Genomic DNA, 54,824 nt, shown 5'->3' on the forward strand with positions numbered 1-54,824 from the left:
CCGCCGCGAACGGGGCGATCTTCGCCTCCGCCAGCGAACGCACCGACTCACGGAGCATCTCGTGCTCCTCGCCCAGCCGGTAGAGGTCGAAGTCCTGGGTCATGGCAGTCTCCTCGGTGATGGCACTCAGTACCCCCGATTATGCACACTGAGTGCAGCCTCGCCCAGCCTTGCGGCCCGGGTCGGTGCTACCGTCCGACGTATGAGCGAGGTGCATGAGCAGGGCGGAACCACGGCGACCCGGCCGACGATGCGGGATGCCCTGGTGGAGGCGGCGTTCGAACTGTTCTCGGAGCGGGGCTTCGAGCAGACGACGGTCGACGACATCGTCACGCTCGCGGGGGTCGGCCGGCGGTCGTTCTTCCGGTACTTCCCCTCGAAGGAGGCGGTGGTCTTCCCGGACCACGACGGCTGCCTGGCGGACATGACGGCGTTCCTGGAGCAGGCCGACCCGGCGGGCGACCCGGTGGCGCAGGTCTGCGACGCGGCCCGCCTGGTGTTGCGGATGTACGCGGGCAACCCGGCGTTCTCCGTCGGCCGGTACCAACTGACCAAGAAGGTACCGAACTTGCGCACCCACGAGCTGTCCGTGGTGTGGCGCTACGAGCGCACCCTGGCGAGTCATCTGCGCACCCGCTACGCGGCCCGCGCGGACGGCGCGCTGCGCGCCGACGTGATCGCGGCGGCGGTGGTCGCGGCGCACAACTACGCGCTGCGGGCGTGGCTGCGCTCGGGCGGCGTGGGCGACGTGGGCGCGGCGGTGGACGAGGCGCTGCAGCTGGTGGTGGACACCTGGGGCGACGGCGCGGCGGAGGGCCGGTCGGAGTCGCAGGACGAGGAGGTGGTGGTGATGGTGGCCCGCCGCGGCACGCCTATGTGGCGCGTGGTGCAGGGCGTCGAGGCGGCTCTGGAGCAGTAGCCGCCGCTTGCACGCGGGCCTCGTTCGTCGCACCGATGGTCCGATGCACCGACTGGCACTCGGTACCTTTACACGGGGCACTGAGTGCCATAGCGTCCCTTCTGGCAGACCGCCCCGACCGCACGCCCGCCCGGGTGGCGGTACGGCGGCGCACACCGGCTCAGCTAGGAGACGGCCATGACCCCCACCCTCGCCCCGGCCGCACCGACGACGGCCCCGGCAGCGTTCCCCACCACCGACGCCGACCCGTTCGGCTCCCCCTTCGCCCCGTCCGCGTTCCTGCGGCAGCCCGAACGCCCGGCCGTGGAGGCCGAGTTGCGCTACCGGCGGTGCCACTGGTGCCACTCGGCCAGCGCGGTGACCTGTCTGCTGTGCCCGGTGTGCGGGTCGGCGGACCTGGAGCTCGCGGTGGCCTCCGGCCAGGGCACGGTGCAGCGGCTGCTGCGCCCGACCCGCCGGGGCGCGCAGCTGGGGCGCCCGTACCTGATCGTGCTGGACGAGGGCTTCACCGTGCAGGCGGCGGTGCTCGGCGGGCTGCCGGGCGCGGTGCCGATCGGGGCCCGGGTGCAGCTGGTGACCAGCGAGGAGGGCGGCCGGGTGCTGACCTTCCGCCTGGTCCCGCGCGGCTGACCCGGCGCCCCCTCCCGCCGGCGCCGGGCGCCGGCGGGAGGGCCGTTCCGTTCCCCGGTGGTCCGCATCACGCGCACAGCTCCCCCACGGTGCGCGGCAAAAGCGCGGGCCTGGCGTGATCCCGTGCACGGAGCGCCACCACGCGGGTAGGGTCGGTGACGTTTGCCGTTCCGGGGGAGGTACTACACGTGCTCGATCTGAGCGCCCATCAGCCGACCGCCGTCTGGCGGCCGTTGTCCGGCCCACCGCCGGGAAGGGAGTGGCGCGCCGGCCTGGCGGCGAATCCGGCGGCGACGGCCGAGGTGCTGTGCCGGCTGCTGGAGGACTCCGTCGACGGTGACAGCGCCTGCTGGGTGGCGCGGCGTCCGCAGTTGCCGGACGGTGTGCCCCAGGCGGCGCTGAGACATCCGCACTGGCGGGTGCGGGCGGCGCTGGCGGAGCGTGCGGAGCTGTCGCCGGCGGTGCTGGCGGTGCTGGCCGGGGACCGTGAGCGCCGGGTGCGCCGGGCGGCGGCGTCGGCGGCGCACCGGGTGCCGCTCGCGGAGTCGGCGCTCGCGGCGCTGGCGGCCGATCGCGATCCGGACACCCGCCGCCGGGTGCCGGGGTGCCTGGGCCTGCCGGTGGAGTTGCTGGTGCGGCTCGCGCAGGACGGCTCGCCGCTGGTGCGGGCGGCGGCGGTGGGCGCGGACAGCTGGGCGCACCTGCCGGCCCGGGTGCGGACGGCGCTGCGCGCGGACCGCGATCCGGCGGTGCGGGCGGCGGTGCAGCGCGCGCTGCGGGTGGAGCGTCCGCTGCCGGTGACGCTGGCCGGGTACATCGCGGAGAGCGATCCGGTGCGCCGGGAGCGCACGGCGGCGGGGGCCGCCCTGGAGCGCGCGCTCGGCGAGTGGCTGGTGCTGGACGACGATCCGCGGATCCGGCGGGCGGCGGCGGGCAATCCGCAGCTGCCGACGGATCTGGCGCTGGCCCTGGCGGCCGATCCGGACGCGGCGGTGCGGCTGGCGGTGTCGCTGCGGGCGGATCTGTCGGAGGCGCAGCGGGCCGCGGTGGACTTCGGGGTGCCGGACGCGGCGCCGGCCGAGTTGCCGTGGGTGGCGCGGCGGGCGGACGATCCGGCGGAGCTGCTGCGGCTGGCCCGTTCGTCCCATCCGCTGGTGCGGCGCGCGGTGGCGTCGCTGGAGCGGCTGCCGGGCGAGGCGGTGGCACTGCTGGCCCAGGACGGGGATCCGGCGGTGCGCCTGGCGCTGGCGGTGCACTGTGCGGACGCGCCGGGCGAGTTGCTGCGCTCGGTGTACGCGGAGCAGCTGGGCCCGTTCTCGCTACTCGCGCGGGATCGTTTCGCCGCGCCGGGCCTGGCGGCCTGGGCGGATCGTCCGGAGCCCGCGTTGCGCCTGGCGGCGCTGCGCGATCCGGAGCTGGCGCCGGCGGTGCTGGCGCGGCTGGCGGAGGATCCGGACGGGGCGGTGGCGCGGGCGGCGGCGGGTGATCCGCGGTTGTCGTTGGAGGTGCTGCTGGGGCTGCTGGAGCCGGGTGGGTGTCCGGGTGCGGCGGCGGCGAATCCGGTGCTGCCGGTGCCGTTCATGCTGCGGTTGCTGGATCTCGCGGCGGGCGGGCGAGGGGCTTCGGGGGCGGTGGAATAGACCCCGGTGGGTGAACGTTCAACCACCCGTCGGGCCGGGGAGGTCCGACAAGGAACCCGGAGACGGGAAGGAACAAGCAATGACCACCGACTTCCGCCCCCAGACCACCGCCCTGCCGACCGAGCAGGCGAGCCTCCACGAGGGGACGGTCGCCGAGCGCTGGGTGCGCGCCCAGCTGTTCTTCGACTCGAAGGCGTACGCGGACGCCGCGCGGATCCTCGTCGCGCTGGTCGAGGAGGCCCCGGAGCAGGTCGGCCCGCGGCTGCTGCTGGCCCGGTCGTACTACCACTCCGCCCAGCTGCGCCGCGCCGAGGAGGAGCTGCGCCGGGTGATCGAGCTCGACCCGGTGGAGCACTACGCGCACCTCGTCCTGGGCCGCGTCCTGGAGCGCCAGGGCCGGCACGCGGAGGCGGTGCCGTTCCTCCGGCTGGCCGCCGCGTTCGAGGGCACGTTCCCGCAGGACTGACCCGTTCGCCCGCAGGCCCCGGTTCCCCGCTCGTGCGGGGGCCGGGGCCTGCGGCGTGTCACCGTCCGAGCGTCAGGCTCCAGACCGTCAGGTCGGCCTCCAGCTCGCCGTAACTGCCGTCGTCGTAGTGGGTGGCGGTGACGGTGACGAGCCCGATCGGCGAGCGGTCGTCGACGACGCACACCCGGTCGCCGGCGAGCACCTCCACCTCCCGCCGGGGCTGGGTCAGCAGCAGGTCGCGGCAGCCCTCGGCGGTGGGGGCACCGGCGGCGTCCCACGGGGCGACCTGGCCCTTGATCTTCATGCCGCTGCCGCCGCTGCGCTGCGCGCTGGGGAAGATGCTGCCGCCCAGCGTGTCGTCGACGTTGCGCGCCCGGGGCGGGATCTCCGCCAGGTCGATGCCCGCAAGGCCGAACCGGACCTTTCCCGCCCAGCGCACCGCCGCCGCCGTCCCGCTCGCCCCGGCGCCGGGCGCGGTGGGGGCGGTCGGGCTGCCGGAGGCGGTGAAGGTGGCCTGGGCGGGCGGGGCGGGCGCGGGGGTGGCGGCGGGGCCGGAGCCGCCGCCCGCCATGAAGGCCGCGATCGCACTCGCCACGCCGGCGGCCGCGCTCACCACGGCGGCGATCAGCCCCCAGGTCCTGGCGGCGGAGCGCTGCGGCGCGGGCGGTGCCCCGGCGGCGCCCGGCTCGGCCGGGGGCGGTGCTGTCGGCTGCTCCTGCATCAAGTCCCCGTACTCATATGCGAATTGGCCTGCACATCCGGTGGAGCGACTGCCGGAACGATAGCGGATCCGCAGGCCGGCCCGCTCGGCTTTGCCGTCGGCCGCCGCCGCTTGCACGCTGGAAGGGGGCGTCGAGAGTGCGGAGGTGCCCGTGATGCGGACGCTGGAGGAGCAGATCGAGGTGACCGCCCCGGTGGGGACGGCGTGGTCGCAGTTGCACCGGGTGGCGGAGTATCCGGAGTTCGTCGGCGGCGTGGTGCACGCCACCGCGCGCGGGCGGCGCCACGCGGATCTGGACGTGGAGTTCGGCGGGGAGCGGCACCGGGTGGACGCGGAGCTGACCGACCACGGCCGGGGCCGGGTGATGAGCTGGGCGACCGACGGCCCGCCGCTGCGCGGCACCTTCGCGCTGCGCCCGCTGGACGCCGCGCACACCCAGGTGCAGGTGCGGCTGGAGTACGACCCGGAGCGGCTGAAGGAGGCGCTGGGCGGCCCGCGCGGGTTCGCGCAGAGCCGGGCGGTGGAGGAGGCGGTGCGGGCCGATCTCCAGCTGTTCAAGCAGTTGTGCGAGGAGTGAGCGGCTCGCCGGCGCCGATCGGCAGTTCGGCCCAGATCACCTTGCCGCTGGCCGGGTAGCGGGTGCCCCAGCGTTCGGCGAGCTGGGCGACCAGGAACAGGCCGCGCCCGCCCTCGTCGGTGTCGGTGGCGTGCCGCAGGTGCGGGGAGGTCGCGGAGCCGTCCCAGACCTCGCAGATCAGCGCGCGGTCGCGCAGCAGCCGGCCCCGGATCGGGCCGCTGGCGTACCGGATCGCGTTGGTGATCAGTTCGCTGAGCACGAGTTCGGCGGCGAACGCCTGCTCGGTCAGGCCCCAGTCCTCCAGCCGGCGGGTGACGGCGGCGCGCACCCGGGCGACGGCGGCCGGGTCGGCGGGCACGTCCCAGTCGGCGACGTGGTCGGCGGGCAGCGCCCGGGTGCGGGCCACCAGCAGGGCGATGTCGTCGGCGGGGCTGGCGGGCAGCAGCGCGTCGAGCAGGTCGTCGCAGGTCTCCCGGGGGCTGCGGCCCGGGTGGGAGAGCGCGGTGCGCAGCAGTTTCAGGCCGTGGTCGAGGTCGTGCGCCCGGGACTCCACCAGCCCGTCCGTGTAGAGCACCAGCCTGCTGCCCTCGGGCAGCTCCAACTCGACGGTCTCGTAGGGCAGTTGGCCGATGCCGAGCGGCGGTCCGGCGGGCAGGTCGGGGATCTCCACGTGCCCGTCGGGGTGCACCACGGCGGGCGGCAGGTGGCCGGCCCGGGCGAGGCTGCAGCGGCGGGTGACGGGGTCGTAGACGGCGTACAGGCAGGTCGCGCCGGTGATCGGGCGTTCGCCGCCGTCCGGGCGGGGGTTCTCCTGGTCGAGGCGGTTGACCAGGGCGTCGAGGTGGCCGAGCAGTTCCTCGGGGGCCAGGTCGAGCGAGGAGAAGGTGTGCACGGCGGTGCGCAGCCGTCCCATGGTGGCGGCGGCGTGCACGCCGTGGCCGACCACGTCGCCGACCACCAGGGCGACCCGGGCGCCGGACAGCGGGATCACGTCGAACCAGTCGCCGCCGACGCCGGCCTGCGCGGGCAGGTAGCGGGAGGCGACCTCCAGGGCCTGCTGTTCGGGCAGTCCGGCGGGCAGCAGGCTGTGCTGGAGGGCGACCGCCATGGTGTGTTCGCGGGTGTAGCGGCGGGCGTTGTCGACCAGCACGGCGGCCCGGGCGGTCAGCTCCTCGGCGAGGGCGCCGTCCTCCTCGTCGAAGGCGGGCCGGGGGCGGGCGCGCCAGAACGTGGCGACGCCGAGCAGGGTGTCGCCGACGGTCAGCGGCGCCACGATCAGGGTGTGCACCTGCTCGTCGCGCATGGCGTCGACGGTGCCCGGGCTGACCTCGTCCCACACGTCGAGGGCCGCCGACAGGTCGGGCTCGACCACCGGGCGGGCGGTGCCGACGGCCCGGGAGCGCGGGGTGCCGGGGACGATCGGCACGGCGGAGCCGGGCGGGAGCAGCGGCGGCTGCGCGGTGATCCCGGTGAGTGCGGCCCGGCGCATCGTCCCGTTCCGGGCGGGGCGGGGTTCGCCGCCGTCCAGGACGCCTTCGCAGAGGTCGACGCAGGCGAAGTCGGCGAAGTCGGGGACGAGGGCGGCGGCGAGTTCCTCGCAGGTGCGGGTGATGTCGAGCGTGCTGCCGATGGAGCCGCCGGCCCGGTAGAGCAGTTCCAGGCGGCGGCGGGCGGTGTCCGGGTCGGCGAGGACGGCGGTGTCGCGCAGCGTGGCGACCAGGCAGGTCGGGCCGCCGGCGCGGGCGGTGTGGCGCAGGTCGAGGCCGAGGGTGCGGCCGTGGACGACGAGGGGGGTGTCGGTGAGGTCCGTTCCGCCGTCCAGCAGCTCGATCAGGTCGGCGGGCAGTCCGAGGGCGCCCACCGGTCGGCCCTCGCAGTCGGCGGGCAGTTCCAGCAGCCGGCGGGCCTCGTCGTTGGCGTGCATCAGGTGCCGGTCGGCGTCGACCAGCAGCAGGCCTTCGCGGACGACGGCCGGTTCGGCGCCCGCCGGCGGGCGCGTCTGCCCGGTCATCCGCGCCGCCCCGGCGGTGGGGTCATGGCCGTCCGGCGCGGGGTGGGGTGGCCCGCCGCGCCGGTTCGTCCGCCGGGTGCTGCCCGAAACCGGGTCATACGCCCATTCCTACACTCCCCGCTCCGGGCGGGCCAATGGCCGCGCTCGGATTTCCCCCGCCGACGGGCCGCCCACGACCGGCGTCCGTCGTTCTGACGTCCTGTCACCGGCTCCGCCGCGGGGGCGTCGGTCCGCCCCCGGGTCCGGTGTGCGGGACCCCGGGCGCAGGGCCGGGGGTGGGCGGGTTTTAGATGGCAGGTGTAGAAGCCAAGCATCTGCGTGCGAAGAAGGTCCCGCCATGCCCCACATCACCGTCGACTACTCGCCCCAGCTGGCCGACTCCTTCGACCGCCCCGGCTTCGTCCGCGAACTGCACCCGCTGGTGCGCGAGTGGGTGACCTCCCGGGGCGTGTGCAAGACCTTCTTCCGGCAGGCGGCGGAGACCTGGGTGGACGACTCGGACGGCCAGTTGACCGCCTTCGTGCACATCGCGATCGGCCTGCTGCCGGGGCGGCCGGAGGGCCTGAAGGCCCGCCTGTCCGAGGAGGTGCTGCGGCTGCTGGACAAGCACCTGCGGCCCGTCCTCGGCCGCGAGGTGGTCCGCTCGGCGGAGGTCCGCGACCTCACCCCGTCGTACCGGCTGCGCACCGGCTGGTAGCGCTACCCGCGCAGGAACGCCGTCAGCCGCGCGTTCAGCTCCGCCGCCCGGGTGTACGGCAGGGCGTGGTGGGAGACGCCGTCCAGGGTGCGCAGCTCGGCCTGCGGGAGCAGTCGGGCGGCGTTCGCGGCGAGGGTGCGCGGACGGTGGGAGCGGCTGTCGGCCGCGACCAGCAGCAGGCAGCGGGCGCGCAGGGCGGCGAACGCCGCGGGGGTGGGGCGGGGGCCGGTGATCGGGCGGGCGGCGGGGAAGGTCGCGGCGAGGCCGTACAGGCGGGTCCAGTCCGGGTCGAGGGGGACGCCGCGGGTCTCCCAGGCGAGGAACGCGCGCGCCCGGGCCTCGCTGGGGCGGGCCAGCATCGGGGCCGCGCGCAGCAGGTAGTGCGGTGCGTAGCCGGTGAAGCAGCCGGTGGGGTCGAGCAGCGCGAGGCGGTCGATCCGTTCCGGGCGGCGCAGCGCGTGGCCGAGCGCGATCCAGCCGCCGTAGGAGTGCCCGCACAGGGCGGTGCGTTCCAGGCCGAGGCCGTCCAGGACGGCGTCCAGCCAGTCGTGCAGGTCCTCGACGGTGCGCAGCGGGCGCTGTCCGTCGCGTGCGGAGCGGCCGGCCTCGCCGATCCGGTCGACGGCGAACACCCGTGCCTCGCGGGCGAGTTCACCAGCGTTGGCCCACCAGCTCGCGGCGGTCGAGCCGCCGCCGTGGAGCAGCACCAGCGGCGGCGCGCCGGCCGCACCGGCGGCGTTCACCCGGGTGGTGCCGTACGGCGTCCGGACGTCGATCGCCTCGACGGGGACGGGCCAGCGGCCGAGCAGGGTGTCGTACGCGGTCAGGAAGGCGGAACGGTCGAACGCCATGGCAGTAGCCTCCGCGGGCAGAGTTGTCTCGCCGAGCGAGTGTCTCGCTCGGCGAGATACTATGCGGCTGCCCGTCCGCCCGCGCAGGCACCCCCGTCGAGAGGACGCCCCGCATGACCGAGCAACTCCCCGACCACCGCGGCCTGCGGACGGTGCGTCAACTCCGCGCCCTGACCGTCGAGCTGGACCTCCTCGCCGCCACCTTCGCGCAGCGCCACCGGCTCCACCCCACCGACCTGCGCGCCCTGATCGTCCTGCTGGACGCCGCCCGCGACGGGACGCCCGCCACCCCCGGCCTGCTCGGCCGCGAACTGCGCCTGAACTCCGCCGGCACCACCGCCGTCCTGGACCGCCTCGAACGCCACGGCCACCTCCGCCGCACCCGCGACCCGCACGACCGCCGCCGCGTCCTGCTGGAGGTCACCGAGCAGGCGGTCGCCCTCGGCGAGTCCTTCTTCGGCCCGCTCATCGGCGACACCGTCGCCCTGGTGGAGGGCCTGTCCGCCGCCGAACTCGCCGCGGTGGAGGGCTTCCTGGCCGCGATGCGCTCGCTGGTCGGCCGCCACGCGGGGTGATCAGCAGACGCGGACGGACTTGGCAGCGGAGAGGTCGGCGTTCGAGTAGCCGGGCGGGCGGCCGGAGTAGTCCTGCGAGACGCTGCCGAGGACGCCGCCGGTGCCGTTCTGGCCGTAGTAGAACGTGGTCCGCACCCCGCCGGTCTGGTTGTTGTTGATCCAGGTGGCCATCTCGGACCAGTCGAGGTTGTGGATCACGCAGGAGTACCACGGACCCTCCCAGTACCACTGGTTGGTGCCCACGTTGTGGATGTGCAGGCACATGCTGCCCGCCGGCGGGACATCGCAGTCCGCCGCCTGTGCGGGAGCGGCGGTTCCGAAGCCGAGCGTGGCGGCGAGCAGCAGGCCGCCGGACGTGAGGGTGGCGAGGCGTTTTCCGATGCGCATGGTCGAGTTCCCCCCTGTGTGAACGAATTGGCCCATTCGGTCTGCCCGAGCCGAGCAGCCGCCACACTCCCACGGTTTTTCGGCAGGAGAAACAGATCGGGCAGTAACGCCCGGCGCTGGGGGAAATGATTCGGCCAGCCTCCGCGCCCCTCTCCCGGCGGCGAATCCGCAGGAGGGGGGCACGAACTGTGCTGCTTTCTCCGACAACCGGCGGGGCGGATTCCGTACCCCGCCGGCTGCCCGATTCCGAGCGGGCTCAGTGTCCGGGCAGCGCGCCGGTGTTGAAGCCGAGCTTCGGCGAGGCGTTGCGGACCAGGGTCAGCGCCTGCTCGGGCCACCAGGCGCCGGCCGCCGGGTCGACGATGCCGTACTCGGGGTCGGTGGGCCCGGCGGTGCCCCGGGTGCAGCTGCCGTCGGACTCGCCCGGGACCTTCACCCACAGGTACGCGTCGAGCAGGGGCACGCCGGTGGCGGCGGTCGGACGGGTGCCGAGGCCGCGGCCGGGCGGGTTGCACCAGGTCTGCGGGTCGCCGGTGTACTTGCCGGCCGGCGGGGTCCACGGGCCCTGGCCGTTGCGGCTGCTGTCGATCACGAAGTGGGTGAGCGTGGCGTCCGCGGGGACGTGCGACGCGTACCAGGCGTCCGCGTCGGCGGCCGGCCAGTACTGGTTGGCGCAGCTGTCGGCGGTGGCGCCCGGCGTGTGCTCCAGGTACCAGACGCACTTCGACACCTGGGTGCCGTACCGGATCAGCGACGCGTCCGTCATGTAGTTCGACACGTTCAGGAAGAAGCCCCGGGCGCGGGCCACCCCGCCGTCGATCAGCAGCTGGGCCTGGGTGCCGACGTTCTGCCAGCCGCTGTGCCCGCCGTCCAGGTAGACCAGCGCGCCGCGCTGCTGCGCCAGCCGGTCCACGGCCGCCCCGATCTCGGCCAGCCGGTCCTGCTGCTGGGCGGCCGTCCCGCCGCAGAACGCGGGCGACAGCGCGAGGCCGTCCGGTTCCAGCACCACCACCGTCGTCCGGTCGCCGATGCCGCGCGCGAGGGCGTCCACCCACGCCGCGTACTCGGCGCTGTTCGCCGCGCCGCCCGCCGAGTACTGCGAGCAGTCCCGGCCCGGCACGTTGTACGCCACCGCCACCGGCACCTGCCGGGCCCGCGCCGCCTTCGTCTGCAGCGCGGACATCGCCTCGGTGGTCTGCGCGGGCGACGCCGTCCCGTTGAACCACTGCGCCACCGGCCACGACCCCAGCTCGGCCATCGCGAGGGCGCCCGGCAGGTCACCGGCCTTCAGGTCCGCCAACGCCTGCCGGAGTGCCCCACTGTCCGGCTCGACGTAGAAGCGCGAGTCCGCCCCCAACGACCGCTCCGCCCCACCGGCCGCCTCGGCCGACGCGGCCCCGAGACCCGACACCAGCAGCACGGCGAGAGCCAACCCGGCCCGCACCCGACGGGATGTACGACGACGCATGGCAACCCTCTCCCGACCCACTCCGACCTCCGCCAACGGCCGCCATGCACCCACCCCGCCCACCCACCCGTCAACCCCCACCCCGCCCCCGCCCGGAACCCCGCACCCCACCCGTGAAACTTTCACCCCCAGCAGGCCAAGAGCCCGCCGGCGTCTCCCCTACCGCCGCCGGCAGCCACGGCGGCCCGGAGCGCCCCGCACCAGATCCCCCTAAGACATCGTTTCTTTTGGTGCCAGAGGTCCTTGAGTGGTCGTGGAGAGCTTTGTTGAGCGCCTGGTCCCGGACGAGCTGTGGGAGTTGTTTCGACCGGTGGTGTCACCGACGGTCGTTCAGCGTCCGCAGGGCGGCGGCCGACGGCGGGCCGGAGACCGTGAAGTGCTGGCCGCGATCGTCTTCGTGGCGACCTCGGGCTGATGGCGCTCTTTGAATTTGGCTGTGACACACATTTCGTGACGATCACGGAGGTGGGGAAGAAGAAGTGATCAACGGGTCGTCCAGGCCATCGGTTCGGAGCCCCCGGGGCTGCTGAGTGCTCCGCGCTGTGTACCGTCCATCGGGTGAATCGTCATCTCGGTAGTCCACCTGACGGGCTCTCCCGACGGGCTCGATCCTTCGTTGCTGTACACGGCCTCCGAGTCGAAGGCCTGGGGGGCGAGCAGTATCGGAGCCGCTGGGTGGAGCACGGGATCCCGGCAGCGGAGGTCGACAGGGTCGTGGCCTTCGACGAGCGTTGGGGCGGCTTGGTGCTTCCGCCGGCGCCGATGTATGACGGCGGGCCGAGGATCTTCCGCCCGGACGCGCCGGAGGGGACGCCGACGGGCGGGTGGTGGTTCGAGGCCGGAGACCGAGTTCGGAATCCACGCCGAGCGATGGGTGCCGCTGCATGCGAGCGTCGAAGGGTGGGTCGAGTCAGTCGCACTCGCTCATCACGCGGCGGCGTGGGCGAAGCAGATCACCAAGGTCACCGGGGAGGACGTCGACGCTCTTCAACTCGGGCTCTACGAACCGGTTCCAGAGGTGGAAGCACTGGCCGACGGGTGGTGGCGAGGCACAGACTCACTGATCGCGGTCTACACGGGTGAGGCCGAGTGCTTCGCCAAGCCCGGATACCGGACTGCCGTCATCTACTCCGGCCTCGACAGGTGGGGCCTGCACGGCTGAGCCGTTGCGATCGCGCCATCTGGGACTGTTGCAGAATTCTGTGACCCGATGATGAGGGGCAGTCACTTTCGATCAGTTGACCGACCGCTCGGCGTCCGACTCGTCGTCCTGATCCTGCCGGTCCGTCGATTCTTCTGCGGTCACGGTGGGTGTAGCCGCCGGACGTTCGCCGAGCAGGTCCAGCGCCTGACGGAGCGCCACGGCCGGGCCACCGAGGCGGTCATCCGAGCAAGGGCCACACCTGCGGCACGGCGCCCACCGCGCCTGCATGCGCAAGGACGCCGACCTGACGGCCCCCGACACCATCCTGGCCCTGATCGAACCGGTCCCACCCGCAGGCGACCCGCCGGACAGCCAGATCATCGCCCGGGTCCGGCAACGACACAAAGACGTCCACGACAGGCTCAACCGCGGCGACAACCTCAGTGCCATCAGCCGGGAGCTCCAGCTCGACCGCAAGACCGTACGACGCTGCGCGACCAGTGACCTCGACGACCTCGTGGCCTCTGCGCGGGATCGGAGGCCCGAACTCCTCGCCCGGTTCACGTCCTACATTCAGCAGCGATACCGCACCGGCGGCACGAATGCCGCCCGGCTCTATCGGGAGATCCACGAGCGCGGCTACCGCGGCAGCAAGGGCGTGGTGCGCAGATACGTCGCGACCTGGATCATGCGTCGCCCCGGTCTGGCCAAGTTGATCGGCCGCAGCGCCCCTGTCAACGATCCAAAGGCTGAAAGGACGGAAGGACGATGTCCCCGACCGAAAACGGGCTAACTCCTCCGCTGGGGCCGATAACTTTGAGGATGAATTCTGGAACGGTCATATCGAATCTGTGCCAACCGGCGAAGTCTTCCTCCAGTGCGAGGATTGGCCACGAGTCCGGGTCATCAGATTCGGGGAGCCAGAAAAATATGTCGGCTTGGCACGTGCGCCCCCATGCCACCAGTCCTCCGGCTGCGGGACGCGGCAGGTACGGGTGTATGAGGTCAGCGCTGATGGTGGGCTCTGACCAGAGGGCCGCCTCGCGCACCAGGGACTCGCTGGCGTGTTCGCCTCCCGGGCCGGAGACGAACAGGTACTGACTGAACTCGCCGGGACCGAACACTTCCGCAATTTCTTTGAATGATCCGGGAATTCTTATCCCCAGGGTCTGCTCGGCTGGCGCCCAGTCGATGTCTGCCGTTCTGGAGCGATCCCATCCGACCAGATCGGCTATCTCCCTTACCAGAGCTGAGGTCACTGCTCGTCTCCCTGATCAGGAATCTGGGCGCCGAGCGCACCGTCCTCCGACTGCAAGTCCCGGAGAACATATCGGACGGCCGAGCAGGGAGAGCAGCCGGAGCTGCGCCCTGCGCGCACTCTGCTCGGCCGTCCGGTCAACCTGCGCAGTGGGCCTCCGCACCCTTCGGGTGGTGTTATCTGTCATATCCGATTGGTTCGTTTCCGGTTGGAAAGTATGCGTTTGCAATGAGTTCGGCCTGTTCGGGAGCCCTGGTGCTGACGCGGGAAGACGTGGGCGCTCATGCGCTGCGTCGGCAGGGCTGGTCCATCTCGGCTATCGCCCGGCGCTTGGGCCGCGACCACAAGACGATCCGGGCCTACCTGAACAGCGAGCGCGTGCCCGAGCGCCGGGCCCAACCGCCGGACGCCTTCGTGCCGTTCATGGACTACTGCCGCCAACGCCTGACGGACGACCCGCACTTGTGGGCGTCGGCGCTGTTCGACGAGGTCTGCGAACTCGGCTACGAGGGTACCTACTCGACGTTCACCCGGGCCCTTCGCCGCCACCACGTCCGCCCGCACTGCGAGCCCTGCAGAGCTGCGACCGGCCGGGACGTCGCGGTGATCGCGCACCCGCCGGGCGAGGAGATCCAGTTCGACTGGCTGGAGCTGCCCGACCCGCCCGCCACCTGTTGGTCGGCGCGCTCGCGCACTCGGGCCGCTGGCAGGCGGTGTTCGCGGAGGCCGAGGACTTCCCGCACCTGGTCCAGGCCCTCGGCCGGGTGGTGCGCAAGCTCAGCGGCACCGCCCGGCGCTGGCGATTCGACCGGATGGCCACCGTCTGCCACCCGCCCAGCGGCCGGGTGCTGCCGGCGTTCGCCGCGGTCGCGAAGTACTACGACGTCGGCGTCGACATCTGCCCGCCGCAGCGCGGCAACCGCAAGGGCGTGGTGGAAAAGGCCAACCACTCGGCGGCGCAACACTGGTGGCGCACGGTCCCGGACGCGCTGAGCGTCGAGCAGGCCCAGTCCGGCGTCGACGACACGGCGCCCGCCCCGGCTCGAACGGAGCTGCCGCCCCGCCGGTGGTCAGGGCCCCGGCCCGCACGCCCGTCCGCAACGTGCGGGAGCCCGCGGCGACCCGCAACTGCCCGCACTGCGACCAGCCGATCACCATCGTCGCCCTACTGGCCACCCCCGAGGCCGCCCGACCGGTCATCCACCCGACGCGCGACGCGCCACCGCATCACCCACACCGGATCCCCCAACCACCCCGCCCCGGCGTCTCCCCTACCGCCCCCGGCGGGCGTAGTGGCCCGGGGTGGTGCCCAGGATGCGGCGGAAGTGGCGGGTGAGGTGGGGCTGGTCGTGGAAGCCGAGGGTGGTGGCGACGGCGGTCGGGGGGTGGCCGTCGAGGAGGAGGCGGCGGGCGCGGTCGATGCGGCGGGCGGTGAGGTACTGGTGCGGGGGCAGGCCGAACGCCGCGGTGAAGGCGCGGACCAGGTGGGCGGGGTGGGCGTTCAGGCGCCGCGCGGCTTCGTCGAGGGTGGTGCGTTCGGTGAGCCGGTCGTCCAGCAGGTCGCGCAGCCGGTGGGCGAGGCCGCGGGCAACGGGCTTGGCGGGCACCGCAGTCGGCCGCAGCAGCTCGCGGAGCCGCGAACCGATCAGGGCGAGCCGGCTCTCCGCCTCCCACTCCTCCCCCGGCCTGCCGAGCGCCGCGTGCAGCTGTCCGACCCGTCGGCGCAGCAGCGGGTCCGCGAGGTCCGGCCCGTCCACTGCGGGGCCGATCAACTCCTCGCCCAGTTGCTCCAGTTCGAGGTAGAGGACGCGTTTGCGGAAGCCCCCTTCGCCGGCCGGCGACCCGTTGTGCGGGACGTGCGGCGGCAGCAGGCTGACGGTGCCGTGCGGGGTGCCCCTGCGGTGCCGGTCGAGGTCGTAGCGGACGGCGCCGTCGTCGACGATCAGCAGCGTCCAGGAGTCGTGGACGTGCATGGGGTAGCGGTGTTCGGTCAGGTGCGCGTGCAGGACTTCGACGATGCCGGGGACGCGTGGCCGCCACACCGTGATCTCCTGCCGGGGCGCCGCTGTCATGCAAAGAACGTACAAGACGGGGCCGCACCCGGGGCGGCACGCTCATTCCATGGACACACACCCGACCTCCGTCGCCACGACCGCGCCGCGCTTCGACACCAAGATCGCCGTCCTGCTGCGCGAGGACCTCGAACCCTGGCAGCGCCTGAACGTGACGGCCTTCCTGGTGAGCGGACTGGGCACCGCCGTCCCGGAGTTGATCGGCGAGCCGTACGCGGACGCGGACGGCACGGCCTACCTGCCGATGTTCCGTCAGCCGGTGCTGGTGTTCGAGGGCGGACGCGAGCTGCTGCCGGTCGCGCACGCGCGGGCGCTGTCGCGCTCACTGCCGGTGGCGGTCTTCACCGCCGAACTGTTCGCCACCGGCAACGACCGCGACAACCGGGCGGCCGTGCGCGCGGTGCCCGGAGCGGCACTCGACCTGGTCGGCCTGGCGCTGCACGGCCCGCGCAACGCCGTCGACAAGGTCCTCAAGGGCGCGCGCATGCACCCGTAGGGCCGCTTACGCTCCGGTGTGCTGCGGCAGGGCGAGCCAGTCCGACCAGGTGATCTCCCGGCCGAGGAAGCGCGGCTGCTCGAACGGCCAGTCGGCTGCGATCCACTGCGGCACCAGCGCGTCGAGGGCCTGCTCGACCTCACTGCCCACCAGCTCGTCCACCACCCACCAGGAGATCTCGCCGTCCGCCCCGGCCTTCTCCGGCGGGTCGATGTAGACGCAGCCGAGCAGCGCGGTCTCCGCGGCGTCGAACAGCGCGTAGTTGAACGACAGATGCGCGGCGATCTCCTTCTCGTGCCGCAACAGGTCGGCCTGGTCCGCCTCGTAGGTCATCGTGGCCGCGGGCCAGCCCCAGGCCGGCCCGAAGATCGTCCACAGCCGCTCACGCGACCCCATCACCGCCGGATAGTCGAGCGCGGTGTCCGTCTCCCGGATCGGCCGCAGGTGATGGCCACCACCCGGCAGCGGCACCAGAACGGGGTGGACGAAGTCATCGGGAAGCCAGCTCATGCCGCCCGACCGTAGCAGCCCCCGCCCGCCCGCTCCTCCGGTTTTCCCGCGCCCACCCTCAGGCTCGTGGGGCCACGGGTCGTCGTGCCCCCTCGGCTCGGGCTGGACTGCCGGGTCGGGCTCGGTGGCGGACCGCATGTCGTTGGCGCACATGCCGCTCACCACGGAAGCGGGCGACCCGCCGGCGCGGCTCACCTGCGCGAGAATGAGCCCGACATGGATCGTGCTGTCGCGGGGGCGCACGGGCGTACCGAGGGGGGATCGGAATGGCGACGAGCACGGTGGACGTGGCGGTGCCTGGGGTGTTGCGGCCGGTGGTGGATGTGGCCGCGTTGCCGGGGGCGGGGTGGCTGGTGCTGTCCGAGGGTGGGCGGCTGGCGCGGTGGGTGCCGGGGACCGGTGAGGTGCGGGAGGTGGCCCGGTGTCGGGTGACCGCGGACGAGGACGACGTTCAGCTGCGGCTCCATGTGTCGCGGTGCGGCCGTTGGGCGGCGGTGGTGCAGGACCGCGGCCGGTACGGCACCGTCGTCGATCTCGCCGGCGGCGCGCCGGAGTTGCGGCTGGACGGTGGGGACTACTGCTGCGACACCGTCCCGTTCGCGTTGGCGTTCGTCGAGCACGGCGGCCGGCCGCTCGTCGTCCATCGCACCGACTGGAACCGGTTGGACGTCACCGATCTCGCGTCCGGCGAGCTGCTCACGACGCGGCGCAGTCCGGACGGCGAGGAGGAGCACGACCTCGACTACTTCCACGGCGCGCTGGCGCTCAGTCCTGACGGGACTCGTCTCCTCGACAGCGGCTGGGTGTGGCATCCGTGGGCGATGCCGGCGGTGTGGAGCCTGACGGCCTGGCTGCACGACAACCCGTACGAGTCCGAGGACGGGCCCAGCCGGGCGGTGTATTCGGAGGTCTCGGAGTGGGACCGGCCGGCGGTGTGGGTCGACGACGAGCGGATCGCGGTGCACGACGTGGACGACGCCGGCAACGGCACCGTCCACGTCCTCGACCCCACCTCGGTCGAACTGCGCTCGCCGGGCGTCCGGTGGATCACGGCGGTCGCGACGTTCCCCTGGCCGACCGGCGCTTCCGGCTTCTTCAGCGACGGCGAGCATCTGCTGATCGCCGACGGGACCGGCCTGCAGGGCGTCGACATCACGGGCGGACGGCAGGTGTTCGCGATCGACGGGTTCCGCCCGACCCGGCAGGACCGGCACACCGGGACGCTGATCGAGGTCGGCGACGGCGCCCGGTTGTGGACGCCGCCGAGGTGGACCCCGCGCGCCGGCTGATCTGGCCCCGGCTCAGGCCCGGAGCGAGGCGAGGGTGACCACCGTGATGTCGGACGGCGCGCCGACCCGGACGGGTGGGCCCCAGGCGCCGGCGCCGCGGGTGACGTAGAGCTGGGTGTCGCCGTAGCGTTCCAGGCCCGCGACGGTCGGATTGGCCAGTTCGGCCAGGTAGTTGCCGGGCCAGAGCTGGCCGCCGTGGGTGTGGCCGGAGAGCTGGAGGTCGACGCCGTGGCGCATGCTGTCGTGGACGGTGACCGGCTGGTGGGCCATCAGGACGGCTGCCCGGCCGGTGTCGCGGTCGCCCAACGCCCGTGCGTAGTCCGGCCCTTGGCCCTGTGAGGCGCCGGCGATGTCGTTGACTCCGGCGAGGTCGAACCAGGGCAGTTCGACGCGGGCGTTCTCCAGCGGGTGGACGCCGAGTTCGCGGACGAAGTCGACCCATGGCGCGGCGCCGGAGAAGTACTCGTGGTTGCCGGTGACGAAGTACGCGCCGTCCCTGGCCCGCAGGTCGGCCAACGGGCGGGCGGCGGGGCCGAGTTCGGGGACGGTGCCGTCGACCAGGTCGCCGACCACGGCGATCAGGTCGGGCTGGGTGGCGTTGATGGTGTCGACGATCCGCCGGGTGTGCGCCCGGCCGAGTATCGGGCCGAGGTGGATGTCGCTGACCACGGCGATCCGGTAGCCGTGCGCGGCACGCGGCAGTTTCGCGAGCGGCACCGTCACCTGCTTCACGCGCGGTCCGCGCAGCACCCCGTGCGCGCCGTTGGCGACCACCCCGACGGCGACTCCGGCCGCCGCCCCGGCCACCACCCGCGACACGAACAGCCGCCGCGAGGGCTCGACGACGGCGGGCACGTCGTCCGCCGTCCCCTCGGGTTCGACCACCTGCGAGGGTTCCACCGCCCGCAAAGGTTCCACCGCCCGCGAGAACTCCACCGCCCGCGAAGGTTCGACCGCCCGCGAGGGTTCCTCCGCCGCCCGGCCCCCGGAGCGGCGCGGGAGGCGCAGCAGCAGCGGGCGCACCAGCTCGCCGACCAGCAGCGCGAGCAGCAGGTAGAGGAGGACGGCCAGCCACAGGTAGCCGGGCCAGGCGAACCAGCGCTCCACCGCGAGCGGGAAGGCCCGGCCGCCGACCAGGGCCAGCAGGGAGAGGACGGGCAGCAGCACGACGAGGACGGTGCCCGCGCGCCGGTACCGGCTGCCCGGGGTGGAGACGTCGCGGACCAGCCGCCGCCACACGTACCAGTGCGCCGCCCCGAGCAGGCCGAGCGCCACCACCCCCACCACCGCGATCACCATGCGGCAAGTATCGGGGCCCGGTGATCGCGGGCTGTGACCGGGGTGCGGTTCGGTGCGACCGGGCGTGGTCGTCCGGGCGCGGGGGGTGCCGGTGCGGGTTCGGTTGCTGTGAGCCCTCCCACACCCCGTGCACCGTCTACGGCCCTCAGTAGTGGGTGCGGCGACGGACCTGCGGGCCCGCCCTCGCAGACCGCCGATGTCCGACACATCTTCGCAGGTCAGGGGCTCTCTGGCAGTCGGCGACCAGGCACCGGGCCGACCCGCCGGGCACAGCGCGTCCGCCCGTCCGCCACTGCCCCACCTACTACGGCGCGTAGTGAGGGCAGCTTTTGAGCCACTCTCCGTGATCTGCCAAGAATGTCCCCCGTCCGCCGGGCGGTCCGGTCGATCCCGCATCGGCCGCCGTCCCGCTGTCACGTTCGTCCGATCGCCGCGCCGGTGTCGTGCGGGGCGTGCCGGTCGGCGGGCCGCCGTGTCCGACCGGCCGTCCGGCCCGTACCAGAAGAGATCGCCCATGCCGCAGCGCAGCACGTCCAGCCTTTCGGAGAGTTTCCGTCGTCACCGCCGTGCCGTGGTGACGGGTGTGGCGACTCTCGCCGTCGCGGGCACCGCCGCGCTGGCCGTCGCGCTGCCGCAGAACTCGGGCCCGGCGGACGCCGCCGCCAACCCCGCGCCGGCGAGCGGCCCGCAGCTCGCGGCGGACCCCGTGGACCCGCAGGCCGCCGAGGCGAGCGCGAGCGCCAGTGCGAGCGCGCAGGCCGAGGCCGAGGCCGAGGCCGAGGAGGCGGAGGCGAAGGCCAAGGCGGACGCCGAGGCGAGCGCGAGCGCCAGTGCCAGTGCGGCGGCAGCCAAGGAGTCGGCGGAGGCGAAGGCCCGGGCGGAGGCCGCGTCCCGCTCGCAGCAGCGTCAGGCGCTGCCGAGCAGCAAGCCGTCGGCCACCGCGTCGCCGCTGGCGAAGACCTACAGCGGGACGCCGCAGCAGATCGCGGCGCAGCTGGTGCCGGCGGGCCAGTTGCAGTGCTTCACCAACATCGTGGAGCGCGAGAGTGGTTGGAACGTGCACGCGACCAACCCGTCCTCGGGTGCGTACGGGTTGATGCAGGCGCTGCCGGGTTCGAAGATGGCGTCGGCGGGTGCGGACTGGCGGGACAACCCGGCGACCCAGATCAAGTGGGGCCTGCAGTACATGAACCAGACGTACGGCAGCCCGTGTGCGGCGTGGTCGTTCTGGCAGGCGCACAACTGGTACTGAGGCGGGTGGTCCGCACCTCTCGGGGAGGTTCGGCACGGTGTGTGCGCAGCTCCACCACCATGCGTACATCTGACGATACGTCAGCAAGTCGCGGCGTTCCGCCCTCTATCCGGACATTTCATCGCACGGTCGTGTCCGTTCGGTGAAGATTACGAGAACTTCCCGTGGCCACTGTCCGGAATAGCCGCTTTAGAGCGGCTTCCGACCTTTGCCTGAGGCTGTCCCCGCCCCTAGCCTCCCGCCCATGGCCCCACCACTGATCACCGTCGTGCTCCCCGCCTACGACGAGCAGGAACAACTGAAGGAGTGTCTGGACTCCCTGCTCGGCCAGTCCTTCCGCGAGTTCGAGATCATCGTGGTGCAGACCCCCTCCCCGCACTGCCCGGAGGAGCGGCTGGTGGAGGCGTACGAACTGCGCGACGCCCGGGTGCGGGTGCTGCGGCTGGACACCGAGCCCGGCATCGGGCGGGCCCGGACGGCGGGCGCGGCGCACGCGCGCGGCGACTACCTGCTGTTCCTGGACGCCGACCACCTGCTGCCGGCGGACGCGTTGGAGGCCATGGCCGCCCGGCTGGCGGAGACCGGCGAGGTCGACCTGCTGCTGTTCGGCCACAACCGCGAGTACCGCGGCAAGGTGTGGCCGGGCAACGCGGCCGAACTGCTGGCCGCCGCTGGGCCGGCCGTCTTCGGCCCCGACGAGCACCCCGAGCTGTTCGGCGCTCCGCCGCTGATCTGGGACCGGCTGCTGCGCACCGGCACCACCCCGGCCTTCCCGGACGGCTTCTACGAGGAGGTCCCGGCGGTGCACCGCTCGCTGCTGGCCGCCTCCCGGATCGCCGTGCTGGACCGCGAGTGCGTCACCATCCGCCGCCGCCACACCCTGCACCCGGCGGGCGGCGAAGGCGCGAGCCACTTCGACCTGTTCGACCGCTACGAGGGCACCTTCGAGCTGCTGGACGCACGACCCGCCGAGGCCCCGCCGGTCAACCCGGAGGTGCGCACCCACCTGTTCACCCGGATGGTGCGGCACTACCTGTTCGTCTTCGACCTGCCGGGCTGCCTCACCCGCGCCGAGCGGCCGCAGTTCTTCCAGCGCGCCGCCGAGCACTACAAGCGTTTCCTCCCGGACGGCTACAAGCGTCCGGACGGCCGCGAGGGCATCAAGTTCTCGCTGCTGGCGTCGAATTCGTACGCCACCTTCGAGGTCGCCAAGTTCTCCCGCCTGGCGGGCCGCCGCTGAACTCGGCGGCCACGCACCGACGACGGCGGCCCGGCCGCCGTTTTCCGCGCCCGGGCGCTTCCGCCCGCCCCGCGGCGGGTAAACGCAACGGTGGGGCCGGCGGCATCGGGTCGGCCGCGCCCGGTGCGGCGTCATCCCGTGTTCCGGCCGGTCGTCCTGACGAACCGTCCGGTCGGAACGGGACGGTAGAGTCCCTCCCCGCGACCGGCTCTGCCGCGCCACCTCCGTGCACTCCCTCCCGTGCACTCCTCCCGTGCACCACCGGACCGGAAGGCGAACTCCTCGATGACTTCCCCTGTCTCCCCGGCGGCCGACCCCGCTCCCGGCTCCGCCACCGACGCCGCTGACCCCACCGACGCCACCGACCCGTTCGCCGACGGGGGCGGCCCGACTCCGGGTCCGGTCGGCCAACTCCCGCCCCAGCAGCAGATGGCGGGCTGGGCGGTGACGCTGCTCGGCTTCCTGCTGCTGGCCGAGGCGTTCGTCTGCGTCGCCGCGCTGATCAGCGTCTGGACGCCGCTCACCACGCTGACCGCCGAACGCGCCCCCGCCGCCGTCCCCGAGCCGTGGAGCATGCTCGGACTCGGCCCCTGGCACCTGACCTCCAACACCGCGATGCTGATCGCCGTCCTCGCCGCCAGCGGGCTCGGCAGCTTCGTGCACGCCGCGACCTCGTTCGCCACCTACGCGGGCAACCGCCAGCTGCTGCCCAGCTGGCTGCCCTGGTACCTGCTGCGCACCGCGATCGGCGGGGCGCTCGCGCTGCTGGTCTACTTCCTGCTGCGCGGCGGCCTGTTCGCCAACGGCACCGACGGCACCGCCACCAACCCGTACGGCTTCGCCGGGATCGCCGGCCTGTGCGGCCTGTTCTCCAAGCAGGCCACCGACAAGCTCCGGGAGATCTTCGACACCGTCCTCACCACCCGCGACGGGGCGGGCGACGACGAGCGCGACGACAAGATCCAGCCCACGGCGCCGACTTCGCCGACCGGGGCCGCGACACCCGCCGCGCCCGCCGTGCCCGCCGCACCTGCCGCACCGGTGCCGCCGGCCGGTTCCGGGACGCCCCTCGACAAGCCGCCGGCCGCCGAGACCGCCGTGGCCACTATTCCGCAGCAGGCCTCCAAGGTCTCCGAGTCCGCCTGACCCGACCAACCGTCAACATCCGTCCCTTTTTTGCGCCCACAACAACCCGTGCGGGTACTGACGGCCGCGATTCCGTTTCGGCGGTCCCGTTCCGGACCATGATCCGCCCGGACGACGCCCTTCCGGGCGTCCGGCAGGTCAGGAAAGGGCGGTTGGTATGACCACAGCGGACGGGGAGCCGATCCCCACGATCACCGAGGCGACGCTCGACGACATCGCGGTCAACGGCATCTGGCGCGGCGCGAGTCTCGACATCAACCCGTCGGTGCTCGCCGTCGCCCGGGCGCTGCTCGCGGCCGTGCAGGGCGTCGCACCGGCCGGCGCGCTGCCCGACGGCCTGCGCGAGCTGGTGGCCGAGGTCCTGCGGCGGGCCGGGATCACCTTCCCGCGCATTCCGGTGACGGACGAGTTCAGCCTGTCCGCGTTCGCGATCAAGCAGCAGGGCTCGGAGCCACGCCCGGTGGTGATCGTGCCCGCGGGGTGGAACCCGTACGGCTGGCTGCCGTTCATGGCCGGCTACCTCACGCTGGCCGCGCGCGGCTACCACGTCCTGGCCTACACCCCGCGCGGCCTCGGCACGCCGGGCCAGCTCTACACCTCCGACGGGTTCATCGACGTCGCCGGGCCGAAGGACCGGGCGGACGGCACGAAGGTGATCGACTTCGCCGAGGAGCAGTTCGCGCCGAGCAAGGTCGGGTTCATGGGCCTGTCCTACGGCTCCGGGATCAGCCAGCTGGTCGCCGCGCACGACGAGCGGGTCGCCGCCGTGGCCGCGCTGAGCACCTGGGGCAACCTCGCCACCAGCCTCTACGACAACGACACCCGGCACGTGAAGGCCGTGGAGCTGCTGATCGGCTTCACCGGCGCCGAGGAGGGCCGGGAGGAGGAGAAGTTCGAGCCCGAGACGTGGAGCGTCCTCCAGGACTTCCGGGCCGGGCAGAACATGTGCAGGGTGGTGGAGTGGGGCTACGAGCGCTCCCCGGAGAAGTACCTGGACGCCACCAACGGGCGCGGCGTCCCGACCTTCTACTCGAACACCTGGCACGAGAGCCTGTTCCCGGTCGGCGAGGCGATCGACGTCTTCGAGCGGCTCACCACGCCGAAGCACCTGAACCTGTGGATCGGCGACCACGGCGCTCCCGAGGGTGCCGGCATCACCGGTGTCTCCAGCGGTGTGGCCTTCCCGGGCCTGCTCACGCCGATGAACGAGGCGTACGCCTGGCTGGACCACCACCTGCTGGAGAAGCCCAACGGGGTGCCCGAGTGGCCGGTGGTCAACAGCCAGGTGATGTTCACCTACAAGACCGCGCCGTTCGGCAGCGGTCGGCGGATCACCGCCCCGGCGCACCGCGAGCCGCTCGGCTCCTGGGCGGAGGCCACCGTCACCCGTGAGGCCTGGTACCTGGGCGGCAGCGACGACGGCGACGGCGCGCTGTCCGACAAGCCGTCCAGCGGCTGGAGCCGCGGTTTCACCGCCGGGCACGAGACCACCGCCACCGCGATGGACGCCATCATGGACACCGGGCAGAAGGAGTGGTTCGGCAACCCCAAGAGCTACGACCCGGCGGGCTTCGACCGGTCCCGGCTGCTGGTGTGGTCGACGGAGGCGCTCGCGGGCGGCCGCCGGATCCGCGGCGCGGCGAAGCTGCGGCTCGCCGTCCGGGCCGAGCAGGCCGACGCGGTGACGCTGGTCGCCTACCTCTTCGACCTCGCGCCCAACGGCAAGGCGCAGATCATCACGCACGAGCCCCGCACCGTCACCGGGCTGACGGCCGGCCAGGAGCAGGCGGTGGACTGGGCGCTCCAACCCGCCGCCTACGACCTGCCCGACGGCCACCGCCTGGCGCTGGTGGTCAACAGCCGGGACATGCTCTACGCGTTCACCGGCGCGGTGGACAGCACCACCACGATCGGCTCCCCGCCCGGCGCGGAGGCCCTCCTGGAGCTGCCCCTCGGCTGACGCCCCGAACACGGAAAGGGGTGGATCCGGCAGGCGCCGGATCCACCCGTCCACCCCGACCGGCGGGGGTCAGGCCTTCGCGGGGCCGAACCGCTTGCGCCAGGCCAGCGAGACGTACACCAGGCCGACCAGGACCGGCACTTCGATGAGCGGGCCGACCACGCCGGACAGCGCCTGGCCGGAGGTGACGCCGAAGGTGCCGATGGCGACGGCGATGGCGAGTTCGAAGTTGTTGCCGGCGGCGGTGAACGCCAGGGTGGCGGTGCGGTCGTAGGCGAGGCCGAGCGCCTTGCCGAGCGCGAACGTGCCGAACCACATGATGGCGAAGTAGGCCAGCAGCGGCAGCGCGATCCGGGCGACGTCCAGCGGCTGCGAGGTGATCGTCCTCCCCTGGAGGGCGAACAGGATCACGATCGTGAACAGCAGGCCGTACAGCGCCCACGGGCCGATCCTCGGCAGGACCTTCGCCTCGTAGCGCTCCCGGCCGAGCCTCCGCTCGCCGAGGCGGCGGGTGAGGAAGCCGGCGACCAGCGGGATGCCGAGGAAGACCACCACGTTGAGGGCGATCTTCCCCGTCGAGATGTCGAGGTGCTGCCCGTCGCCGAGGCCCAGCCGGCCCGGCAGCAGGTCGAGGTAGAACCAGCCCAGCACGCCGAACATGACCACCTGGAAGACGCTGTTCAGGGCGACCAGCACGGCGGCGGCCTCGCGGTCGCCGCAGGCCAGGTCGTTCCAGATGATCACCATGGCGATGCAGCGGGCCAGGCCGACGATGATCAGGCCGGTGCGGTACTCGGGCAGGTCCGGCAGGAAGATCCAGGCCAGCGCGAACATCACGGCGGGCCCGACCAGCCAGTTGATCACCAGCGAGGAGGCCATCAGCCTGCGGTCGCCGGTGACGGCGTCCAGCCGGTCGTAGCGGACCTTGGCCAGCACCGGGTACATCATCACCAGCAGGCCCAACGCGATCGGCAGCGAGATCCCGCCGATCGCCACCTTCGCCAGCGCGTCGCCCAGCCCGGGGATCAGCCGGCCCAGGCCGAGGCCGACGGCCATCGCGGCGAGGATCCACACCGCGAGATACCGATCGAGGGTGGACAACTTGGCGACCACCGACTGCTCGGCGGTTCTCGGGGTCGGCTCGGTGCGGGCCACTAGCAGGACCTCTTCGTGTCGGCGTTGGCGCGGGCGGTGGCGGCTAGCTCGGCGAACTGCCCGGAGAGCGCGTCCAGCACCTCGGGCCGCAGGCGGTAGTACGTGAACCGGCCACACGGCTCGGTGTCCACCACGCCCGCCTCCCGCAGCACCCGGAGGTGGTTGGACAGGTTGGTCTGGCGGGCGCCGGTCTCCTCCACCAGGTGCGTGGTGCACAGGGTTTCGCGGGCCAGCAGGTTCACGATCCGCAGCCTGAGCGGGTCGGACAGCACCCGCAACAGTTCAGTGTCGACTGACATCACCATGGGCTGATAATTTCACATCAGCCGAGACTGATGCCAGCCTGCCACCGACGGCCACCCGCACCGCACCACCTCACCCCGCCCCGCCCCGCCCCGAAGGACGACTTCCATGACCGTGCCCCTCGCCTCCGTGCTCTTCGTCTGCGTCCACAACGCGGGCCGCTCCCAGATGGCGGCCGGCTTCCTCTCCCACCTCGCCGGCGACCGGGTCGAGGTCCGCTCGGCCGGCTCCGCGCCCGGTCACGAGGTCAACCCGGCCGCCGTCGCCGCGATGGCCGAGGACGGCATCGACATCTCCGACCAGCGGCCGAAGATCCTCACCCCCGAGGCCGTCCGGTCCTCCGACTACGTCATCACCATGGGCTGCGGCGACGCCTGCCCGTACTTCCCCGGCAAGCAGTACCTCGACTGGACCCTCGACGACCCGGCCGGCCAGGGCGTGGAGGCCGTCCGCCCGATCCGCGACGCGATCCGCGCCCGCGTCGAGGCCCTGATCGCCGAGATCGACGCCAACGCCCGCACTGCCGACTGACCGCACCACCGGCTGACCGCACCGCCGCCCGCGCAGCCGCCCGCACTGCCGGAGCGCCGCCCGGAGCACCGCCCGCAGCGCCGCCGTCCGCATGCAGGACGGCCCGCCCCCGCCGGCGGACGGGTCGGTACGCTGGGCCGCCGCCACCTGCCCCGCCGTCGCGAAGGACCACCGTGCAGCCGATCACCGACCGTCCGATCCGCTGGGGCGTGCTCGCCACCGGCGGCATCGCCAACTCCTTCGTCGAGGACCTGGCCGCCGTCCCCGGCGCCCAGGCCTTCGCCGTGGCCTCCCGCCGGGAGGAGTCCGCGCGGGCCTTCGCCGCACGGCACGGCATCCCCCGGGCGTACGGCAGTTGGCAGGAGCTCGCCAGCGACCCCGAGGTCGACGTGGTGTACGTGGCCACCCCGCACGCCGCGCACCACAGCGCGACGAAGCTGCTGCTGGAGGCGGGGAAGGCGGTGCTCTGCGAGAAGCCGTTCACGCTGAACGCCCAGCAGAGCGCCGAGCTGGTCGCGCTCGCCCGCAAGCGCGAGGTGTTCCTGATGGAGGCCATGTGGACCTACCTGGACCCGAACGTGCGCCGGATCACCGAGCTGGTCGCCGACGGCGCGATCGGTGAAGTCCGCTGCGTCCAGGCCGAGTTCGGCTTCGCCGCGACCACCGACCCGGCCCACCGGCTGTGGGACCCGGCCGCCGGCGGCGGCGCCCTGCTGGACCTCGGCGTCTACCCGGTCGCCTTCGCCCAGCTGCTGCTCGGCGAACCGGAGACCGTCCAGGCGCAGGCCCGCCTCACCGCGAGCGGAGTGGACGCGCACACCGCCGTCCTGCTCGGCCACCGCGGCGGCGCGACCGCCCTGCTGTCCTGCTCGCTCGACGCCCAGTGCGGCCAACGGGCCTCGGTCCAGGGCCGATCGGGACGCATCGAGATCGAGCGCGACTTCTTCCACCCGGCGTCCTTCACCCTGCACCGCGACGGCCGCTCACCCGAGACCTTCGCCGCCCCGCCCGCCGCCGGGCACGGCTACGGCCTGGAGGCCGCCGAGGTGGTGCGCTGCCTGCGGGCCGGCGCGACCGAGTCCCCCCTGGTGCCGCTGGACGGCACCCTCGCCGTGATGCGCACCCTCGACGCGGTGCGCGAGCGGATCGGGGTGCGCTACCCGGGCGAGTGATCGGACCGTCCGGGCTGCCCGATCGCCCGGAGCAGCACTTCGGCCAGGTGCAACGGCCGTGCGGACGGCTCCAGTTGGGTGAGCTGGGTGCGGCAGCTGAGGCCGTCCGCGAGCAGCAGGGTGTCCGGCGCGGCGGCGCGGACGGCGGGCAGCAGGGCGCGTTCGGCGGCGGCCACGGACACCTCGTAGTGGCCGCGTTCGAAGCCGAAGGCGCCCGCCAGGCCGCAGCAGCCGGCGTCGAGTTGCCGGTTGGCCAGGCCGAGGCGGGCGGTGAGGCGCTGGTCGGCGGCGGTGCCCAGGACGGCGTGCTGGTGGCAGTGCACCTGGGTCATCGCGGTGCCGGTCAGCTGCGGCAGGGCGACCTCCCGCTCGTCCAGGAACTCGGCCAAGGTGCGCACCCGGGACGGGAGTTCGGTGCCGTCGAGGAGTTTCGGCCAGTCGCCGCGGAGGGTGGCGGTGCAGGACGGTTCCAGGCCGATCACCGGCAGGTCGGGCGGCAGGTGGCGCACGGAGCGGCGGATCACCCGGCGGGCGGTGGCGAGTTGGCCGCTGGCGATCAGGGTGAGGCCGCAGCAGACCGGGCCGTCCGGCAGGCGGACCTGGAAGCCGAGGTGTTCCAGCACCCGCACGGCCGCCATCGCCGGTGCGGGGTCGAGGAGTTCGGACATCGAGTCGGGCCAGAGCAGGACCGCCGGGGCCGCCGGGTCGACGGGGTGGGCGGCGCGGTGGCTGCGGAACCAGGCGGTGAAGCGGCGCGGCGGGAGGGCAGGGAGGTCGCGTCGCGGGTCGATGCCGCCGAGGCGCTTGAGCAGCGCGCCGCTGACCCGGCCGCGCAGCGCGGCGTTCGCGGCGCGGGGCGCGAGGTGGGCCAGGCGCAGCCACAGCGGCAGCAGGCCGAGCGAGTAGTGGGCGGCCGGGCGGGGCCTGAACCGGTAGTGGTGGTACAGGAATTCGGACCGGTAGCCGGCCATGTCCACGTGCACGGGGCAGTCGCTGGCGCAGCCCTTGCAGCCGAGGCACAGGTCGAGTGCCTCGCGGACTTCCGGGGAGCGCCAGCCGTCCGTCACCAGGTCGCCGCGCAGCATCTCGCCGAGCAGCCGGGCGCGGCCTCGGGTGGAGTGGCGTTCCTCCTCGGTCACCATGTAGCTGGGGCACATCACCCCGCTGGTGGTGTCCACGCACTTGCCGACGCCGACGCAGCGGTGCACCGCGTTCAGCAGGCTGCCGCCGTCCTCGGGGTAGGCCAGGGTGAGCGGCAACTCCCGTCCGGGGAAGCGCAGATCGGCGTCCAGCGGGCGCGGGTCGACCAGCAGGCCGGGGTTGAGCAGGCCGTCCGGGTCCCAGATCTGCTTGTAGCGGGCGAACAGGTCGATCACCTGGGGCGGGAACATCCGGGGCAGCAGCTCGGCCCGGGCCTGACCGTCGCCGTGCTCGCCGGAGAGCGAACCGCCGTGCGCTGCCACCAGGTCCGCGGCCTCTTCGAGGAACTCCCGCATGGCGGGCGGTCGTTCGCGCACCGGGAAGTCGAGCCGCAGGTGCACGCACCCTTCGCCGAAGTGGCCGTAGGGGACGCCGCGCAGCCCGTGCCGTTTCAGCAGGGCCCGCAACTCCCGCAGGTAGGAGCCGAGTTGCTCGACCGGGACGGCCGAGTCCTCCCAGCCGGGCCAGGCCGCGCCGCCGGGCGTGCCGTCCGGGCCGGGTGGCAGCCGGGTGACGATGCCCGCGCCGGCCTCGCGGATCGACCACAGCGCGCGCTGCTCGGCCGGGTCGGTGACCAGCGCGACCGTCGCGGTGCGCTCCCGCCGTACGGCGTCGGCGAGTCGGCGGGCCCGGTCGACGGCCTCGGCGGCCGTGTCGCCGCCGGTCTCCAGGAACAGCCAGCAGGCTCCGTCCGGCATCCGGTCCAGGACGGGCGGGCGCGGTCCGGTCGCGAGCAGGGCGGCGACCAGGTCGGCGGCCATTCCCTCGCAGGTCAGCGGGCCGAGCGGGAGCAGCGCGGGCACCGCGTCGGCGGCGGCCGTCTCGTCCGGGTAGCCCGCCAGCACCAGGGCGCGGTGCGGGGGTTCGGGCACCAGGCGGACGGTGGCGCCGAGCAGCAGGGCGCACGTGCCCTCGGTGCCGGTGACGGCCCGCACCAGGTCGTAGCCGCGTTCCGGGAGCAGCGCGTCCAGCGGATAGCCCGAGCCGCGGCGCGGCAGGACCGGCATGGCGCGGCGCAGCAGTGCCAGGTTGTCGGCGGCGAGTGCCTGCAACTCCCGGTGCAGGCGGGCGAGTCGGCCGGGCCCGGCGGCGAGTGCGGCCCGCTCGGCGGGTGGCAGCGGGCCGGTGGCGGTGAGTTCGGTGCCGTCGGCGAGCAGCAGGTCGAGGCTGTGCAGGTTGTCGGAGGTGCGGCCCCAGGCGAGGGAGTGCGCGCCGCAGGCGTCGTTGCCGATCATCCCGCCGATCGTGCAGCGGCTGTGGGTGGACGGGTCCGGCCCGAACCTGAGGCCGAACGGCCGTGCGGCGCGCTGGAGTTCGTCGAGCACGGTGCCGGGTTCGACGCGTGCGGTGCGGGCCTGCGGGTCGATCTCCAGCACCCGTCCGAGGTGCCGCCGGTGGTCCAGCACCACTGCGTCGGGCCCGATCGCCTGCCCGCCGATGCTCGTCCCCGCTCCGCGTGCCACCACCGGCACCCCGTACTGCCGGCAGACCGCCAGCGCCGCCCGTACGTCGTCCGCGTCCGCCGGTTTCACCACTCCGCGCGGCACCTGCCGGTAGTTCGACGCGTCCTGTCCGTACACGGCCCGTTCGGCGATCCCGAAGCGCACCTCCCCGCGGACGGCGTCGGCGAGGGCGCGGGCGAGATCGGAGGCGGCCATCCCCCGATCATTCCAGCCGGGGGCGGCCGGCACCCGGCCTCCGCCCGAAAACGGCGGGTCGGGTTGGCGGGCGGTCGGCGGCCTCGTCGCCGCGGCGGGGCGCGCGCGGGCCGCCCTGCCGCGGCGTGGGCCTCAGTGTTCGCGGGCGATCGCGACCAGGGCCGCGTCGTCCAGGAGGCGGCCGCCGACGTGGGTGAGGAGGTCGTGGCGGAGGCGGTCGAGGAGGGCGTGGGGGGTGGCGGCGGTGAGGGCGGGGGCGCGGGTGGGGAGGGGGTAGAAGGCGTGGTCGTGGTCGCGGGCTTCGGTGACGCCGTCGGTGTAGAGGAGGAGGGTGCTGCCGGGCGGGAAGGCGAACTCCTCGGTGCGGCGGTCGGTGGCGGTGAGCTTGCCCATGCCGAGCGGGGGCCCGGGGTGCCGCAGCGGCAGCAGGCGGGCGTGGCCGGGGGTGAGCAGCAGGGGCAGCGGGTGTCCGCAGTGGGTGAGGCGGACGACGGGGTGGTGGTCGGGCAGGTCGAGGACGAGCGCGGTGACGAAGTTCTCGCGGGTCTCGTGGCCGGTGTCGGCGAGTTCGGCGAGGTGGCGCTGGTAGGAGGTTTCGAGCGCGTCGGCCAGCCGGGCCGGGTCCGCGTGCTGGTGGGCGAGTTCGCGGAACGCGCCGATGAGCGCGGCGGCGTCGCCGACGGCGTCCAGGCCCTTGCCGCGCACGTCGCCGATCAGCAGCCGGGTGGCGTCCTCGGTGCGGACGGCCGCGTACAGGTCGCCGCCGACGTTGGCTTCGTCGGCGGCGGCGAGGTAGCGGGTGGCGATCCGCAGCGGGCCGGCGTGTTCGGGCAGGGGGCGCAGCAGGACGCGTTGGACGGCGTCGGAGACGGTGCGGACCTGGGTGAGTTCGCGTCCGTGGCGTTCGCGGATCCGGCAGAACGCGACGACGACGGCGGTGACCAGGGCGAGCGCGGCGAGCTGGGCCAGGTGGTTGGCGGTGAGCAGGCCGCCGCGGCAGACCGCGATGACGATCTGCGCGGCGAGGGCGAGGGCGCCGACCAGGGCGGTGAGGCGGGTGCCGGCGAAGGAGGCGGTGATCGCGGGGGCGGCGACCAGCAGCGGGCCGAGGTGGATGGTCGGGGTGATCGAGACGTCGACGACGGTGATCAGCGTGATCAGGCTGAGCGGCAGCAGCACCAGCAGGTGTCCGGTGCGCCACTCGCTCCGCAGGTTCGCCAGACTCTGCCGCACTCCCACTCCACCACCATGCCTCCTGCCGGGGCCGCCCACGACCTGGTGGACGCTGCGTGCACGGGGTATGGCGCGGGGTGAGGGGCCGCCCCTACGATCACGCCATGACGTCCACCCCGAACCCGCCCGCCGCCACAACGACAGCCGGTGTCACCTCGGCGAAGGGCCTGGAGCCCGCCGAGGGCGAGCTGATCCTCGCCGAGCGGTTCGCGCCGTGGGTGCGGGCGTTGGGGTTGACGGTGGTGGAGACGGGTCCGCGGCACGCGGTGCTGCGGCTGCCGTGGTCGGACGGGCTGGCCCGGGACGGCGGCGGGTTGTCGGGCCAGGCGATGATGGCGGCGGCCGACACGGCGACGGTGGTCGCGGTGTCCTCCGCGCTGGGCGGTTTCGCGCCGATGACCACCGTCCAGCAGTCGATCACCTTCCAGCGGGCGGCCCGGGACACCGATCTGCTGGTGACGGCCCGGCTGACCAAGCTGGGCCGCCGGATCGCGTTCGCGGAGATCACCCTGGCCACGCCGGACGCCCCGCACGAGCCGGTCGCGCAGGCCACCACCGTCTACGCGTTCCCGGGCTGAGACCCCGGGCCGGGCCCGAGCCGCCCGCCGGGTGCCCGGCGATCCCGCACCTGCACACCCCTGTCGCGGCGGCCGTACCCGGCAGTAGCCTCCCGTCATCACTCTGTTCGCGATCATTCGCCCTGGAGGCTCCATGCGCCCGATTCCCAGCCGCCGCATGCTCGTTGCGGCCGCGCTCGCCGCTCTGACGCTCACCGGCGCGGCGACCGTCCCCGCTTCGGCGGCGCCGGGCGGGCAGCACGCCACCGCGTACTACCTGGCGCTCGGCGACTCGCTGGCGGCCGGCTACCAGTCGACCCCGACCGGCGGCCACGTCGTCGGCCGCGGCTACGCCCAGGACCTGGCGCGCACGCTGGGTGAGCGGGCGGCGGACGACCGCCGGCCGTTCGAGTTCACCGACCTGGGCTGCCCGGGCGAGACCACCGGCACCATGGCGAACGGCGGCTGCCCGTACCCGAATTCCTTCGACGGCTCCCAACTGGACGCCGCGGTCGCCTACTTGAAGGCGCACTGGAAGGACGAGGTGCTGGTGACGATCGACATCGGCGCCAACGACGTGCAGCGCTGCGCGGCGGGCGGCTCGCTGGACCTGCCGTGCGCGCTGAACGGCATCGAGCAGGTCCGCACCGGCCTGGACCGGATCCTCGGCGAGCTCCGGGCGGCGGCCGGCCCGCACACCCGGATCGTCGGCATGAACCTGTATGACCCGTTCCTCGCCGCCTGGATGACGGGCGCCCAGGGCGAGGCGATGGCCACCGCGTCGGTGCCGCTGGCCAACGCGCTCAACTCGGTGATCGAGACGGTGGACGCCCGCCACCGCGTCCCGACCGCCGACGTGGCGGGCGCGTTCGACACCAACTCCTTCGCGCCGCTGGTCCCGCTGGGCGGCCGGCAGGTGCCGCTGAATGTGGCCCGGGTCATGCAGTGGACCAACATGGCGCGCGGCGACATCCACGCGAACGACGCCGGCTACCAGGTGATCGCGGACGCGTTCCTCGCCAAGCTGCCCAAGCAGTACCTGCACTGACACCGCGCCGACGGCACCCGGCGGCACCGCGTCCCGACCACCCGGATCGGACGCGGTGCCGCCCGGGTCCCGCCGGGACGCTCAGCGGGCGGTGACGGCGGTGACGAACTCCGCGACGCGCTCCTGCGGCAGGTGGCGGGCGATGTCGGCCTCGCTGATCATGCCGACGAGTTTGTGGTCGGGGTGGTTGATCACCGGCAGCCGGCGCACCTGGTGCTCCTCCATCACCTCCAGCACCAGATCGGCCTCCTCGTTCTCCTCGACCACCATCGGGCGGCCGAAGGCGAGTTCGCCGCACCGGACGGTGCTGGGGTCGCGTCCGTCGGCGACGCACCTGAGCACGATGTCGCGGTCGGTGACGATGCCCATCAGCTTCTGGTCCTCGCCGCAGATCGGCAGTGCGCCGACGTCGCGTTCGCGCATGATCCGGGCGGCGTCGGCGAGGGTCTGCTCACCGGTGACGCACTCCGCTCCCGGGTGCATGATCTCTTTGGCGGTGGTCATGGCCGGACCTCCCGAGCTGGTTGTGTCCACTGGCCGTCTTCCATGCTGGCCCCGCCGCCGTCCCGCCCGCCACCCCGGGCACCGAACCTTGCCCCGCGCTCCGGCCCTGCGGTCACGCTGCGTGGCGCGGGGCCACGTTCAGCGGGCGCTCCGACCCTCCGACCTCGGCTCCGGGCGCGACCTGCGGCAGCTCCAACTGCTCGACATCCGGCGGCAGTTCGTCCTCCCCCTGCTCGCCGAGCCCCTCCGTCTCGGCGAGCTGCGCCGCGACCTCGGTGGCCTCGACGGCCTGCGCGGCGTTGCGCTCGGTCGAGCTCTCCAGGAAGCGCAGCAGCTCCACCGGGAACGGCAGCACCAGCGTGGAGTTCTTCTCCGCGGCGACCTCCACCACGGTCTGCAGCAGCCGCAGTTGCAGCGCCGCCGGGGTCGCGGCCATCACCTTCGCCGCCTCCGACAGGCGCGCGGACGCCTGGAACTCGCCGTCGGCGGTGATGATCCGGGCCCGCCGCTCCCGGTCCGCCTCCGCCTGCCGGGCCATCGAGCGCTTCATCGACTCGGGCAGCGCCACGTCCTTGATCTCGACCCGGTCGATCTGGATGCCCCAGCCCAGCGCGGGGCTGTCCAGCATCAGTTCCAGGCCCTGGTTGATCGGCTCGCGGTTGGCCAGCAGGTCGTCCAGCTCGCTCTTGCCGATGATCGACCGCAGCGAGGTCTGCGCGACCTGCGACATCGCGAAGGAGTAGTCCTGCACGTTGACGATCGCCTTCACCGGGTCGACCACCTTGAAGTACACCACCGCGTCCACCCGCACGGTCACGTTGTCCCGGGTGATGCCCTCCTGCGCGGGGATCGGCATCGTGATGATCTGCACGTTCACCCGCCGCAGCCGGTCGGCGATCGGCACGATCCTCACCAGCCCCGGCGCCCGCACCTCGTCCAGCACCCGCCCGAACCGGAACACCACCCCGAGCTGGTACTGCTGCACCATGCGCACGCTCAGGCCGGCGAACACCGCCAGCAGCAACAGCAGCGCAATCACCACGTCGACCACGATCATCGCCGTCACCTCGACCCGTACGGCACGCACACTCGTATTTCCACGCTACTCCGCGACCACCCGCCCGGGGCGCCGCCGAACGCGGCGGCCTCGCCCGCACCCTTCCCTGCCTCGACCTCCGCGCCTCCACGCCTCCACGCCTCCCCTGCCTCGGCCTCCGCGCCTCCGCTGCCGCAGCGCCCGGCGGCGGCTGCGCGCCCGTAGGATCGGGGCCATGGAACTGCCCTCCGTGCTGGTCGAACATGTCCACGGGCTGGCCGAATTGGACGAGTCGGTGATCGACTGCCGGGCCTGTCCGCGGCTGGTCGAGTGGCGTGAGCAGGCGGCCCGGGTGAAGCGCCGGGCGTTCCAGGGGCAGGAGTACTGGGCGCGCCCGGTTCCCGGTTTCGGCCCGGGCGACGCCCGGCTGGTGCTGGTCGGCCTCGCCCCCGCCGCGCACGGCGGGAACCGCACCGGCCGGATCTTCACCGGCGACCCGTCCGGCGACCTGCTGTACGCCTCGCTGCACCGTCTCGGCCTGGCCTCCCAACCGCACTCCACCTGGCGCGACGACGGCCTGGAGCTGTACGGGGTGCGCATCACGGACCCGGTTCGCTGCGCCCCGCCGGAGAACAGGCCGACCAACACCGAACGCGACACCTGCCGCCCGTGGATCGTCCGCGAGTTCCAGTACCTGCGTCCGACGATGCGCGCCGTGGTCGCCCTCGGCGGCTTCGCCTGGCAGGCGATCCTGCCGGCCCTGGCCGCCTCGGGCTGGCAAGTCCCGCGACCGCGACCGCAGTTCGGCCACGGCGCCCACGCCGTCCTCCCCGCCGCCGACGGCGGCCCCGCGCTGCACCTGTACGGCTGCTTCCACGTCAGCCCCCGCAACACCTACACCGGCCGCCTCACCCCGACCATGGTCGACGACCTCCTGCGCACCGCCGCCACCACGGCGGGCCTCGACCCGGCCGGGCCGGCGCCCGCCTGACGGCACACCGCCGGGCGCAGGCGACGGCCCACGGTTGCTCACGGGGCGCCCTGCCACCAGAATCCGAACGACCGAATCCTCCGGGGAGGCCTGATGCGGCAGTTGGGTACGGTGGCGCTGACCGGCGCGGCCGGGAACATCGGAACGGTCGCCCGCGCGGCACTCCGGGACCGGGCGTCACGGCTGGTCCTGCTCGACCGGGCGCCACTCCGGCCGGAGGCCGACCACGAGGAGGTCCGCACCGTCGACCTGCGTGACGCGGCCGCCGTCGAGGCCGCGCTCGCCGGCGTCGACCAGGTGCTCCACCTGGCCGGAATTCCCGACGAGGCCCCGCTGCCGGACCTGCTCGACGTGAACGTGCTCGGCACCCACCACGTGCTGGAGGCGGCGCGCCGCCTCGGCATCGGGCGGGTGGTGCTGGCCGGCAGCAACCGCGCGGCCGGCTTCTATCCCGTCGGGCACCTCACGGACCCGCAGGACCCGGTGCGCCCGGACGGCCTGTACGGCGTGAGCAAGGCGGCCGTCGAGGCCCTCGGGCGGCTCTACGCCGACAAGTTCGGGCTGTCGGTGATCTGCCTGCGCATCGGCAGTTTCGAGGCCGCGCCCACCGAGCCCCGCCACCTGGCGACCTGGCTCAGCCACCGCGACGCGATCGGTTTCCTGCACGCCGCCCTGACCGCCCCGCCCGCCGTCCGCTTCGCCGTCGCGTACGCCGTCTCCGCCAACTCCCGCCGCTTCTGGGCGCTGCCCGACCCGGCGGTGCTCGACTACACCCCGCTCGACGACGCCGAGCGGTACGCCGCCGGCATCCCGGGCGCGGACCGTCCCGCCGACCCCGCGTCTCCGCAGGCGGGCCCGTACGCGCTCCCCGAGTTCACCCTCCCCCACCTCGCCCCGTAGCGCCGCGTCACCGGATCCGCTTCGGCCGACGCGCCACCCTCCGCCGCATCCCGGCCAGCAACTCCCGTGCGAAACCGGCCTCCCCCACCTGTCGCCCGAACAGCACCCCGTACCCGAAGCCGCCGTCCGAGAGCCCCCGCACCGCCTCGCGGGCGACGATCGCGTCCTGGTGGCGGCCGAGGACGTCCTGCAGCACCTTCATCCGACGGGTGAAGCTGCCGGCGGCGGAGCGGCCGGCGGTCTCGCCGGCGTAGCGGGCGCGCTTGGCGGCTTTGCGGGCGTCGTGGAGGGCGTGTTCGCGGTCGGGGCCGTCGGGGGCGTGTTCGGCGGCCGCGAGGCGTTTGAGGGTACGGCGGTGTTCGTGGCGCAGGATGCGGGTGAGTTCGGGCCCGGCGGGCTTGGCCGCACGGGCGCTGAGCGGCGGGTCCTCGGCAAGGGCGGTGAGCGCGTCGAGCAGCTCACGGAAGCGCCGGCCGTCGAGTGCGGCAAGGACGGCGGTGCGGCCTTCGCGGGCCTCCCGGCTGCTCCAGGTGGCGAGTTCGGCGAGGACGCGTTCGCGGTCGCCGCCGTCGGGGAGTTCGCGGGCCTGCCCGAGCAGGCGTTCGCCCAGCACTTCGGCGTCCCGGGCGCGGCCGAGGGTGCGGCCGAGTCGGCGCAGTTCGTCCTCAAGCCCGGTGTGGTCGCCCGACAGGTGGCGGCGGTGGGTGCGCAGGACGCTGCGCAGCCGGCGGGCGGCGACGCGCATCTGGTGCACGGCGTCGGGCCGGTCGGCGCGGGCGTCGCTCTCCAGTGCGACCAGCTTCGCAGTCTGCTCGCGCAGGCGTGCGGTGAGGACGTCCCCCGCGCTGCCGTCGATCCGGTGTGCCACGTTCGCCACCCGTCCTTCCGTGCTGCCCAGGGTAGGCCGCCGGCCGGGGTCCGAGCGCGGTGCCGCGCCGGGGCGGGTGGGAGTGCCAGACCTCAACTTCCGTTCTCCACAACGACAATCCCACTACTGGACGTGTTCTCCCCTGCACAGCACACCGGACGCCCGGCCCGCCGCGTGGTGCGGCAGCGGCCGGGCGTCCGGGAGGCGTGCTGTCAGGGCAGCGCGGGTGCCGAGCAGCCGTGGCGTTCGGCGGAGTGCCGGGCGAACGCGGCGAGGGCGTCCCGTGCCGGGGCGTCCATCGTTTCGAGGCGGTTCCCCAGGTACACGGCCGTGCCGCCGGGACACTTCGCGGTCGCCCAGCCGAGGTTGCCGGCAGTCCCCGGTCCGGTCTCCGCCCGGTCCAGGCCGGCGCCCTGTTTGGCCTGGTAGTCGAACGGAGGGTAGTAGGCGGACAGCCGCAGCCCCACGGTCTTGGCATCGTCGGGCAGCAGGACCGCGCAGTCCTCGATCGGTGCGGTGCCGTCGGCCGGGCTCTCGCGGACCTGCCCGGCGACCCCGGCGCAGGTGCCGGTCGCCTTTCCGGGCGGGGCGGTCACGATGTCCGACAGGCCCGGCACCTGCTCGATCCTTCCGCCGAGCGTGGCGCCGCAGGCCCAGATGTCGTTGGCCCGCTGCGCGATACGGGCACCGATCCGGCCCAGCCGGGCACGCTGCTCGGCCGACGCGAAGTCGTCCACAGGGCCTTCGGCCCGCGTCGTCGGGTCGGCGGTCAGGCCGACGATCAGCTGCCGGCCGGCTTCCTTCCCGGTGCAGGACAGCGCCAGCACCAGGTCTCCCCGGCCGTCCGCCCTGGCCGACATCACCCCCGCCCACCCGGCGCCGACGGGCACCACCGGCACCCCCTCCGACCAGACCGCGCGGGTACGCCCGAGCCGGGCCATGGCGCTGGACGCCCGGGGTACGTCCCAAGCGACGCTGACCAGGAGCGACCCGTGCCGGTCGGGCGTCGCCAGCCCGCAGTTGGCGAGCCACCCGACCGGGGATATCTCGTACCCGCGCAACCGTCCTGCCCCGCCGAGCAGGTCCTTCATTTCGGCGGTGTCCAGCGTTCCCGCACACAGCCCCTGCAGCGAACGCCCGTCCTGCCACCGGTCGTACCCGCCGCCGTAGTACCACCCGGCCGGCACCCCCACCACGAGCAGCACCACCCCGAACCACGCCCACCGCCGCCGCCGATCCCGCCCCACCACCACCGGCCGCCCCGGCGGCCTCGGCGGTGCAGCAGGCCTCGGCGGGACGGGTGCGCCGAACTGTTCAGCCGTCATGAGTGGCCCCCGTGGCGCGTTGCGGGGTCTCACTCCTGCTCGGCGGGCTGCCCTGCGGCAGCTCCGTTGCCCTGCGGATCCCCGCCGTAAGCCGCGATTCCCCCATGCTCCCCCCACGTTCACTACTGCGAGTCGCCGCTCCGATCTCCCCCGTGACGACTCGGTCAGTACCCTACCAATTTCCGAACACAGGATCGACAACGAGTGACGGCGTGCGGACTCAGCGCCCACGGCGCGACTCGGCCCGGAGGTCAGCTGCCGCAGGGGTCATGGGCGTGGGGCGGCCAGGCTGTCGAGGTGGCGGCGCAGGACGGCGCAGAGGTCGTCGGGGGCGACCAGGAGGGGGTGTTGGACGGCTTGGAGGGTGAGGCCGTCGAGGAGGGCGGAGAGGCGGCGGGTTTCGAGGCGGAGGTCGAGGCCGGGGGCGAGGGCGCCGGCGCGGTGGGTCTCGGTGAGGACGCGGTGGATCAGATCGTCGAGGCCGGCCTGCAGCTCGGCGAGGCGGCCGCGCAGTTCGGGGCGGGTGCGGGCGGCGGTGACGAAGGACAGCCAGACGGCGGATTCCTCGCGGCGCGCGGCGTCCAACGGGAGTGTCTCGGCGAGGAGTTGGACGGTTCGCTCGCGCCGGTCGCCGGTCGCGGCGGGGTCGAGCAGGGCGGCGGCGTGGGTGCGGATCCGGGACTCGATGCGGCGGGCCAGCTCCCCCATGGCGAAGATCATCAGCTCGGAGCTGCCGGCGAAGTAGTGCCGCACCGAGCCGATCGCCAGCCCGGCCTCATCGGCGACGTTGCGCAGCGAGGCGTGTTCGAGCCCTTCCCGCGCGGCGACGCGCAGTACGGCGTCGGCGACGGTCTGGCGGCGCTCCACGGGGTCCACGATCTTCGGCATGTTGCCGTTATAGCACGGGCGCGCTAAATTGCGTTTTGGCACATCCGAGCTAAATAAAACTCCAGGGGGAACGGCACGATGCGCGGATGGTTGATCGCGATCCTGATCGCGGCGGTGGTCGTCGTGGTGGTGGTCCGGCGGCTGCGCGGCGAACCGCTCAACGCGCGGGACCTGTTCGCGCCGCCGGTGGTGCTCACGGCGCTCGGCGCCTGGGCGCTGTGGCAGCGCCACGACCTGCGCGCGGCCGACTGGGCCTGGATCGCGGCGGGCACGGTGCTCGGCCTCGCGACGGGAGCGCTGCGCGGCGCGACCGTGCGGGTAGAGGCGCGCGCGGGCGTGCTCCACCAGCGGTACACCGGCTGGACGTTCCTGGTGGCCGCGCTGTCGCTGGGGCTGATGGCCGGGTTCGCGTTCCTCGCCGAGCACGCGGGGCTGCCGGCCGACGCCCGCCCGGTCCAACTGTCCATCGGCGTCGGCTTCCTGGGCGAGGCCCTGGTCGTGGGATGGCGCGGGCTCACCTCCGGCACCCCGTTCGCCCCGGAGCGCAGCGGCCTCTCCGACCTCCTCGACTCCGACCGCCTGCGCCGCTGAGCCCCCACGCACCCCAGGCACCCCGGGCGCCCGCCGCACGCCGTCAATCCACCACCCACCGCACTACCCCGCGAACGCGGGTTCGCACACCCCGACCGCCCCCAACCCCCGCCCGGCCCGCCCACCGGCGGGCCGGGCATCGCGGCGGCCCCCCGGCCCGCGCTCCCTACCGTGGAAGCATGCCGACCAGCTCCGCCCCCTCCCCCGCGCCGTCCGCCGTGAGCCACTGCGCCGCCGTCGCGCCGGGCGCCCTGCCGCTGCTCGGGCACGCGCACCGACTGCTGCGCGGATCGGCGGAGTACCTGGCCTCGCTGCACGTGCACGGCGACCTGGTGGCGGTGCGGCTCGGGACGACGACCGCCCAGGTGCCGTGCCACCCCGACCTGTTGAACCAGGTGCTGGCCGACCACCGGCTGTTCGACAAGGGCGGCCTGTTCTACGACCGGGCCCGGGACGTGGCCGGCAACGGCCTGGTCAGCTGCCCGCACCGCGACCACCGGCACCATCGCCGAATCGTCCAGTCCGCCTTCCGCCGACCGCAGTTGAAGCGGTACACGCAGGCCATGCAGGCCGAGATCGCCTCCGCCACCGGCGGTTGGCGATCGGGCCAGGTGATCGACGCCTTCCCGACCTTCTACGGGATCGCGCTGCGCACCCTGGCCCGGACGCTCTACTCGACGGCGATCGACGCGCACTCGGCGCGCGGCATGGAGCGGTCCTTCGACACCGTCCTGAACGGGCTGTTCCGGCAGATGTTCCTGCCCGCGCCGATCCGCCGGCTGCCCCTGCCGGCCAACCGGCGCTACCGCCACGAGCTGGCCCGCCTCCACGACGCGACCCGCCGGTTGATCGCCGCCCACCGCACCACCGCTGCCACAGAAGCCCCGAACGGCGGCGACCCCGCCCCCGAACCCGACCTACTGACCGCCCTGCTCGCCGCCCGCGACGAGGACGGCGCCCGCCTCACCGACGCCGAGGTGCACGACCAGGTGATCACCCTCCTCGCGGCGGGCACCGAGACCGTCGCGGCCACGCTCACCTGGGCGCTGTGGCGGCTGTACCAGCACCCGGCGGCGGCCGAGCAGGTACGGGCCGAGCTGGCCCGGGCGCTGCCGGACGGGCGCGCGCCGGGCTGGGCGGACCTGCCGGAGCTGGGCGCCGTCGACCGGGTGGTGACGGAGACGCTGCGCCTGCACCCGCCGGGCTGGCTGTTCACCCGGCTGACCACCGCGCCCACCGTGCTGGCGGGCCGGGCCCTGCCGGCCGGCAGCACGGTGGTGTTCTCCCCGGCGGCGGCGTCCCGGCACCCGGCCGCGTTCGTCGCGCCCGCCCAGTTCGACCCGGACCGCTGGCGGCCGGAGCGGATCACCCCGGCCGCCCGGCAGGCGTTCCTGGCGTTCGGGACGGGCGCCCGCAAGTGCGTGGGCGACCTGTTCGCCCGCGCCGAGTGCGTGCTCGCGCTGGCCACCGTGCTCTCCCGCCACCGCCTCGTCCCGGAGCCGGACGCCGACCTGCGCCCGGTCCCGCTGGCCACCGTGCTGCGCCCGCGCCGCCTGCACCTGCGGATCGCCGCACCGTAGGCCGGCCTCCGAACACCTGCGGCTCGCCACGCAAGGAGCCCGACGCGTCGCCGCCCAAGGAGCCCAACGCGTCGCCGCGCCGCCTGCACCTGCGGATCGCCGCACCGTGAACCCAACGCTTCGCCGCACCCCTCAACGCCCGCCGCCCCCACGCGGGTTGCCCTGCCGCCCCGCCTTCGCCTCCAGCTCCGCGCAGGCCCGCACCACCTCCGCCCGGCCCTGCCGGGTGGCGCCGGTGAGGGCGCCCAGCACGCGGCGGGTGCGTTCCTGTTCGAGGCGGATCGCCGTGCGGTGGCGGATCCAGGCGCGGGCGACGGTGGCCGCCGCGCTCGCCGCGCCGAGTACGGTCAGCACCACCGGTTCGCCGGTGTCGAACACTCCCATGGTCGGTCTCCCCGCTCGTGAGAAGGATGGGCCGGACGGCCGGATTCCAGGCTCTTGCGGGGCGTCAATTTCCCACTAGGCTACGGAAATTCGGGGAAATCACGGCCGCCGGACCAAGTGGGGGGACATGCCAGCGGGGCGTCCGCCGAAGGACGAGCAGGAGCACTACCCGGAGCTGCTGGAGTTGGCGTCCTGGTTCCGGCAGGCGCTGGTGAGCGCCGGCTACGGCACGCCGAACGCCTTCGTCCGGACCGGTTTCGCGGGCAAGGCGGCGGTGTACGGCGTGCACAACGCCTCCCGGCTGCTGACGCTGGAGTTCACCAAGGCGCTGGCCACCGCGCTGGGCCGGGACCCGGCCGAGGTGGTGCCGATCTGGACCCGGGCGAAGGACGCCAGGGACCGCGCCACCGCCGCCGAGCAGCAGTCCACCCGGCCGCGGCTGACGTCCTGGTCCGAACTCCCGCTGCCCGCCCTGGCGTTGCGCAACCTGCTGGAGGCGCAGTCCCGTTCGGCCGACCGCCTGCCGTACGACGTGCTGGACGTCAAGGAGCCTCCGCTGTCCGCGATCTACGTGCGGCAGCAGATGCGGGCGGCGCAGCCGCCGTCGCGGGAGAGCGGCGGCGCGCACGGCACGCCCGCGACCGACCCGGAGGGTTCGCACACCCACGCGCCCTCGCCGGAGCGGGACACCGTGCTGCCGCTCAGCGAGATCTTCGAGCGGCCGGGGCACCTGCTCGTCACGGGCGAGCCGGGTTCCGGCAAGTCCACCCTGACCAACCATCTGACCTGGCTGCTGGCCCGGATCTGGCTGCGGCAGGAGAGCAGTCTGGCCGCCCCGGCGACCGAGCCGCTGGTGCCGGTGCGGATCGCCGCCCGCGCGCTGGTGGAGCACGCGGGTTCGTGGAGCGCCGCGCTGTGCCACGCGGCGAAGGACAGCATGGGGCACAGCCTGGTGGCGGAGGCCGATCCGGGCCTGTTCACCGGCCGGGTGCAGGGCGCGCAGTGGCTGGTGATGGTCGACGGGTTGGACGAGATCACCGACCGGCAGGCCCGGGCGCAGCTGATCCGGGTGATCGCGCAGCATGCCCGTTCGGACGGCGCGCACCGGTTCCTGGTGACGACCCGGCCGCTGCCGGAGATCGAGCTGACGCCGTTGCGCGGGGCCGCGTTCAGCTCGTACCGGATGGAGCCGTTCAGCCGGGCGGAGCTGCGCAGCTTCGCCACCCAGTGGTTCCGCGCGCAGGACCGGGACGCGGCGGAGACGGAGGCCGCGGCGTCGCGTTTCCTGCGGGAGACCGAGGACGGCCGGTTGAGCGAACTGGTGCAGAATCCGCTGCTGGCGACGATCGCGGCGGTCAGCGCCACCGTCGATCCGCACCGTCCGCTCCCGGCGAACCGGTTGAGTCTGTACCAGCTGTTCCACGACCACCTGGTGAGCCGCAGCGCGGGCCGGGACGGGCGGGACGGGGAGCTGGCGGGCTGGGTGCGGCAGGTCCGGCAGCAGTTGGTGGGGGCGCTGGCCCGGCACCGGATCGAGAACGACGGGTCGTTGGAGGCCGCCGCCCGCGGGTGGGTGCGCGAGCACCGGCCGGCGGATCTGGAGCTGTCGGGCCGGTGGGAGGCGGAGCTGCGGCATCTGCTGCTCGGCACCGGTCTGCTCGTCCCGCAGGGCGACGACCTGCGGTTCCTGCACCACTCGTTCGCCGAGTTCCTGGCGGCGCGGTCCTACGCGGAGGAGATTCCGCCGGATTTCCCGGAGTTGGCCCACTGGGCGGCGAAGGGCCTGGGCGAGGCCGAGCACACCCTGGTCCTGTTCACCCTGTGCCTGTGGGCGGAGCGGCCGGACTGCGACGCCGATCTGATCGTCGACCACCTGCTGTGCCGGACGATCGACGACGAGGACCCGGTGAATCTGGCCGGCCTGCTGGTCGCCGAGGGCGTGCGGGTGAGCGAGCCGATGTGGTCGAGGATCCTGCGGCGGCTCCAGGCGGCCGTCCGCAGCAACCACCTGGACGACGCGGAGCTGCGGGACACCTTCGCCACGCTGTCCGCGTTGGCGGACCGGCCGGGGACGGCGGAGCGGCTGCGCGTCCTGGCGGCGAGCCGGATCCTGTCGGTGGCCCAGCGTCTGGGCGCGCTGGAGGCGTTGAGCCGGGTGTGCGCGCCGTCCGAGGCCGAGGAGCTGCTCGCGGACATCCTGCCCGGCGCCTACAACATGCTGCCGGCCGCCGCCCGGGTCGCGCTGGCCATCAGTGCGAGGGCCCAGCAGGCGGTGGTGGACCGCACCCGCACGGTCCGGGAGGGGATCCGGGCCGACACCTGGGAGACGGCGGTCGCCGCCGAGGCGCTGGAGGTCCTCGGCCGGGCGGAGGAGGTCGCGCAGCTGGCCCGCGAGGTGCTCGCCGACGCGTCGGCGCGCAAGGACGACCTCCAGCGGGTGGCCCGGGCCTGGCTCAAGGCCTCGCAGGGCCGGTGTGCCGACGAGCTCGCGGAGCTGGCGCTGCGCCGGCCCGCGTTCGACCACAGCGGCCTCGACATCCTGACGCAGACGCTGGAGGAGACCGGGGAGCCGGCCGTGGCCGCCCGCCTCGCCGAGCACACCCTGCGCGGCGGGCGGGCCCCGGCGCGTCCGTTGAAGACCGCGGCGGACGTCTGGGTCCGGGTGCACGGCAGGGAGCGGCCGGAGGTGGTGCTGGACGCGCTGAAGCAGGCCACCACCGCGGCCGGCCGGCCGCCGTACCTGGCGGCCTGGCTGACCCGGGCGGCGGCCGAGGCCGGGCAGACCCGGCTGGCGGTGGAATGGGCCCGGGAGGTCCTCTCGCTGCCCGACCGGCCCACCTGGGAGACCTACCTGGTGGTCGGCGTCTGGCTGGCCGCCGAGGGCTGCGCCGCGGCGCCCGCCATCATGGCGCTGCTGCACCAGGGCGAGCAGCTGCTGGCGTCCGAACGGCCGCGCTGCGCCCGCGAGTTCCTCGACGCGGGGGCGAACGCCGAGGCCGCCGTGCTGGCCGCGCTCGCGCTGCGGACGCCGTTCTGGGTGCAGTCGTACTACGAGGACGCCGCCAAGGTGCTGCTCAAGGCCCGTCCCGCCGAGTTCGCCGCGCTGGTGGAGCAGTTCCTGGGCGAGCACACCGAGCTCGACATCGTCTGGGTGTCCGGCGTGCTGTCGGCCATGGAGTCCTCGATCGGCGCCCACGCTCCGCTCGCGGGAGCCCTCGCGGAGCGGCTGCTCGCCGACCCGGCGGCCACCGGGACGCAGATCGCCGATGCCCTCGCCGCCCTGATCGAGGTCAAGGGCCTGGACTTCCTGCCCACCGCGATCGAGACCGTCAAGACCCGCACCCACCTGTCGGTGTCGAACATCCGCGTCCTGGCCCGGGCGATGGCCTGCTTCGGCCACCGCGAGGCCGCCCTCGAATGCTGGCGGCACGCGATGGAGGTGCTGTGGCTGCCGAGCGAACAGGAGTGGGAGCTGCTGAACGACGTCCTCGCCGCCGACGCCGGCCCGGAGGCGGCGTCCTGGCTGCGCGAGCTGATCGCCCGCCCGGGCATCGGCGAGCAGGCCCGGCTGCGCCTGCGGCAGATGCTGGCCTGGCTCGGCCCGGCACTCGAACCGGACCCGCACTGAACTCCCGCTCCGGACAACGGAGTTCGTCAGCCGATCGGCCGCCGGATCCGGGCGGTGCCCGCCGCCAGATCGATGCCGGTGCGGGGCGGCGCGCCGTCGTGCTCGTCGTCGCGCAGCACCAGTTCGATCCGGCGCTGCTCCAGCTGCACCCGCTTGCCCGCGTACAGCAGCGCGTGCAGCTCCTCGCCCGCCTGCGCCCCGACGCCGCGCTCGCCGCCCGTCGGACCGGCCCAGCGGGCCGCCGCCCGCCGCGCCGCCGAGGCCGCGAACCCCGCCAGCACCAGCGCCGCCGGGAACACCAGACTGCCCATCACCGCCACCAGAGCCACCATGTCGGGCTCAACTCCCGGGCCTGCCTGGGTGGTTCCCGCAGGACCGGTCGGCCGGTCCGAGTGCCCGGTGGGCGAGCCACAGCTCGTGCACGGCGGTCGGCGAGCGCAGCAGGGCGCAGTCGAGCAGCGTCTCGATCCGGCCGAGGCGCTTGCGGACGGCCGTCTCCGAGAGGCCCAACTCCCGTGCGGTGGGCGCGATGCGGGCGTCGTGTCCGAGCCAGCGGGCGAGGGTGTGGGCGAGCCGGGGCGGGGCGTCGGCCGCGTGCAGCGGGTGCAGTCGGCGGCGGGCCCACGCGCGCACTTCCGGCCTGCTCAGAATGTCTTCAATGCCATTTCTCTGCACGACATTTGACGGGCCGTCAGTAACGGTCTTCAATGCCAGGTCGAGTGCGGCCCGGTCGCCCAGTCGGTGCGGGTCGAGACCGAGGAGCCGGTGGAGGTGGGCGAGGCGGGCGGCCAGCGTGTTGCGGTGGATGCCGAGGCGGGCGGCGGCGTCGGCGGGGCGGTGCAGCCAGGCGGCGGCGGTGGCGAGCAGGGCGGGGCCGTCCGGGTCCTGCGGGCGGGCGGCGCGGTGGGCGTGCAGCGGGGCGAGCAGCGCGCCGGCCCAGTGGGCCGCGGCCGGTCCGAGGACGGCGGCCAGGTCGCCGGGCGGGGTGTGGGCGGCGCGGCGTTCGGGGTGTCGCCGGGCGGCGGCGAGGGCGTCCAGGGCCTGGCGGTGGGCGGTGGGGGTGGCGCCCAGCGGGAGGGGTTCGCTGATGCCGACGTGGCAGGTGTCGGCGACGGCGGGGTGGTGCAGCCAGCCGGCCGGTCGGCGGGCGCCGGTGGCGGCTTCGAGTACGAGGGTGCGGGCGGCGCCGGGTTCGCGTCCGACCCAGGCGGCTTCGGCGGCGGCCCATTCGGCGGCTTCCCGGCGGGCGGCGGCGGGCCCTTCGACGGCGTACAGCCGTACGGTGTCGGGCAGTTCGCGGCGCAGGGTGCGGGCGAGCCGCCGGGCGACGGCGCTCTGGCCGTCCAGCAGCAGGTGCAGGACGGCTTCGCGGGCGCCGGTGTCGGCGCGTCGTGCCCGGTGGGCCTGGCGGCGGCCGTGTTCGGCGTCCCAGGTGAGGCCGAGGACGGAGGCGGCGTCGGCGAGCAGCAGGGGCAGCTCGGGCGGGGCGGGTCGCGGGGCGACGGCGGCGAGGACGGGCGGGCGGGTGCCGGGGCGGCCGGGCAGGGTGACGACCAGGCAGGTCAGGGCGGACTGGCCGACGGAGGCGGAGCCGGCGAGCCGGGTGCGGGCTTCGCGGACGGCGCTGCGGGCGAGGGCGCGTTCGGCGGCGCCGACGGGGGCGGGCGGCGGGCAGGCGTCGGCGCCGGTGGGGTGGAGCAGCAGGACGTCGCCGCGGGTGCGGGCGGCGAGTCGGCGCAGGACGGCGGTGGTGCCGCCGCGGCGGCCGGCGGCCTGGAGGTCGAGTATGTCGTCGGCGCGGCGCAGCCGTTGGAGGGTGCGGGCGGCGGGCGGGGGCGTCTCGCGCATGTCGCTTCCCCCGAGTGACATCCGTGGTCGATTCGTGCCCAGGCTATCCGCGCCGCGAGCCGAAGATCAACACGCTCGGTGTGCAGTTCGACACCGTCCGGGCGGGTTCACCGGGCATCTCCGCACCTGGTGCGCCGTGGTGTCCGCCCTAGGTTGGCCGGGCACCGCACCCAGCAGTTCCGATCTGGAGGATCCATGACTCGCAGGACCGGCCTCGGCCGTCTGCTCACCGCCGCCGGCGCCGTCACCGCGCTGACCGTCTCGCTCGCGCTGGTCTCGACGGGCTCCGCCTCGGCCGCCAGTGACTTCCAGGGGAACCTGAAGAACAACGCCACCAACGGGTGCCTGGCCACCGACGGCGGCGGCGACGGCAACGGCCTCCCGGCGATCCAGTGGTCGTGCAACGGCAACAACGACCAGATGTGGACGTTCGAGAACACCGGCGGCGGCGCGTACGAGATCGTGAACCGCTGGGGCCTGTGCCTGGAGGCACCGGGCTGGACGACCGCGGCGGGCGCGCAGCTCGGCCAGTGGGAGTGCCACGGCGGCGCGAACCAGACGTTCTACATCGACAACTACATGATCGACAGCTCGAACATGCGGTTCCGGAACAAGAACTCGAACCTGTGCGTGAGCGTGCAGGGCGGCAGCACCGCGTACCGCGCCCCGATCATCCAGTGGTACTGCAACGACGCGGCCGACCAGCGCTGGCACGTCTGACGGCCGGTCCGTCAACTCCCCCATGGCGGCTGCCACTTCCGTCCGTCCACCGCTCCGGGACGGGGCCGCGATATTGCGTTGTACACCGTAGAAGGATTCCTCTACGGTGTACAACGCATCGTCGTGCTCGCCGCAATTGCTCTGGGGGTCCCCCTTGTCACAACCGCTTGTTCCCGCACCCGCCCCGCACCCGCGCCGCTGGGTGATCCTCGCGGTGGTGTGCCTGGCCACCCTGGTGGTCCTGCTGGACAACACCGTGCTGAACGTGGCGATCCCCTCGCTGACCGAGGAGTTGGGCGCGGGCACGGCCGACATCCAGTGGATGATCAACGCCTACTCGCTGGTGCAGTCCGGGCTGCTGCTGACGGCCGGCAGCCTGGCCGACCGGTACGGGCGCAAGCGCGCCCTGCTGGTCGGGCTCGCGCTGTTCGGCATCGGCTCCGCCCTCGCCGCCTTCGCCCAGTCCACCGGCCAGCTGATCGCCGCCCGGGCCGGCATGGGCATCGGCGGCGCCCTGCTGATGACCACCACCCTCGCCGTGGTGATGCAGGTCTTCCAGGGCGACGAGGTGCCCAAGGCGATCGGCATCTGGGGCGCCGTCAGCTCGCTGGGCTTCGCGGGCGGCCCGCTGCTCGGCGGCGTGCTGCTGGGGCACTTCTGGTGGGGCTCGATCTTCCTGATCAACCTTCCGGTCGCGCTGATCGGCCTGGTCGCCGTGGCCCGCCTGCTGCCGGAGAGCCGCGACCCGGCCGGCCGCCGGCCCGACCTCCCGGGCGCGGTGCTGTCCACCATCGGCATGGTCGGCGTGGTGTTCGCGATCATCTCCGGCCCGGCGGACGGCTGGGGCTCGGGCAAGGTGCTGCTGTCGGCGGCGGTCGGCCTGGCCGCGCTGGCCGCCTTCGTGGCCTGGGAGCTGCGCACCCCGACGCCGATGCTCGACATGGGCTTCTTCCGCAACCGCCGGTTCAACGGCGCGGCGGCGGGCGGCGTCCTGGTCGCCTTCGGCATGGCGGGCTCGCTGTTCCTGCTCACCCAGCACCTCCAACTGGTGCTCGGCTACGAGCCGTTGGAGGCCGGCCTGCGGATGACCCCGCTGGCGCTGGTGATCGTGCTGCTCAACCTGACCGGCGTCGGCGCCCGGCTGCTGCCGAAGCTCGGCTTCGCGGGGGCGGTCGCCCTCGGCATGGCGCTGCTCGCCGGCGGCCTGGCGCTGATCGCCGTCACGGGCTCCTCGCACGGCTACGGCAGCCTGCTCGCGGGCCTGCTGCTGATGGGCGGCGGCATCGCGGTCGCCAACCCGGCGATGGCCTCGGCCCTGATGGGCGCGATCCCGCCGGAGCGGGCGGGCGCGGGCGCGGGCGTGCAGGGCACGGCCGCCGAGTTCGGCGGCGGCCTCGGCGTGGCCGTGCTGGGCGCCGTGCTCGGCTCGCGCTTCGCGGCGGGCCTGCCCGAGCAGGTGCCGGCCTCGGCCGCCAAGTCGCTGCCGGAGGCGCTGGCCGTGACGCCCGACGAGGGCGTCCGGGCGGCGGTGCGGACGGCGTTCGCGGACGGGCTGACGTCCAGCCAGCTGATCGGCGCGGCCGCGATCCTGCTCGGCGGCCTGGTCTCGGCGGCCCTGCTGCACCGCGCCGAGCAACCAGCCGCTCCCGCTCCGGCCGCCGGTCCGGAGCCCTCACCTGCGGCGACGTCGCACTGAACCCCCGGGCCCGCGCACCTCGCGCGGGCCCGACCGCGTACCGTGGAGGCCCGTCGATCCTCGTTCCCGCAACGCCAAGGAGCAGCGTGGCCGTCAAGCGCGCCTCACAGATCAAGAAGAGCGTGTGGCTCACCCCGCAGCCCGCCCGGGGCCGCCGCGGCGCCCGCGCCGGTGGCGCCGCCGGCGGGGCGGGCGGGCTGGACCGCGAGGTGATCGTGGCGGCGGCGGTGCGGCTGCTGGACGAGCAGGGCGAGGCCAAGTTCTCGATGCGCGCGCTGGCGGCCCGCCTCGACGTCACGCCGATGTCGCTGTACTGGTACGTCGCCGACAAGGACGACCTGCTGGAGCTGGCGCTGGACGTGGTGTCGGGCGAGATGGAACTGCCCCGTCCCGGCGACGGACTGGGCTGGCAGGACGGCCTGCGGGCGCTGGCGGTGACCTGGCGGGCGACGATGCTGGCGCACCCGTGGGCGGTGCGGCTCTTCAACGACTACCTGAACATCGGCCCGAACTCGGTGCGTTACTCGGCCTGCGCGGTGGAGGTGGCGCGCAGCTCGCCGCTGTCCGAGGCGGACGCGATGGCGGCCCTGTCGGCGATCTTCCAGTACACCTACGGGTTCACCGCCATCGAGGTCAACTGGCAGGAGAAGGCCGACGCGGCGGGCACCACCGAGGAGCAGCTGATCGCCGAGATCACCGAGGCGGTGACGCAGGTCCCGTCGATCGCCGAGTCCGGCGCGCTGACGGAGCGGCCGAAGGGCCCCGAGAGCCTGCTGCGCGAGCAGCACTTCCACCGCGCCCTGGACTGGCTGCTGGCCGGCATGGCGGCGGGCGCGGGCCCTTCCTAGGGTCGGGCGGCCGGGCAGTCGGTGTCCTGGGCGGGGAGGACACCGTCCAGGAGGTAGCGGTCGACGGCGGTGTCCACGCAGGTGTCGCGCGGCGCGAACAGGCCCGCGTAGACGGTGTGCCGGAAGGCGCCGCGCAGGGTCACCAGGCGGGAGCCGGTCAGCGCGCGGTGGGCGGAGAGCTGGCCGGGGTAGGTGGCGGCCGGGTCGCCGTCGGCACCGACCAGCAGGACCGGTACGGCGTTGCGCACCAGGGTGGGCGGTTCGGCGGGCTCCGCCGGCCAGAAGGTGCACGGCGTGAGGTTGCGGGTGAGCGGGCCGAACAGCGGCTCGTCGGCGCGGTGGGCCTGGATGTCGCGGTAGTAGGCGAGCGGATCGCGTGCGGCGGCGCGGTCGGCGCACATGATCGCGGTCTGCACGGCGGCGTAGCCGCCCGCGTCGGGGGCTGTCAGGCCGCTCAGCACCGCTTCCAGCAGCGCGGTCGGCTCCGCCGGACGGCCCTCGGCGGCGTCGGCCAGGACGCGCACCAGCGCGGAGAACTCCTCGTGGGCGGCGTCGTCGTCCCCGGCCGCCACCGTCCACAGCACCTGCGGCAGGGCTTGGGCGTCGACCCGGTGGGTGCCGACCGCCAGCGGCGCGCGCCCGGCGGCCAGGCGCACCCGCTCGACCGCGGCGAGCACCTCGGCGGTGGTCGGGCCCAGGTGGTGGCGGTCGTCGTGGCGGGCCGCCCAGGCGGCCCACGCGGTGAGCGCGGCCGCCATCGCGGGGCCCTGGGTGGCGGTCAGGTCGGGGCCGAAGCGGTCCGGGTCCATGGCCGCGTCGAGGACCGCCCGCCCCACCCGCCCGGGGAACAGCTGGAGGTAGACCTCGCCGAGGTAACTGCCGTAGGAGGAGCCGAGGTAGGCGATCGTCTCCTCGCCGAGGACGGCGCGCACCAGGTCCATGTCCCGGGCGGTGTTGCGGGTGGAGATGTGCGGCAGCAGCTCGCGGTACGGCGCGCAGCGGGCCGCGAGGCTCTTGGCGACCTCGGCGGACCGGTCGAAGGTCAGCCGGTCGGGGCCGGCCGAGCCGGGGCCGGCCGTGGGCCAGCCGCAGTCGAGGGGGGTGCTGGCGCCGACGAAGCGCGGGTCCATGCCGATGATGTCGTAGCGGGCGGCCAGGCCGGGCGCGGCCCGGCGCAGGGTGAGGGCGAGCTCGCGGGCGGGGACGCCGGGGCCGCCGGGGTTGTAGAACAGGGTGCCCAGGCGGCGGTCCCGGTCGGTGGCGGGCAGCCGGGCGAGGGCGACCCCGGTGGTCGGCCCGTCGGGGCGACGGTAGTCGAGGGGGACGGCGAGCTCGGTGCAGCCGGCGCCGGCGGCGTCGAGCTCGGCGCCGGCGGTGTCCTCCGGGCCGGTCGCGCAGGGGTGCCAGCGCGGCTGTTGGCCGCGCAGCGCGGCGAGCGGATCGGCGGTGGCCGCCGCGGGCGGGGGCGCGGTGGCACCGGCCGCCGGTGCGGCGGACGCGGTGACGATGGTCAGGGCCAGCGCCGCAAGGGCGGCGGCCGGCTTGGCGGCGCGGATCACGGTGTTTCCCCTCGGGTGCCTGGACGGGCCGTCGGGGCGACCGTAGGCACTGCGGCGGCCGGGCGCGTCCACCACCGGTACCGGGCTCCCCCGCCGAACTGCCCCTACCCGTCTGCTACTTCAGGACCACCCCGGCCGCGGCCGACTCGCGGCGCACCGCCCGGGCCGGGGGCCCGGGTTCCCGGTCGCCCGACTCAGCGACGCACGTCGTGCCGGGCGGCCGGGGCGACGGTGACCCGGAGGTGTTTCATGATGGGCTGGTCGCTCTGGGTGGAGTGGTCGCCGATGGCGCACAGGACGTTCATCTCCGGCATGTACCCGGCCGCGCAGCCGCGGGGGATGTCGTAGGGGACGGCCAGGTAGCCGTGCAGTGAGCGGGTGGAGCCGTCGCGGGCGGTGGCGGTGATGTCGACCGGGTCGAACTCGCCGAGGCGGCGTTCGCGCATGTCCTGGCGGTTCATGAAGATCAGGGTGCGCAGGTTGGTGATGCCGCGGTAGCGGTCGTCGTCGGAGTAGATGGTGGTGTTCCACTGGTCGTGGGAGCGCATGGTGCCCAGGGCCAGGGTGCCGGGGGCCGGGACGACATCGGGCAGCGGGGCGGCGGAGAACTCGGCCTTGCCCGAGGGGGTGAGGAAGACGAGTTCGCGGGCGGGCTGCTTGATGCGGAAGCCCAGCGGGAGCCGGACCCGGCGGTTGAAGTCCTCGAATCCGTCGAGGACTTCGGCCATGGTGTCGCGGATGCGGTCGTAGTCCTCGACGTACCACTGCCAGGGTGTGGCGCTGTCGGGCAGGGCGGCCCGGGCGATGCCGGCGATGATGGCGGGCTCGGAGAGCAGGTGCGGGGAGGCGGGGCGCTTCATCCCCTTGGAGAGGTGGACCATGCTCATCGAGTCCTCGACGGAGGTCTCCTGTTCGCCGCCGCGCTGGTGGTCCTTCTCGGTGCGGCCGAGGCAGGGCAGGATCAGCGCCGTGCGGCCGTGCACCAGGTGACTGCGGTTCAGCTTGGTGGAGACGTGCACGGTCAGTTCGCAGGTGCGCAGGCCGGCCCAGGTGTAGGCGGTGTCGGGGGCGGCGAGGGCGAAGTTGCCGCCCATGCCGACGAACACGTCGACGTCGCCGCGGTTCATGGCTTCGATCGTGGCGACGGTGTCCATGCCGTGCGCGGTGGGCGGGTCGATCCCGCAGACCTCGGCGAGCCGGTCCAGGAAGGCCCCGGTCGGCCGGTGGTCGATGCCGCAGGTGCGGTTGCCCTGCACGTTGGAGTGCCCGCGCACCGGTGACGGGCCGGCGCCCTCGCGGCCCAGGTTGCCGCGCAGCAGCAGCAGGTTGACGATCTCGCGGACGGTGTCCACGCCGTGCTCGTGCTGGGTGACGCCCAGGCACCAGCTGATGATGCTGCGGTCCGCGTCCCGGTAGACCCGGGCGGCGTGCAGGATCCGGGCGCGGTCCAGACCGCTCTGCCGCTCGATCTCCTCCCACGGCGTGGACTCGCACACCTCGCGGTAGGCCTCGAACCCGCTGGTGTGGCGCTCGACGAAGCGGGCGTCCAGCGCCTTCGGGTCGGTACGGGCGCTCTCCAGCAGGGCCTTGGCCATGCCGCGCAGCAGGGCCATGTCGCCGCCGATCCGCACCTGCAGGTTCAGGGTGCTGGTCGCGGTGGCCCTGTTCAGCGCCATGTCGAGGAAGTCGTGCGGGATGATCGTGCGGCGCGCGGCGGCTTCCACCAGCGGGTTGACGTGCACGATCTGCGCGCCGCGCTGGTGGGCCTGGGCGAGGGCGGTGAGCATCCGGGGGGCGTTGGAGGCGGCGTTGACGCCGAGGATGAACAGGGCGTCGGCGTTCTCCCAATCCTTGAGGTCGACGGTGCCCTTGCCCGTGCCCAGCGAGGCCTGCATGGCGCGGCCGCTGGCCTCGTGGCACATGTTGGAGCAGTCGGGCAGGTTGTTGGTGCCCAGCTCACGGGCCATCAACTGGTACAGGAACGTCGCCTCGT

General features: G+C 74.0%; 51 protein-coding genes and 1 pseudogene (1 of these 52 running past the window's edge). 28 read left to right on the forward strand and 24 right to left on the reverse strand.

Annotated elements, in window-relative coordinates; translation table 11 throughout:
* Positions 1-202: 202 nt before the first annotated feature.
* From ACWEMJ_RS18135 to ACWEMJ_RS18150, 4 genes are all read left to right on the forward strand, one after another.
* Positions 203-919, forward strand: coding sequence for a TetR family transcriptional regulator (locus ACWEMJ_RS18135; protein WP_452138052.1), 717 nt, complete (start codon positions 203-205; stop codon positions 917-919).
* Positions 920-1,096: 177 nt separating this feature from the next.
* Entirely contained in the window at positions 1,097-1,549 is a 453-nt protein-coding gene (locus ACWEMJ_RS18140; RefSeq protein ID WP_452138053.1) for a Zn-ribbon domain-containing OB-fold protein, read from the forward strand.
* A 188-nt stretch (positions 1,550-1,737) separates the two neighbouring features.
* A complete protein-coding gene (locus ACWEMJ_RS18145; RefSeq protein ID WP_452138054.1) occupies positions 1,738-3,189 on the forward strand; it encodes a hypothetical protein in 1,452 nt (483 codons plus the stop codon).
* Between the two features lie 79 nt (positions 3,190-3,268).
* Positions 3,269-3,655: a tetratricopeptide repeat protein gene (locus tag ACWEMJ_RS18150; RefSeq protein ID WP_452138055.1), complete on the forward strand. Its 387-nt coding sequence runs from the start codon at positions 3,269-3,271 to the stop codon at positions 3,653-3,655.
* Between the two features lie 58 nt (positions 3,656-3,713).
* Here the strand turns inward: ACWEMJ_RS18150 and ACWEMJ_RS18155 are convergent, their stop codons facing one another.
* Positions 3,714-4,376 (reverse strand): hypothetical protein, encoded by a 663-nt coding sequence (locus ACWEMJ_RS18155; protein ID WP_452138056.1) that lies wholly within the window; start codon positions 4,374-4,376, stop codon positions 3,714-3,716.
* A gap of 154 nt (positions 4,377-4,530) precedes the next feature.
* On the opposite strand from ACWEMJ_RS18155, the gene ACWEMJ_RS18160 reads away from it, so the two are divergent.
* Positions 4,531-4,953, forward strand: a complete 423-nt coding sequence (locus ACWEMJ_RS18160) for an SRPBCC family protein (RefSeq protein WP_452138057.1) — start codon at positions 4,531-4,533, stop codon at positions 4,951-4,953.
* Here the strand turns inward: ACWEMJ_RS18160 and ACWEMJ_RS18165 are convergent.
* Positions 4,931-6,964 carry a SpoIIE family protein phosphatase gene (locus tag ACWEMJ_RS18165; RefSeq protein WP_452138058.1) on the reverse strand — a complete coding sequence of 678 codons (2,034 nt, stop codon included), beginning with the start codon at positions 6,962-6,964 and terminating at the stop codon, positions 4,931-4,933. The genes ACWEMJ_RS18160 and ACWEMJ_RS18165 overlap by 23 nt on opposite strands.
* Positions 6,965-7,301: 337 nt before the next feature.
* On the opposite strand from ACWEMJ_RS18165, the gene ACWEMJ_RS18170 reads away from it, so the two are divergent.
* Positions 7,302-7,661 carry a 5-carboxymethyl-2-hydroxymuconate Delta-isomerase gene (locus ACWEMJ_RS18170; RefSeq protein ID WP_452138059.1) on the forward strand — a complete coding sequence of 120 codons (360 nt, stop codon included), beginning with the start codon at positions 7,302-7,304 and terminating at the stop codon, positions 7,659-7,661.
* Between the two features lie 2 nt (positions 7,662-7,663).
* Here ACWEMJ_RS18170 and ACWEMJ_RS18175 read toward each other — a convergent pair whose 3' ends face one another.
* The gene (locus ACWEMJ_RS18175; RefSeq protein ID WP_452138060.1) at positions 7,664-8,512 is read right to left on the reverse strand and encodes an alpha/beta fold hydrolase; all 849 of its coding nucleotides are present in this window, start codon (positions 8,510-8,512) and stop codon (positions 7,664-7,666) included.
* A gap of 113 nt (positions 8,513-8,625) precedes the next feature.
* Between ACWEMJ_RS18175 and ACWEMJ_RS18180 the strand changes: the two genes are divergently transcribed.
* Positions 8,626-9,087 (forward strand): MarR family winged helix-turn-helix transcriptional regulator, encoded by a 462-nt coding sequence (locus tag ACWEMJ_RS18180; protein WP_452138061.1) that lies wholly within the window; start codon positions 8,626-8,628, stop codon positions 9,085-9,087.
* Here ACWEMJ_RS18180 and ACWEMJ_RS18185 read toward each other — a convergent pair whose 3' ends face one another.
* Complete coding sequence (locus ACWEMJ_RS18185; RefSeq protein ID WP_452138062.1) at positions 9,088-9,474, reverse strand: hypothetical protein; 387 nt, start codon at positions 9,472-9,474, stop codon at positions 9,088-9,090. It lies immediately after the preceding gene.
* A gap of 256 nt (positions 9,475-9,730) precedes the next feature.
* A complete protein-coding gene (locus ACWEMJ_RS18190) occupies positions 9,731-10,942 on the reverse strand; it encodes a glycoside hydrolase family 6 protein (protein ID WP_452138063.1) in 1,212 nt (403 codons plus the stop codon).
* 253 nt (positions 10,943-11,195) lie between these two features.
* Here ACWEMJ_RS18190 and ACWEMJ_RS18195 point away from each other — a divergent pair.
* Positions 11,196-11,354: pseudogene (locus ACWEMJ_RS18195) on the forward strand (IS5/IS1182 family transposase); the annotation flags it as partial.
* Positions 11,355-11,816: 462 nt separating this feature from the next.
* Positions 11,817-12,104, forward strand: coding sequence for a hypothetical protein (locus ACWEMJ_RS18200; protein ID WP_452138064.1), 288 nt, complete (start codon positions 11,817-11,819; stop codon positions 12,102-12,104).
* 72 nt (positions 12,105-12,176) lie between these two features.
* Here the strand turns inward: ACWEMJ_RS18200 and ACWEMJ_RS18205 are convergent, their stop codons facing one another.
* The gene (locus tag ACWEMJ_RS18205; protein ID WP_452138065.1) at positions 12,177-12,305 is read right to left on the reverse strand and encodes a hypothetical protein; all 129 of its coding nucleotides are present in this window, start codon (positions 12,303-12,305) and stop codon (positions 12,177-12,179) included.
* Positions 12,306-12,372: 67 nt separating this feature from the next.
* Here ACWEMJ_RS18205 and ACWEMJ_RS18210 point away from each other — a divergent pair, with 67 nt between their 5' ends.
* Entirely contained in the window at positions 12,373-12,879 is a 507-nt protein-coding gene (locus ACWEMJ_RS18210) for a hypothetical protein (RefSeq protein WP_452138066.1), read from the forward strand.
* Here the strand turns inward: ACWEMJ_RS18210 and ACWEMJ_RS18215 are convergent.
* A complete protein-coding gene (locus tag ACWEMJ_RS18215) occupies positions 12,821-13,345 on the reverse strand; it encodes a hypothetical protein (RefSeq protein WP_452138067.1) in 525 nt (174 codons plus the stop codon). The genes ACWEMJ_RS18210 and ACWEMJ_RS18215 overlap by 59 nt on opposite strands.
* A gap of 1,270 nt (positions 13,346-14,615) precedes the next feature.
* The gene (locus ACWEMJ_RS18220; protein ID WP_452138068.1) at positions 14,616-15,416 is read right to left on the reverse strand and encodes an AraC family transcriptional regulator; all 801 of its coding nucleotides are present in this window, start codon (positions 15,414-15,416) and stop codon (positions 14,616-14,618) included.
* A 49-nt stretch (positions 15,417-15,465) separates the two neighbouring features.
* Here ACWEMJ_RS18220 and ACWEMJ_RS18225 point away from each other — a divergent pair, with 49 nt between their 5' ends.
* A complete protein-coding gene (locus tag ACWEMJ_RS18225; protein ID WP_452138069.1) occupies positions 15,466-15,912 on the forward strand; it encodes a DUF2000 family protein in 447 nt (148 codons plus the stop codon).
* A 6-nt stretch (positions 15,913-15,918) separates the two neighbouring features.
* On the opposite strand, the gene ACWEMJ_RS18230 is transcribed toward ACWEMJ_RS18225, so the two are convergent.
* Positions 15,919-16,422 carry an N-acetyltransferase gene (locus ACWEMJ_RS18230; protein WP_452138070.1) on the reverse strand — a complete coding sequence of 168 codons (504 nt, stop codon included), beginning with the start codon at positions 16,420-16,422 and terminating at the stop codon, positions 15,919-15,921.
* A gap of 266 nt (positions 16,423-16,688) precedes the next feature.
* On the opposite strand from ACWEMJ_RS18230, the gene ACWEMJ_RS18235 reads away from it, so the two are divergent.
* Positions 16,689-17,711 carry a hypothetical protein gene (locus ACWEMJ_RS18235; RefSeq protein ID WP_452138071.1) on the forward strand — a complete coding sequence of 341 codons (1,023 nt, stop codon included), beginning with the start codon at positions 16,689-16,691 and terminating at the stop codon, positions 17,709-17,711.
* A 12-nt stretch (positions 17,712-17,723) separates the two neighbouring features.
* Here ACWEMJ_RS18235 and ACWEMJ_RS18240 read toward each other — a convergent pair whose 3' ends face one another.
* Complete coding sequence (locus ACWEMJ_RS18240) at positions 17,724-19,010, reverse strand: metallophosphoesterase (RefSeq protein WP_452138072.1); 1,287 nt, start codon at positions 19,008-19,010, stop codon at positions 17,724-17,726.
* A 583-nt stretch (positions 19,011-19,593) separates the two neighbouring features.
* Between ACWEMJ_RS18240 and ACWEMJ_RS18245 the strand changes: the two genes are divergently transcribed.
* The 4 genes from ACWEMJ_RS18245 to ACWEMJ_RS18260 all read left to right on the forward strand — a co-directional run bounded on the left by ACWEMJ_RS18245 (position 19,594) and on the right by ACWEMJ_RS18260 (position 24,608).
* Positions 19,594-20,262: an aggregation-promoting factor C-terminal-like domain-containing protein gene (locus ACWEMJ_RS18245; RefSeq protein ID WP_452138073.1), complete on the forward strand. Its 669-nt coding sequence runs from the start codon at positions 19,594-19,596 to the stop codon at positions 20,260-20,262.
* Positions 20,263-20,506: 244 nt separating this feature from the next.
* Positions 20,507-21,502: a glycosyltransferase family 2 protein gene (locus ACWEMJ_RS18250; protein ID WP_452138074.1), complete on the forward strand. Its 996-nt coding sequence runs from the start codon at positions 20,507-20,509 to the stop codon at positions 21,500-21,502.
* A gap of 285 nt (positions 21,503-21,787) precedes the next feature.
* On the forward strand, positions 21,788-22,648 hold the full coding sequence (locus tag ACWEMJ_RS18255) for a hypothetical protein (RefSeq protein WP_452138075.1): 861 nt from the start codon (positions 21,788-21,790) through the stop codon (positions 22,646-22,648).
* Between the two features lie 157 nt (positions 22,649-22,805).
* The gene (locus ACWEMJ_RS18260; protein WP_452138076.1) at positions 22,806-24,608 is read left to right on the forward strand and encodes a CocE/NonD family hydrolase; all 1,803 of its coding nucleotides are present in this window, start codon (positions 22,806-22,808) and stop codon (positions 24,606-24,608) included.
* A gap of 69 nt (positions 24,609-24,677) precedes the next feature.
* On the opposite strand, the gene arsB is transcribed toward ACWEMJ_RS18260, so the two are convergent.
* Together arsB and ACWEMJ_RS18270 are read right to left on the reverse strand one after the other, a co-directional pair.
* A complete protein-coding gene (gene arsB / locus ACWEMJ_RS18265; protein WP_452138077.1) occupies positions 24,678-25,763 on the reverse strand; it encodes an ACR3 family arsenite efflux transporter in 1,086 nt (361 codons plus the stop codon).
* Complete coding sequence (locus tag ACWEMJ_RS18270; protein WP_452138078.1) at positions 25,763-26,068, reverse strand: ArsR/SmtB family transcription factor; 306 nt, start codon at positions 26,066-26,068, stop codon at positions 25,763-25,765. Before ACWEMJ_RS18270 ends, arsB begins: the two co-directional genes overlap by 1 nt.
* Before the next feature lie 106 nt (positions 26,069-26,174).
* Between ACWEMJ_RS18270 and ACWEMJ_RS18275 the strand changes: the two genes are divergently transcribed.
* Both ACWEMJ_RS18275 and ACWEMJ_RS18280 read left to right on the forward strand, forming a co-directional pair.
* The gene (locus ACWEMJ_RS18275) at positions 26,175-26,597 is read left to right on the forward strand and encodes an arsenate reductase ArsC (protein WP_452138079.1); all 423 of its coding nucleotides are present in this window, start codon (positions 26,175-26,177) and stop codon (positions 26,595-26,597) included.
* Between the two features lie 173 nt (positions 26,598-26,770).
* Complete coding sequence (locus ACWEMJ_RS18280) at positions 26,771-27,769, forward strand: Gfo/Idh/MocA family protein (protein WP_452138080.1); 999 nt, start codon at positions 26,771-26,773, stop codon at positions 27,767-27,769.
* On the opposite strand, the gene ACWEMJ_RS18285 is transcribed toward ACWEMJ_RS18280, so the two are convergent.
* Together ACWEMJ_RS18285 and ACWEMJ_RS18290 are read right to left on the reverse strand one after the other, a co-directional pair.
* The gene (locus ACWEMJ_RS18285) at positions 27,754-30,627 is read right to left on the reverse strand and encodes an FAD-binding and (Fe-S)-binding domain-containing protein (protein ID WP_452138081.1); all 2,874 of its coding nucleotides are present in this window, start codon (positions 30,625-30,627) and stop codon (positions 27,754-27,756) included. The two genes, ACWEMJ_RS18280 and ACWEMJ_RS18285, sit on opposite strands and share 16 nt — an antisense overlap.
* Before the next feature lie 132 nt (positions 30,628-30,759).
* The gene (locus ACWEMJ_RS18290; RefSeq protein ID WP_452138082.1) at positions 30,760-31,860 is read right to left on the reverse strand and encodes a PP2C family protein-serine/threonine phosphatase; all 1,101 of its coding nucleotides are present in this window, start codon (positions 31,858-31,860) and stop codon (positions 30,760-30,762) included.
* A gap of 104 nt (positions 31,861-31,964) precedes the next feature.
* Between ACWEMJ_RS18290 and ACWEMJ_RS18295 the strand changes: the two genes are divergently transcribed.
* Both ACWEMJ_RS18295 and ACWEMJ_RS18300 read left to right on the forward strand, forming a co-directional pair.
* Positions 31,965-32,438, forward strand: coding sequence for a PaaI family thioesterase (locus ACWEMJ_RS18295; protein WP_452138083.1), 474 nt, complete (start codon positions 31,965-31,967; stop codon positions 32,436-32,438).
* A gap of 133 nt (positions 32,439-32,571) precedes the next feature.
* A complete protein-coding gene (locus ACWEMJ_RS18300) occupies positions 32,572-33,465 on the forward strand; it encodes an SGNH/GDSL hydrolase family protein (protein WP_452138084.1) in 894 nt (297 codons plus the stop codon).
* 81 nt (positions 33,466-33,546) lie between these two features.
* Here the strand turns inward: ACWEMJ_RS18300 and ACWEMJ_RS18305 are convergent, their stop codons facing one another.
* Both ACWEMJ_RS18305 and ACWEMJ_RS18310 read right to left on the reverse strand, forming a co-directional pair.
* Positions 33,547-33,969, reverse strand: a complete 423-nt coding sequence (locus ACWEMJ_RS18305) for a CBS domain-containing protein (protein ID WP_452138085.1) — start codon at positions 33,967-33,969, stop codon at positions 33,547-33,549.
* Between the two features lie 112 nt (positions 33,970-34,081).
* Positions 34,082-34,957 (reverse strand): slipin family protein, encoded by an 876-nt coding sequence (locus ACWEMJ_RS18310; protein ID WP_452138104.1) that lies wholly within the window; start codon positions 34,955-34,957, stop codon positions 34,082-34,084.
* A 283-nt stretch (positions 34,958-35,240) separates the two neighbouring features.
* On the opposite strand from ACWEMJ_RS18310, the gene ACWEMJ_RS18315 reads away from it, so the two are divergent.
* Together ACWEMJ_RS18315 and ACWEMJ_RS18320 are read left to right on the forward strand one after the other, a co-directional pair.
* Positions 35,241-35,996, forward strand: a complete 756-nt coding sequence (locus tag ACWEMJ_RS18315) for a uracil-DNA glycosylase (RefSeq protein ID WP_452138086.1) — start codon at positions 35,241-35,243, stop codon at positions 35,994-35,996.
* Positions 35,997-36,089: 93 nt separating this feature from the next.
* Complete coding sequence (locus tag ACWEMJ_RS18320; RefSeq protein WP_452138087.1) at positions 36,090-36,896, forward strand: NAD-dependent epimerase/dehydratase family protein; 807 nt, start codon at positions 36,090-36,092, stop codon at positions 36,894-36,896.
* Positions 36,897-36,903: 7 nt separating this feature from the next.
* Here the strand turns inward: ACWEMJ_RS18320 and ACWEMJ_RS18325 are convergent, their stop codons facing one another.
* The 3 genes from ACWEMJ_RS18325 to ACWEMJ_RS18335 all read right to left on the reverse strand — a co-directional run bounded on the left by ACWEMJ_RS18325 (position 36,904) and on the right by ACWEMJ_RS18335 (position 39,977).
* Complete coding sequence (locus ACWEMJ_RS18325; protein ID WP_452138088.1) at positions 36,904-37,773, reverse strand: CHAD domain-containing protein; 870 nt, start codon at positions 37,771-37,773, stop codon at positions 36,904-36,906.
* 203 nt (positions 37,774-37,976) lie between these two features.
* Entirely contained in the window at positions 37,977-39,089 is a 1,113-nt protein-coding gene (locus ACWEMJ_RS18330) for a hypothetical protein (RefSeq protein ID WP_452138089.1), read from the reverse strand.
* A gap of 267 nt (positions 39,090-39,356) precedes the next feature.
* A complete protein-coding gene (locus ACWEMJ_RS18335) occupies positions 39,357-39,977 on the reverse strand; it encodes a TetR/AcrR family transcriptional regulator (protein ID WP_452138090.1) in 621 nt (206 codons plus the stop codon).
* A gap of 78 nt (positions 39,978-40,055) precedes the next feature.
* Between ACWEMJ_RS18335 and ACWEMJ_RS18340 the strand changes: the two genes are divergently transcribed.
* Both ACWEMJ_RS18340 and ACWEMJ_RS18345 read left to right on the forward strand, forming a co-directional pair.
* Positions 40,056-40,568, forward strand: a complete 513-nt coding sequence (locus ACWEMJ_RS18340) for a DUF1453 domain-containing protein (protein ID WP_452138091.1) — start codon at positions 40,056-40,058, stop codon at positions 40,566-40,568.
* 179 nt (positions 40,569-40,747) lie between these two features.
* A complete protein-coding gene (locus ACWEMJ_RS18345) occupies positions 40,748-42,148 on the forward strand; it encodes a cytochrome P450 (RefSeq protein ID WP_452138092.1) in 1,401 nt (466 codons plus the stop codon).
* A 132-nt stretch (positions 42,149-42,280) separates the two neighbouring features.
* Here ACWEMJ_RS18345 and ACWEMJ_RS18350 read toward each other — a convergent pair whose 3' ends face one another.
* Positions 42,281-42,532, reverse strand: coding sequence for a hypothetical protein (locus ACWEMJ_RS18350; RefSeq protein WP_452138093.1), 252 nt, complete (start codon positions 42,530-42,532; stop codon positions 42,281-42,283).
* Between the two features lie 127 nt (positions 42,533-42,659).
* Here ACWEMJ_RS18350 and ACWEMJ_RS18355 point away from each other — a divergent pair, with 127 nt between their 5' ends.
* Positions 42,660-46,160 (forward strand): NACHT domain-containing protein, encoded by a 3,501-nt coding sequence (locus ACWEMJ_RS18355; RefSeq protein ID WP_452138094.1) that lies wholly within the window; start codon positions 42,660-42,662, stop codon positions 46,158-46,160.
* A 26-nt stretch (positions 46,161-46,186) separates the two neighbouring features.
* Here ACWEMJ_RS18355 and ACWEMJ_RS18360 read toward each other — a convergent pair whose 3' ends face one another.
* Together ACWEMJ_RS18360 and ACWEMJ_RS18365 are read right to left on the reverse strand one after the other, a co-directional pair.
* Positions 46,187-46,492 (reverse strand): DUF6191 domain-containing protein, encoded by a 306-nt coding sequence (locus ACWEMJ_RS18360; RefSeq protein ID WP_452138095.1) that lies wholly within the window; start codon positions 46,490-46,492, stop codon positions 46,187-46,189.
* A gap of 7 nt (positions 46,493-46,499) precedes the next feature.
* Complete coding sequence (locus ACWEMJ_RS18365; RefSeq protein WP_452138096.1) at positions 46,500-48,008, reverse strand: helix-turn-helix domain-containing protein; 1,509 nt, start codon at positions 48,006-48,008, stop codon at positions 46,500-46,502.
* A gap of 195 nt (positions 48,009-48,203) precedes the next feature.
* On the opposite strand from ACWEMJ_RS18365, the gene ACWEMJ_RS18370 reads away from it, so the two are divergent.
* The 3 genes from ACWEMJ_RS18370 (at position 48,204) to ACWEMJ_RS18380 (ending at position 51,272) form a co-directional block, all read left to right on the forward strand.
* Complete coding sequence (locus ACWEMJ_RS18370) at positions 48,204-48,728, forward strand: RICIN domain-containing protein (protein WP_452138097.1); 525 nt, start codon at positions 48,204-48,206, stop codon at positions 48,726-48,728.
* A 154-nt stretch (positions 48,729-48,882) separates the two neighbouring features.
* Positions 48,883-50,424 (forward strand): MFS transporter, encoded by a 1,542-nt coding sequence (locus ACWEMJ_RS18375; RefSeq protein ID WP_452138098.1) that lies wholly within the window; start codon positions 48,883-48,885, stop codon positions 50,422-50,424.
* 86 nt (positions 50,425-50,510) lie between these two features.
* Complete coding sequence (locus tag ACWEMJ_RS18380) at positions 50,511-51,272, forward strand: TetR/AcrR family transcriptional regulator (RefSeq protein WP_452138099.1); 762 nt, start codon at positions 50,511-50,513, stop codon at positions 51,270-51,272.
* Here ACWEMJ_RS18380 and ACWEMJ_RS18385 read toward each other — a convergent pair.
* Complete coding sequence (locus tag ACWEMJ_RS18385; protein ID WP_452138100.1) at positions 51,269-52,831, reverse strand: alpha/beta hydrolase; 1,563 nt, start codon at positions 52,829-52,831, stop codon at positions 51,269-51,271. The two genes, ACWEMJ_RS18380 and ACWEMJ_RS18385, sit on opposite strands and share 4 nt — an antisense overlap.
* Before the next feature lie 194 nt (positions 52,832-53,025).
* On the reverse strand, positions 53,026-54,824 hold the 3' portion of the coding sequence (locus ACWEMJ_RS18390; RefSeq protein WP_452138101.1) for an FdhF/YdeP family oxidoreductase. The gene runs 556 nt beyond the window's last position; only the last 1,799 of its 2,355 coding nucleotides appear in the window; its start codon lies beyond the right edge, outside the window; its stop codon occupies positions 53,026-53,028.

This window comes from Kitasatospora sp. NPDC004531 (genome assembly GCF_053602195.1).

What these genes read in the sequence shown, in the direction of transcription:
- ACWEMJ_RS18135 (WP_452138052.1), top strand. Translation starts at nt 203, where the DNA reads ATGAGCGAGGTGCATGAGCAGGGCGGAACCACGGCGACCCGGCCGACG.
- ACWEMJ_RS18140 (WP_452138053.1), top strand. Translation starts at nt 1,097, where the DNA reads ATGACCCCCACCCTCGCCCCGGCCGCACCGACGACGGCCCCGGCAGCG.
- ACWEMJ_RS18150 (WP_452138055.1), top strand. Translation starts at nt 3,269, where the DNA reads ATGACCACCGACTTCCGCCCCCAGACCACCGCCCTGCCGACCGAGCAG.
- ACWEMJ_RS18155 (WP_452138056.1), bottom strand. Translation starts at nt 4,376, where the DNA reads ATGCAGGAGCAGCCGACAGCACCGCCCCCGGCCGAGCCGGGCGCCGCC.
- ACWEMJ_RS18160 (WP_452138057.1), top strand. Translation starts at nt 4,531, where the DNA reads ATGCGGACGCTGGAGGAGCAGATCGAGGTGACCGCCCCGGTGGGGACG.
- ACWEMJ_RS18165 (WP_452138058.1), bottom strand. Translation starts at nt 6,964, where the DNA reads ATGACCGGGCAGACGCGCCCGCCGGCGGGCGCCGAACCGGCCGTCGTC.
- ACWEMJ_RS18170 (WP_452138059.1), top strand. Translation starts at nt 7,302, where the DNA reads ATGCCCCACATCACCGTCGACTACTCGCCCCAGCTGGCCGACTCCTTC.
- ACWEMJ_RS18175 (WP_452138060.1), bottom strand. Translation starts at nt 8,512, where the DNA reads ATGGCGTTCGACCGTTCCGCCTTCCTGACCGCGTACGACACCCTGCTC.
- ACWEMJ_RS18180 (WP_452138061.1), top strand. Translation starts at nt 8,626, where the DNA reads ATGACCGAGCAACTCCCCGACCACCGCGGCCTGCGGACGGTGCGTCAA.
- ACWEMJ_RS18185 (WP_452138062.1), bottom strand. Translation starts at nt 9,474, where the DNA reads ATGCGCATCGGAAAACGCCTCGCCACCCTCACGTCCGGCGGCCTGCTG.
- ACWEMJ_RS18190 (WP_452138063.1), bottom strand. Translation starts at nt 10,942, where the DNA reads ATGCGTCGTCGTACATCCCGTCGGGTGCGGGCCGGGTTGGCTCTCGCC.
- ACWEMJ_RS18210 (WP_452138066.1), top strand. Translation starts at nt 12,373, where the DNA reads ATGCGCAAGGACGCCGACCTGACGGCCCCCGACACCATCCTGGCCCTG.
- ACWEMJ_RS18220 (WP_452138068.1), bottom strand. Translation starts at nt 15,416, where the DNA reads ATGACAGCGGCGCCCCGGCAGGAGATCACGGTGTGGCGGCCACGCGTC.
- ACWEMJ_RS18225 (WP_452138069.1), top strand. Translation starts at nt 15,466, where the DNA reads ATGGACACACACCCGACCTCCGTCGCCACGACCGCGCCGCGCTTCGAC.
- ACWEMJ_RS18230 (WP_452138070.1), bottom strand. Translation starts at nt 16,422, where the DNA reads ATGAGCTGGCTTCCCGATGACTTCGTCCACCCCGTTCTGGTGCCGCTG.
- ACWEMJ_RS18235 (WP_452138071.1), top strand. Translation starts at nt 16,689, where the DNA reads ATGGCGACGAGCACGGTGGACGTGGCGGTGCCTGGGGTGTTGCGGCCG.
- ACWEMJ_RS18240 (WP_452138072.1), bottom strand. Translation starts at nt 19,010, where the DNA reads ATGGTGATCGCGGTGGTGGGGGTGGTGGCGCTCGGCCTGCTCGGGGCG.
- ACWEMJ_RS18250 (WP_452138074.1), top strand. Translation starts at nt 20,507, where the DNA reads ATGGCCCCACCACTGATCACCGTCGTGCTCCCCGCCTACGACGAGCAG.
- ACWEMJ_RS18255 (WP_452138075.1), top strand. Translation starts at nt 21,788, where the DNA reads ATGACTTCCCCTGTCTCCCCGGCGGCCGACCCCGCTCCCGGCTCCGCC.
- ACWEMJ_RS18260 (WP_452138076.1), top strand. Translation starts at nt 22,806, where the DNA reads ATGACCACAGCGGACGGGGAGCCGATCCCCACGATCACCGAGGCGACG.
- ACWEMJ_RS18270 (WP_452138078.1), bottom strand. Translation starts at nt 26,068, where the DNA reads ATGGTGATGTCAGTCGACACTGAACTGTTGCGGGTGCTGTCCGACCCG.
- ACWEMJ_RS18275 (WP_452138079.1), top strand. Translation starts at nt 26,175, where the DNA reads ATGACCGTGCCCCTCGCCTCCGTGCTCTTCGTCTGCGTCCACAACGCG.
- ACWEMJ_RS18285 (WP_452138081.1), bottom strand. Translation starts at nt 30,627, where the DNA reads ATGGCCGCCTCCGATCTCGCCCGCGCCCTCGCCGACGCCGTCCGCGGG.
- ACWEMJ_RS18295 (WP_452138083.1), top strand. Translation starts at nt 31,965, where the DNA reads ATGACGTCCACCCCGAACCCGCCCGCCGCCACAACGACAGCCGGTGTC.
- ACWEMJ_RS18300 (WP_452138084.1), top strand. Translation starts at nt 32,572, where the DNA reads ATGCGCCCGATTCCCAGCCGCCGCATGCTCGTTGCGGCCGCGCTCGCC.
- ACWEMJ_RS18305 (WP_452138085.1), bottom strand. Translation starts at nt 33,969, where the DNA reads ATGACCACCGCCAAAGAGATCATGCACCCGGGAGCGGAGTGCGTCACC.
- ACWEMJ_RS18310 (WP_452138104.1), bottom strand. Translation starts at nt 34,957, where the DNA reads ATGGTGCAGCAGTACCAGCTCGGGGTGGTGTTCCGGTTCGGGCGGGTG.
- ACWEMJ_RS18315 (WP_452138086.1), top strand. Translation starts at nt 35,241, where the DNA reads ATGGAACTGCCCTCCGTGCTGGTCGAACATGTCCACGGGCTGGCCGAA.
- ACWEMJ_RS18320 (WP_452138087.1), top strand. Translation starts at nt 36,090, where the DNA reads ATGCGGCAGTTGGGTACGGTGGCGCTGACCGGCGCGGCCGGGAACATC.
- ACWEMJ_RS18330 (WP_452138089.1), bottom strand. Translation starts at nt 39,089, where the DNA reads ATGACGGCTGAACAGTTCGGCGCACCCGTCCCGCCGAGGCCTGCTGCA.
- ACWEMJ_RS18335 (WP_452138090.1), bottom strand. Translation starts at nt 39,977, where the DNA reads ATGCCGAAGATCGTGGACCCCGTGGAGCGCCGCCAGACCGTCGCCGAC.
- ACWEMJ_RS18340 (WP_452138091.1), top strand. Translation starts at nt 40,056, where the DNA reads ATGCGCGGATGGTTGATCGCGATCCTGATCGCGGCGGTGGTCGTCGTG.
- ACWEMJ_RS18345 (WP_452138092.1), top strand. Translation starts at nt 40,748, where the DNA reads ATGCCGACCAGCTCCGCCCCCTCCCCCGCGCCGTCCGCCGTGAGCCAC.
- ACWEMJ_RS18350 (WP_452138093.1), bottom strand. Translation starts at nt 42,532, where the DNA reads ATGGGAGTGTTCGACACCGGCGAACCGGTGGTGCTGACCGTACTCGGC.
- ACWEMJ_RS18355 (WP_452138094.1), top strand. Translation starts at nt 42,660, where the DNA reads ATGCCAGCGGGGCGTCCGCCGAAGGACGAGCAGGAGCACTACCCGGAG.
- ACWEMJ_RS18360 (WP_452138095.1), bottom strand. Translation starts at nt 46,492, where the DNA reads ATGGTGGCTCTGGTGGCGGTGATGGGCAGTCTGGTGTTCCCGGCGGCG.
- ACWEMJ_RS18365 (WP_452138096.1), bottom strand. Translation starts at nt 48,008, where the DNA reads ATGCGCGAGACGCCCCCGCCCGCCGCCCGCACCCTCCAACGGCTGCGC.
- ACWEMJ_RS18370 (WP_452138097.1), top strand. Translation starts at nt 48,204, where the DNA reads ATGACTCGCAGGACCGGCCTCGGCCGTCTGCTCACCGCCGCCGGCGCC.